This is a genomic window from Syntrophaceae bacterium, from assembly GCA_013177825.1.
Taxonomy (GTDB): domain Bacteria; phylum Desulfobacterota; class Syntrophia; order Syntrophales; family PHBD01; genus PHBD01.
Map to the genome: position 1 here is coordinate 1 of JABLXX010000009.1, position 57,204 is coordinate 57,204.

The 57,204-nt window shown below is 59.1% G+C and carries 53 protein-coding genes (1 of these 53 only partly in view); 21 read left to right on the forward strand and 32 right to left on the reverse strand.

Going from position 1 to position 57,204, the window contains the following annotated elements; translation table 11 throughout:
* Positions 1–501 precede the first annotated feature (501 nt).
* The 9 genes from HPY65_16030 (at position 502) to HPY65_16070 (ending at position 8,755) form a co-directional block, all read left to right on the forward strand.
* Positions 502–1,095 carry a helix-turn-helix transcriptional regulator gene (locus HPY65_16030; protein ID NPU85985.1) on the forward strand — a complete coding sequence of 198 codons (594 nt, stop codon included), beginning with the start codon at positions 502–504 and terminating at the stop codon, positions 1,093–1,095.
* Positions 1,096–1,097: 2 nt separating this feature from the next.
* Positions 1,098–2,057, forward strand: coding sequence for a 3-hydroxyacyl-CoA dehydrogenase family protein (locus tag HPY65_16035; protein ID NPU85986.1), 960 nt, complete (start codon positions 1,098–1,100; stop codon positions 2,055–2,057).
* Positions 2,058–2,101: 44 nt separating this feature from the next.
* Positions 2,102–2,962 carry a branched-chain amino acid ABC transporter permease gene (locus HPY65_16040; GenBank protein ID NPU85987.1) on the forward strand — a complete coding sequence of 287 codons (861 nt, stop codon included), beginning with the start codon at positions 2,102–2,104 and terminating at the stop codon, positions 2,960–2,962.
* Positions 2,959–3,954 (forward strand): branched-chain amino acid ABC transporter permease, encoded by a 996-nt coding sequence (locus tag HPY65_16045; protein ID NPU85988.1) that lies wholly within the window; start codon positions 2,959–2,961, stop codon positions 3,952–3,954. The genes HPY65_16040 and HPY65_16045 overlap by 4 nt, the downstream gene beginning before the upstream one ends.
* Positions 3,955–3,956: 2 nt before the next feature.
* Positions 3,957–4,700, forward strand: coding sequence for an ABC transporter ATP-binding protein (locus HPY65_16050; GenBank protein ID NPU85989.1), 744 nt, complete (start codon positions 3,957–3,959; stop codon positions 4,698–4,700).
* Between the two features lie 2 nt (positions 4,701–4,702).
* Positions 4,703–5,410, forward strand: coding sequence for an ABC transporter ATP-binding protein (locus HPY65_16055; protein ID NPU85990.1), 708 nt, complete (start codon positions 4,703–4,705; stop codon positions 5,408–5,410).
* 136 nt (positions 5,411–5,546) lie between these two features.
* Positions 5,547–6,749, forward strand: a complete 1,203-nt coding sequence (locus HPY65_16060) for an ABC transporter substrate-binding protein (protein ID NPU85991.1) — start codon at positions 5,547–5,549, stop codon at positions 6,747–6,749.
* A gap of 99 nt (positions 6,750–6,848) precedes the next feature.
* Positions 6,849–7,811, forward strand: coding sequence for an NAD-dependent epimerase/dehydratase family protein (locus tag HPY65_16065; protein ID NPU85992.1), 963 nt, complete (start codon positions 6,849–6,851; stop codon positions 7,809–7,811).
* A gap of 23 nt (positions 7,812–7,834) precedes the next feature.
* Complete coding sequence (locus HPY65_16070; GenBank protein ID NPU85993.1) at positions 7,835–8,755, forward strand: 3-keto-5-aminohexanoate cleavage protein; 921 nt, start codon at positions 7,835–7,837, stop codon at positions 8,753–8,755.
* Between the two features lie 121 nt (positions 8,756–8,876).
* Here HPY65_16070 and HPY65_16075 read toward each other — a convergent pair whose 3' ends face one another.
* The 6 genes from HPY65_16075 to HPY65_16100 form a co-directional block, all read right to left on the reverse strand.
* Entirely contained in the window at positions 8,877–10,064 is a 1,188-nt protein-coding gene (locus tag HPY65_16075) for a hypothetical protein (protein ID NPU85994.1), read from the reverse strand.
* A 112-nt stretch (positions 10,065–10,176) separates the two neighbouring features.
* Complete coding sequence (locus HPY65_16080) at positions 10,177–10,620, reverse strand: 4Fe-4S binding protein (GenBank protein ID NPU85995.1); 444 nt, start codon at positions 10,618–10,620, stop codon at positions 10,177–10,179.
* Positions 10,621–10,644: 24 nt separating this feature from the next.
* Positions 10,645–12,600 carry an aldehyde ferredoxin oxidoreductase family protein gene (locus HPY65_16085; GenBank protein ID NPU85996.1) on the reverse strand — a complete coding sequence of 652 codons (1,956 nt, stop codon included), beginning with the start codon at positions 12,598–12,600 and terminating at the stop codon, positions 10,645–10,647.
* Positions 12,601–12,660: 60 nt separating this feature from the next.
* On the reverse strand, positions 12,661–13,908 hold the full coding sequence (locus tag HPY65_16090; GenBank protein NPU85997.1) for an iron-containing alcohol dehydrogenase: 1,248 nt from the start codon (positions 13,906–13,908) through the stop codon (positions 12,661–12,663).
* Positions 13,909–13,928: 20 nt separating this feature from the next.
* Entirely contained in the window at positions 13,929–15,092 is a 1,164-nt protein-coding gene (locus HPY65_16095; protein NPU85998.1) for an iron-containing alcohol dehydrogenase, read from the reverse strand.
* A 10-nt stretch (positions 15,093–15,102) separates the two neighbouring features.
* On the reverse strand, positions 15,103–15,633 hold the full coding sequence (locus HPY65_16100) for a hypothetical protein (protein NPU85999.1): 531 nt from the start codon (positions 15,631–15,633) through the stop codon (positions 15,103–15,105).
* Positions 15,634–16,079: 446 nt separating this feature from the next.
* Between HPY65_16100 and HPY65_16105 the strand changes: the two genes are divergently transcribed.
* The 3 genes from HPY65_16105 to HPY65_16115 all read left to right on the forward strand — a co-directional run bounded on the left by HPY65_16105 (position 16,080) and on the right by HPY65_16115 (position 19,483).
* Complete coding sequence (locus tag HPY65_16105) at positions 16,080–16,976, forward strand: prenyltransferase (GenBank protein NPU86000.1); 897 nt, start codon at positions 16,080–16,082, stop codon at positions 16,974–16,976.
* Positions 16,977–17,289: 313 nt separating this feature from the next.
* Positions 17,290–18,657 (forward strand): adenylate/guanylate cyclase domain-containing protein, encoded by a 1,368-nt coding sequence (locus HPY65_16110; GenBank protein NPU86001.1) that lies wholly within the window; start codon positions 17,290–17,292, stop codon positions 18,655–18,657.
* Between the two features lie 43 nt (positions 18,658–18,700).
* Complete coding sequence (locus tag HPY65_16115; GenBank protein NPU86002.1) at positions 18,701–19,483, forward strand: cyclase family protein; 783 nt, start codon at positions 18,701–18,703, stop codon at positions 19,481–19,483.
* 19 nt (positions 19,484–19,502) lie between these two features.
* Here HPY65_16115 and HPY65_16120 read toward each other — a convergent pair whose 3' ends face one another.
* From HPY65_16120 to HPY65_16130, 3 genes are read right to left on the reverse strand one after another with little or no spacing between them, the layout of a single operon-like run.
* On the reverse strand, positions 19,503–20,372 hold the full coding sequence (locus tag HPY65_16120; protein NPU86003.1) for a DUF4124 domain-containing protein: 870 nt from the start codon (positions 20,370–20,372) through the stop codon (positions 19,503–19,505).
* Positions 20,369–20,572, reverse strand: a complete 204-nt coding sequence (locus HPY65_16125; protein ID NPU86004.1) for a hypothetical protein — start codon at positions 20,570–20,572, stop codon at positions 20,369–20,371. The genes HPY65_16120 and HPY65_16125 overlap by 4 nt, the downstream gene beginning before the upstream one ends.
* A gap of 32 nt (positions 20,573–20,604) precedes the next feature.
* Entirely contained in the window at positions 20,605–20,859 is a 255-nt protein-coding gene (locus HPY65_16130) for a hypothetical protein (protein NPU86005.1), read from the reverse strand.
* Between the two features lie 322 nt (positions 20,860–21,181).
* Here HPY65_16130 and HPY65_16135 point away from each other — a divergent pair, with 322 nt between their 5' ends.
* The gene (locus tag HPY65_16135) at positions 21,182–21,976 is read left to right on the forward strand and encodes a class I SAM-dependent methyltransferase (GenBank protein ID NPU86006.1); all 795 of its coding nucleotides are present in this window, start codon (positions 21,182–21,184) and stop codon (positions 21,974–21,976) included.
* A 79-nt stretch (positions 21,977–22,055) separates the two neighbouring features.
* Positions 22,056–22,340 carry a hypothetical protein gene (locus HPY65_16140; protein NPU86007.1) on the forward strand — a complete coding sequence of 95 codons (285 nt, stop codon included), beginning with the start codon at positions 22,056–22,058 and terminating at the stop codon, positions 22,338–22,340.
* Positions 22,341–22,357: 17 nt separating this feature from the next.
* On the opposite strand, the gene HPY65_16145 is transcribed toward HPY65_16140, so the two are convergent.
* Positions 22,358–22,888 carry an OmpH family outer membrane protein gene (locus HPY65_16145; GenBank protein NPU86008.1) on the reverse strand — a complete coding sequence of 177 codons (531 nt, stop codon included), beginning with the start codon at positions 22,886–22,888 and terminating at the stop codon, positions 22,358–22,360.
* 256 nt (positions 22,889–23,144) lie between these two features.
* Here HPY65_16145 and HPY65_16150 point away from each other — a divergent pair, with 256 nt between their 5' ends.
* Complete coding sequence (locus HPY65_16150) at positions 23,145–23,798, forward strand: class I SAM-dependent methyltransferase (GenBank protein NPU86009.1); 654 nt, start codon at positions 23,145–23,147, stop codon at positions 23,796–23,798.
* Positions 23,799–23,822: 24 nt separating this feature from the next.
* On the opposite strand, the gene HPY65_16155 is transcribed toward HPY65_16150, so the two are convergent.
* The 9 genes from HPY65_16155 to HPY65_16195 all read right to left on the reverse strand — a co-directional run bounded on the left by HPY65_16155 (position 23,823) and on the right by HPY65_16195 (position 33,660).
* On the reverse strand, positions 23,823–24,140 hold the full coding sequence (locus HPY65_16155) for a divalent-cation tolerance protein CutA (protein NPU86010.1): 318 nt from the start codon (positions 24,138–24,140) through the stop codon (positions 23,823–23,825).
* Positions 24,141–24,155: 15 nt separating this feature from the next.
* Positions 24,156–25,520, reverse strand: coding sequence for a sigma-54-dependent Fis family transcriptional regulator (locus HPY65_16160; GenBank protein ID NPU86011.1), 1,365 nt, complete (start codon positions 25,518–25,520; stop codon positions 24,156–24,158).
* 250 nt (positions 25,521–25,770) lie between these two features.
* Positions 25,771–27,549: a hypothetical protein gene (locus HPY65_16165; GenBank protein NPU86012.1), complete on the reverse strand. Its 1,779-nt coding sequence runs from the start codon at positions 27,547–27,549 to the stop codon at positions 25,771–25,773.
* A 318-nt stretch (positions 27,550–27,867) separates the two neighbouring features.
* Entirely contained in the window at positions 27,868–28,017 is a 150-nt protein-coding gene (locus HPY65_16170; GenBank protein NPU86013.1) for a hypothetical protein, read from the reverse strand.
* Positions 28,017–29,369: a replication-associated recombination protein A gene (locus HPY65_16175; protein NPU86014.1), complete on the reverse strand. Its 1,353-nt coding sequence runs from the start codon at positions 29,367–29,369 to the stop codon at positions 28,017–28,019. Before HPY65_16175 ends, HPY65_16170 begins: the two co-directional genes overlap by 1 nt.
* 30 nt (positions 29,370–29,399) lie before the next feature.
* Positions 29,400–29,651, reverse strand: coding sequence for a hypothetical protein (locus tag HPY65_16180; GenBank protein NPU86015.1), 252 nt, complete (start codon positions 29,649–29,651; stop codon positions 29,400–29,402).
* Positions 29,652–30,005: 354 nt separating this feature from the next.
* Positions 30,006–31,367: a TrpB-like pyridoxal phosphate-dependent enzyme gene (locus HPY65_16185; protein ID NPU86016.1), complete on the reverse strand. Its 1,362-nt coding sequence runs from the start codon at positions 31,365–31,367 to the stop codon at positions 30,006–30,008.
* Between the two features lie 327 nt (positions 31,368–31,694).
* Positions 31,695–32,900, reverse strand: coding sequence for a hypothetical protein (locus HPY65_16190; GenBank protein ID NPU86017.1), 1,206 nt, complete (start codon positions 32,898–32,900; stop codon positions 31,695–31,697).
* 22 nt (positions 32,901–32,922) lie between these two features.
* Positions 32,923–33,660 carry a glycine zipper family protein gene (locus HPY65_16195; GenBank protein NPU86018.1) on the reverse strand — a complete coding sequence of 246 codons (738 nt, stop codon included), beginning with the start codon at positions 33,658–33,660 and terminating at the stop codon, positions 32,923–32,925.
* Positions 33,661–34,061: 401 nt separating this feature from the next.
* Here HPY65_16195 and HPY65_16200 point away from each other — a divergent pair, with 401 nt between their 5' ends.
* Positions 34,062–34,775, forward strand: coding sequence for a toxin-antitoxin system YwqK family antitoxin (locus HPY65_16200; protein NPU86019.1), 714 nt, complete (start codon positions 34,062–34,064; stop codon positions 34,773–34,775).
* Positions 34,772–35,611 (forward strand): universal stress protein, encoded by an 840-nt coding sequence (locus HPY65_16205; protein NPU86020.1) that lies wholly within the window; start codon positions 34,772–34,774, stop codon positions 35,609–35,611. The genes HPY65_16200 and HPY65_16205 overlap by 4 nt, the downstream gene beginning before the upstream one ends.
* Here HPY65_16205 and surE read toward each other — a convergent pair.
* The 7 genes from surE to HPY65_16240 all read right to left on the reverse strand — a co-directional run bounded on the left by surE (position 35,571) and on the right by HPY65_16240 (position 44,567).
* Positions 35,571–36,371 carry a 5'/3'-nucleotidase SurE gene (surE, locus tag HPY65_16210; protein ID NPU86021.1) on the reverse strand — a complete coding sequence of 267 codons (801 nt, stop codon included), beginning with the start codon at positions 36,369–36,371 and terminating at the stop codon, positions 35,571–35,573. The two genes, HPY65_16205 and surE, sit on opposite strands and share 41 nt — an antisense overlap.
* A gap of 9 nt (positions 36,372–36,380) precedes the next feature.
* Positions 36,381–37,598 (reverse strand): penicillin-binding protein activator, encoded by a 1,218-nt coding sequence (locus HPY65_16215; GenBank protein NPU86022.1) that lies wholly within the window; start codon positions 37,596–37,598, stop codon positions 36,381–36,383.
* A 118-nt stretch (positions 37,599–37,716) separates the two neighbouring features.
* Positions 37,717–39,636, reverse strand: a complete 1,920-nt coding sequence (gene dnaK, locus HPY65_16220) for a molecular chaperone DnaK (protein ID NPU86023.1) — start codon at positions 39,634–39,636, stop codon at positions 37,717–37,719.
* Positions 39,637–39,675: 39 nt separating this feature from the next.
* The gene (grpE, locus tag HPY65_16225; GenBank protein ID NPU86024.1) at positions 39,676–40,269 is read right to left on the reverse strand and encodes a nucleotide exchange factor GrpE; all 594 of its coding nucleotides are present in this window, start codon (positions 40,267–40,269) and stop codon (positions 39,676–39,678) included.
* 42 nt (positions 40,270–40,311) lie between these two features.
* On the reverse strand, positions 40,312–40,896 hold the full coding sequence (locus HPY65_16230) for a D-sedoheptulose 7-phosphate isomerase (GenBank protein ID NPU86025.1): 585 nt from the start codon (positions 40,894–40,896) through the stop codon (positions 40,312–40,314).
* A gap of 189 nt (positions 40,897–41,085) precedes the next feature.
* Positions 41,086–43,152 (reverse strand): anaerobic ribonucleoside-triphosphate reductase, encoded by a 2,067-nt coding sequence (locus HPY65_16235; protein NPU86026.1) that lies wholly within the window; start codon positions 43,150–43,152, stop codon positions 41,086–41,088.
* Positions 43,149–44,567, reverse strand: coding sequence for an HD domain-containing protein (locus HPY65_16240; protein ID NPU86027.1), 1,419 nt, complete (start codon positions 44,565–44,567; stop codon positions 43,149–43,151). The genes HPY65_16235 and HPY65_16240 overlap by 4 nt, the downstream gene beginning before the upstream one ends.
* A gap of 142 nt (positions 44,568–44,709) precedes the next feature.
* On the opposite strand from HPY65_16240, the gene HPY65_16245 reads away from it, so the two are divergent.
* Entirely contained in the window at positions 44,710–45,837 is a 1,128-nt protein-coding gene (locus HPY65_16245) for an SPFH domain-containing protein (GenBank protein NPU86028.1), read from the forward strand.
* 924 nt (positions 45,838–46,761) lie between these two features.
* On the opposite strand, the gene HPY65_16250 is transcribed toward HPY65_16245, so the two are convergent.
* Both HPY65_16250 and HPY65_16255 read right to left on the reverse strand, forming a co-directional pair.
* Positions 46,762–48,063, reverse strand: a complete 1,302-nt coding sequence (locus HPY65_16250) for a TRAP transporter large permease (protein NPU86029.1) — start codon at positions 48,061–48,063, stop codon at positions 46,762–46,764.
* Positions 48,060–48,512 (reverse strand): TRAP transporter small permease, encoded by a 453-nt coding sequence (locus HPY65_16255; GenBank protein ID NPU86030.1) that lies wholly within the window; start codon positions 48,510–48,512, stop codon positions 48,060–48,062. Before HPY65_16255 ends, HPY65_16250 begins: the two co-directional genes overlap by 4 nt.
* Positions 48,513–49,038: 526 nt before the next feature.
* On the opposite strand from HPY65_16255, the gene HPY65_16260 reads away from it, so the two are divergent.
* Together HPY65_16260 and HPY65_16265 are read left to right on the forward strand one after the other, a co-directional pair.
* Complete coding sequence (locus HPY65_16260) at positions 49,039–50,982, forward strand: potassium transporter Kup (protein ID NPU86031.1); 1,944 nt, start codon at positions 49,039–49,041, stop codon at positions 50,980–50,982.
* Between the two features lie 190 nt (positions 50,983–51,172).
* Positions 51,173–52,417, forward strand: a complete 1,245-nt coding sequence (locus HPY65_16265) for a hypothetical protein (protein ID NPU86032.1) — start codon at positions 51,173–51,175, stop codon at positions 52,415–52,417.
* Between the two features lie 70 nt (positions 52,418–52,487).
* Here HPY65_16265 and HPY65_16270 read toward each other — a convergent pair whose 3' ends face one another.
* From HPY65_16270 to HPY65_16285, 4 genes are all read right to left on the reverse strand, one after another.
* The gene (locus tag HPY65_16270; protein ID NPU86033.1) at positions 52,488–52,625 is read right to left on the reverse strand and encodes a hypothetical protein; all 138 of its coding nucleotides are present in this window, start codon (positions 52,623–52,625) and stop codon (positions 52,488–52,490) included.
* Positions 52,626–52,831: 206 nt separating this feature from the next.
* A complete protein-coding gene (locus HPY65_16275; GenBank protein NPU86034.1) occupies positions 52,832–54,187 on the reverse strand; it encodes a short-chain fatty acid transporter in 1,356 nt (451 codons plus the stop codon).
* A gap of 244 nt (positions 54,188–54,431) precedes the next feature.
* Positions 54,432–55,607 carry a CoA transferase gene (locus tag HPY65_16280; protein NPU86035.1) on the reverse strand — a complete coding sequence of 392 codons (1,176 nt, stop codon included), beginning with the start codon at positions 55,605–55,607 and terminating at the stop codon, positions 54,432–54,434.
* A gap of 119 nt (positions 55,608–55,726) precedes the next feature.
* Complete coding sequence (locus tag HPY65_16285; GenBank protein NPU86036.1) at positions 55,727–56,281, reverse strand: RNA polymerase sigma factor; 555 nt, start codon at positions 56,279–56,281, stop codon at positions 55,727–55,729.
* A 548-nt stretch (positions 56,282–56,829) separates the two neighbouring features.
* On the opposite strand from HPY65_16285, the gene HPY65_16290 reads away from it, so the two are divergent.
* On the forward strand, positions 56,830–57,204 hold the 5' portion of the coding sequence (locus HPY65_16290) for a pyruvate oxidoreductase subunit gamma (GenBank protein NPU86037.1). The gene runs 189 nt beyond the window's last position; the window shows 375 of its 564 coding nt (coding positions 1–375); it begins with the start codon at positions 56,830–56,832; its stop codon lies off the right edge, out of view.

Here is a 57,204-nt window from a genome sequence, read left to right on the forward strand (position 1 = left end):
GCTCCGCCAGGTTCTCTCCGGCCCGTCCCTGAAACGCCCCCCGTCAGCGGGAAAGACGCTGGCAAAGGGCAAGAAACCCCAGGACATCATTCCCCTGGAAGATGGCGATTTCAAGGATTTCTGAGATAGCGTTCTTTCAGACCGCCGCATAACGGACGGCTACCGTCCAATCGTTATTCTCAAAGCCTCCGGCAAAGCCGGAGGCTTTGTTTTTTGACCTCTCAAAGCGGCCGGATAACGGAGTCCACCGAAGGTGGCCATTCCGCACATATGCTCCGTTGATGCGCTGAAAAATACATCCTCCATCCTTCATCCCGAAAACAGGCCCTTCCGGCCTCTTCCGGCCGCCCGTGTTTTCGTCCTTCGGAAATAACACTTGACAAAAGTTTCCTCATCTGCAAAAAAGTTTCCTAAAAGGAAATGCTGCAGATCAGCAAATAGACCGATATTGCAATTCGTTACATAACATATCCCTTAGCAAGGAAACTATTGTAGCATAAGATGAAACAAAATCCCGCCATTATCGAATCGGAAATCGGCAAGCGGATCCGGTCCATCCGAAAGGAAAGAGGCATTACGCTCGAACAGCTGGCGCAGCAGGTCGGATTCACAAAAGGGTATCTTTCAAAGGTCGAAAAATCGGGGAAATCCCCGCCGGTTTCCACCTTGGGCATGATCGCCCGGACCCTCGGCGTAACCATCTCCGCCCTTCTGGGCGAGGAGAACAACTCCACCCCCATCTCCATTGTTCGCAGGGAGGAAAGGCCTATAATCGCACGAGGCGGAACCGCTTTCGGGTACTCGTATGAAGCCGTGGCGCACAAATTTCCGAACAAGATCATGGAGCCCTTCGTGCTCACGCTTCCGGTCAATCCGAAGAAAAAAACGATGTACCGTCATGAAGGACACGAGATCCTTTTTGTCCTGGAGGGAACGATGAGGTTCTTCCACGGCGGGGAGGTGTTCATCGTCGAAGAGGGCGACTGCATCTACTTCGAGTCCAGTTATCCGCATTTCGGCGAGTCCGTGGGAGAAAAAGAGGTCAAGTGTTTCATGGTAGTCTGTAACCAATCCGACAAAGAAAGGACGCCTTAGCCATGGAATACCGGGATATCGATCACATCGGCGTCCTGGGAGCCGGTCTCATGGGCCACGGCATTGCCCAAGTATTCGCTTCCGCCGGCTTCCGGGTCAACATCTTCGATGCCGACACCGCCTTCCTCAAGACGGCGAAAGACAGAATCGCCAACAACTTCAAGCCGTTCATCAGCCTCAACCTTGCCGGCCCGGAGGATGTGGAAAAGTGCCTGGAACGGGTCACGCTGTCCGGTTCCATGAAGGCACTGTGCGACGGCCCCCAGGTGATCATCGAGGCCATCTCGGAGGATGCGGGCGCGAAGAAGAAGGTCTATGCGGAGATGGAAGCCCATTCCCCCACCGACACGATCTTTTCCAGCAACACCTCCGCCCTCAGCATCACCGAGATCGGCTCCGGTCTCCGGCACCGGGAGCGCTTTCTGGGCTCCCACTTCTGGAATCCCCCCCATATCATCCCCTGCGTTGAGGTCATCATGGGGGCCTTCACCGCGGCGGATGTATTCGAGACATTCTACTCTCTGATGGAGAAAGTGAACAAGGTGCCCGTCCGGGTCTTGCAGGACGTTCCCGGCTTCCTCGGAAACAGGCTCCAGCATGCCATGTGGCGGGAGGCCATCTACTTGAGGGAGAAGAACATCGCCTCCGCCGAGGATATCGACAAGGTCGTGAAATACGGGTTCGGGGTCCGCATGTCCTTTATCGGCCCCCTGGAAACGGCGGATCTGGCCGGGCTCAACCTCACGCACGACATCGAGAAGTATCTCTTCCCCTACCTGAATGCATCCACGGAACCTTCGCCGGCCCTGGAGAAGCTGGTCGTCGAAGGTTCCACGGGCGTCAGGGCGGGCAAAGGATTCTATGACTGGACGCCTGAAAAAATCCGGGAAATCATCGCCCGCCGAGATGTCGTTCTTCTCCGCATCCTGCATGAAATTGTCGCAGAGGCAAAACGCGGTTGAATCCGGTCTCCTGAAACCGGACCGCCACCGAAAGGGTTACCGACATGTCTGAATTTGCCGTTTTCTTCCTGCACGGTCTCGCCTATGCCGGGCTTCTCTTCCTGGTCTCGGCGGGTCTCACCCTCGTCTTCGGGATGATGAACGTCCTGAACTTCGCCCACGCCGCCATGTACATGCTGGGCGCCTACTTCTCCTACACCCTGCTGCAGGAAACCGGACAGTTCTGGCTTTCCCTGATGGTCTGCCCGCTCCTCCTTTTCGCCATCGGCGCCCTGATCGAACGCCTCCTGCTACGCCGGGTCCACGTTTACGGGCATGTGCACGAACTGCTTCTGACCTTCGGCCTGGCATATATCATTACGGAAGTCGTGAAATGGACCTGGGGAAACTACCCCCTGGCCGTGAACATCGGCGGTTTCCTGGGAGAAACCGTCGAGCTGTTCGGCATCACCTATCCTATTTATCGGATCTTCATCTTCGTCTGCGCCATTTTTGTGGGCGCCGTCATGGCGCTTATCCTTTACAAAACGCGTCTCGGGATCATCCTGCGGGCGTCCGTAAATGACGGAGAGATGGTCAACGCACTGGGAATCAACGTTCCCCTCGTCTTTACGGGTGTCTTCGCCTTCGGAGCCGCCCTGTCAGGGTTTGCCGGCGTCATCGCAGGACCGCTCCTCTCGACCTACCCGGGCATGGCCGCCGAAATCCTGATCGACGCCTTCGTCGTCATCGTCGTCGGCGGATTCGGAAGCCTCGGAGGCGCAGTCGTCGCCTCGCTCCTCATCGGGGAGCTCCAGTCCTTCGGGGTTCTGCTGTTCCCGAAGCTCTCCATAGCCTTAGTCTATCTGCTCATGGCCGCCGTCCTGATCATCAAACCCTCCGGACTCTTCGGTGAAAAACAATGACGACACAGAAATACACATCCTATCTGTTCATCGCCGGCCTATTCCTGCTCGGAGCCGTGATGCCGATGGTGCTCAAGCAATACCACCTGAACATGCTCACGGAGATCATCCTCTTCGCCCTCTTCGCAGTCAGCTACAACCTCCTGCTCGGCTACGCGGGGCTGCTCTCCTTCGGACACGCCATGTTCTTCGGCATGGGGGCCTTCACAGTGGCCGTCTCCCTCATCCACATTCCGGGGCTCTCCATATGGGGCGCCATCACGCTGGCCGTTGTCATGACGACGCTGGTCGGCTTCGTCACGGGGGGGCTCCTGCTGCGGCACAAGGGTTCCTACTTCGCGCTGCTCACGCTGGCGTTCAACTCCCTCTTCTATGCCGTGGCCACGAAGTGGCACAGCGTCACGGGAGGCGACGACGGCCTCAGCGTCACGCGGCCCGATCTTGATTTCGGGTTCGCAGCGATCAGCATGGGGGATCTCACGAACTTCTACTACTTCACCCTGGTCATCGTCGGGGCGGTCATTGTCTTCTGCTGGTATTTCACCCAGACGGCCATGGGGCAGACCGTACTGATGATGCGGGAAAACGAGGAACGGATGAAGTTCCTCGGATACAACACCAACATCAGCCGGCTCATCCTCTTCACTTTCACGGGGACCCTGGCCGGTCTGGCCGGGGCATTCTACACGCTGCACTTCCAGTTCTGTTCCCAGTCGGCCATCAGCGTCGACATGACGACGACGGTGCTCCTGATGACCTTCGTGGGCGGGACCGGGAGATTCTGGGGGCCCATGCTGGGCGCACTCGTCTACGTCATTCTTCAGAACTACCTGAGTAATATAACGGACCGCTGGCCCCTGTTCATGGGTTTGATCTTCGTCTTCATGGTCCTGTTCATCCCCGGCGGTCTGACGCAAATCATCCAGTCCCTCAAGAACCTGTTTTCCGGCAAGCGCGGCACGGGCAAGCCACTGGCTGCGAAGGAAGGTTGACCATGGGCGAATACCTGCACATCAAGGACATCCACAAAGACTTCTCCGGCCTGAAGGTCCTCACGGGCGTCAATTTCCAGGTGAAGGAAAAGGAAAGGCACGCCGTCATCGGCCCCAACGGGGCCGGCAAGACGACGCTGTTCAACATCATCAGCGGGAATTTCAAGGCCTCCTCGGGAGCGATTCTGTTCAAGGGGCGGGACATCTCCGGCAAATCCGCCCATGCCCGCAACCGCGCCGGACTGTCGCGGTCGTTCCAGATCACCAATGTCTTCCAGGAGCTTTCCGTTTTCGACAACATCCGCTCCGGCGTACGCTCCCGCCATGGCCTCCGGTACAATTTCTTCCGCAGGCCCGACCACAACCCCGAGATCAACAAGCGCACGCTGGCCATCATCGAGGAAATCGGCCTCCAGGACGTCATGGAGATGCCCGTCAGCGCCCTGTCCTACGGTCAGCAGCGAGCGCTGGAAATCGGCATCACACTCTCCACGGAACCCGAGATGATCCTCCTCGACGAGCCAACGGCGGGGATGACGCGGGAGGAGACGGGCCAGGCCATCCGCATGATCGACCACGTAACGGCGGGCCGCACGCTGATCATCATCGAGCACGACATGGATGTCGTGTTCTCGCTTGCCGACAGGATCTCGGTGCTCCACTACGGCACGATCCTTGTCACGGGAACACCCGACGAGGTCCGCAACGACCAGCGGGTGAAAGACGCCTACCTGGGGGACGGATAACCATGCTGGAAGTAAAGGACATCCACAGCTACTACGGGAAGAGCCACATTCTTCAGGGCGTTTCCATGACCCTGAACGAAGGAGAGCTGGTCTGCCTCCTCGGGCGCAACGGGGTAGGAAAGTCGACAACGCTGAAAAGCATCATGGGCCTCGTGAAGCCCAGCGAGGGCAGCGTCCGCTTCGAGGGCCGGGAGATGATCGGCCTGCAGCCATTCGAGATCGCCCGGCACGGGGTGGGCTACGTACCCGAGGACCGGCGGATCTTCCGCAGCCTCACCGTACATGAAAACCTCCTCATGGGCGTCAAGACCGCCAAGAGCGCAGCCGGGGAAAGCGGCTGGAGCATCGAAAAGATCTACGAGAAGTTCCCGAAGCTGAAGGAGCGGCGCGACAACAAGGGGGGGCATCTCTCCGGCGGCGAGCAGCAGATGCTCACGGTGGCGCGTACCCTCATGGGCAATCCCCGACTCATTCTGGTCGACGAGCCCACAGAGGGCCTCGCCCCCCTGATCGTGACGGAGGTGCTGGAGATGATGGCGGCCGTGCGGGACTCCGGGGTGACAGTGCTCATGGTGGAGCAGAACTTCAAGGCATCCATCAAGGTAGCCGACCGCTTCTACATCATGAGCAAAGGGCACATGGTTTTCGAGGGCGATATGGAGGCCCTGATGGCGGCCGAAGACATCCGGCAGAACTACCTGGAAGTCTAGAAGACAGGAACCGCAGGACAGGTGCGGGTCTCAGGGAAGGCAAGGCGGCGCCGGAACGGAAACGCCGGCAGCCGGTAAGGAAAAGCGTATGATCAACAGCAAGCGGCCCTCGGGTCAAAAGACAAAGGAGGCAGTTATGAAGAAGTTGGGACTGGCGGTCGTGATGTCCGTCTTTGTCATGCTGGCGGCATTTCCCGCGGCGGCGGCGGACACCATCAAAATCGCGGCAACGGAGCCGCTTTCCGGAACCTTCAAGGACATCGGTGAGCGCTACCTGGACGGGGTTGTCTATGCCGCCAAGGTCATCAATGAGAGCGGCGGCCTGCTGGGCAAAAAGGTCGAAGTCATCCCGGTCGACTCTGAGCTGAAGCCGGACGTGGCGACCCGCAAGGCGCAGAACCTGATCCTGAAGGACGGCGTGAAGTTCTTCACCGGCGGTACGGGAAGCTCCGTAGGCGCAGCCATGGAACAGCTCGCGGAAAGACAGAATGTCATCATGATCAGCTACGGCATGGCGGCGGCCAGCATGACAGGAGCAAAGTGCAGCAAGAACTTCTTCCGGACATGCGCCAACACGGACCAGCAATCCTTCGCCCTGGCCGCGCTGGTTGCGAAGAAAGGCTACAAAAGGGTGGCCATCATCGCCCAGGATTACTCCTTCGGGCAGGAGGCACTGGCGGCATTCAAGAAGAAGCTGGCCCAGCTGAACCCCGCAGCGAAGATCGTGGCCGAGCTCTACCATCCCGCCGGCACAAAGGATTTTGCACCTTACATAAGCCAGCTGATCGCCGCCAAGCCCGACGTCATCTTCACGCCCAACTGGGGCAACGACCTGACCCTTCTCCTGAAGCAGGGACGTCCCATGGGGATGAATCAGAAGGTGCTTTCCTATTACATCAACGACGAGTTCACGATCCAGGCCATGGGCGACGACCGGATCATGATCGGCAACATGGGGGCCGAGGTGTACACCCTTTCCATCCCCACGAAGAAGAACAAGGAATTCGTCGCAAAATTCAGGAAGGACAAGGGCTACTATCCGACCTGGCTGCGCGGCAAGGCGTTCATGTCCACGATGTTCTGGGCCGAGGCGGTCAAAAAGGCGGGCACGACCGATGTGGCGGCTGTCATCAAGGCCTGGGAAGGCCTCACCTATGACGGCCCCGCCGGCGTCTGGACCATGAGAGCCTGCGACCACCAGGTCCAGCTGCCCTTGTGGTACACGGAAATCGTCAAGAAGACCCCCTACTTCAAGCATGCGTTCGAGGCTCCCGCGGGCATGGTCGCCGCCAAGGACGTGGAAGTGCCGTGCACGGCGACGGGCTGCAGAATGAAGTAGCAGCCGGTCACAACCAGTCTGTTTCATGAAACAGATCGGGACGTCCCGGGAGAATTTCGTCATTATCGGGACGTCCCGATCCTTATTGGAGGCGGTCTTATGGCAGTCATGATCACGGGCGGTACCGGTTTTATCGGTTCCCACCTTGCAGAGATGCTCATCGGAGCCGGCGAGAAGCCCGTCCTTTTCGACATCGCACCCGTCCGGGGCCCTCTGCGTGAACTGGAGGGGTGCTACATCTTCGAGCGGGGCAGCCTTTGCCATCTATCCGTCCTGATGGACGCCATCGAGCGGAACGGGATCGACCGGATCTTCCACCTCGGAGGGATGCTGTCCCTTCCCGCGGAGGACAATCCCCAGGCGGCGTTTGACGCCAACGTCATCGGAACCTGGAACGTCCTGGAGGCGGCCAGGGTCCATGAGATCCCGCAGGTGATCTATGGCAGCACGATCGCCACCTACAGCCGGGACATCCCCGGCGACACAATCGACGACCGCACCATCCAGCGCCCGTCCAGCCTATACGGAATCACGAAGACCTTCGGCGAAAACCTTGGCCTGTATTATCACCGACGCTACGGCATGGATTTCCGGGGCGTCCGGCTGCCGTCGGTCGTGGGGCCAGGCGCCAAGACGGCCCACATGTCCATCTACAACGCCTGGGCCATCGAATATCCTCTCCGGGGCCTGTCCTACAAGCTTTCCTGTTCCCCGGAAACCCGGTGTCCCGTTCTGTACTACAAGGACGCGGCAGAGGCCGTCCTGTCACTGTCCAGAGCGGAGGCCGCAGCGATCGAGACCAGGGTCTACAACATCGCCGGGATTACCCCGCCCTTTTCGGCGGCGGAGCTCGTGGCAATGGTCGAACGAAGAATATCCGGTGCCCGTCTCTCCTTTGTCCCGGATCCCGTCGTCGTGAGACTGCTCCGGGAGATCGGAGCGCTGAAAATCCGCGACGATGCGGCCGCCAGGGAGTGGGGATGGCGGCTCTCCTACCCGCTGGAGGCGATGGTGGAGGACTTCATCGCGGAATTCGAACAACACAGGTCGTATTACGAGTAACATTTGTAAGGAGAGAACAATCCATGAGCAAGAGAATCTTTACCGCCGCATTGACGGGCTCCATCCACACACCCAGCATGTCACCCTACCTTCCGGTGACGCCGGAGGAACTGATCGAGGAGAGTGTACGCGTTTTCGAGGCGGGAGCGGCGGTCGCCCACATCCATGTCCGCGATCCCCAGACCGGAATGCCCTGCGCGGACCAGGACATATACCGGCAGGTCGCAACGGAGGTCAAAAAGCGCTGCAACATCGTCATGTGCTTCAGCACCGGCGGCAAACTCGGCGAGCCGGTCGAAAACAGGGTCCGGGTCGCCTCCAGCCTCCAGCCGGAGATGACCTCGCTGAACGCCGGTTCGCTGAATTTTGCCCTCTTCCACATCAAGGACAACGTCCAGGAATGGAAGCACGACTGGGAGGAATCCTACCTGGAGAACACGGAGGATTTCATCTTCCCGAACACCTTCCGGACCATGCGCCAGTACCTGGAGATCATCCACGCCAACGGGGCCAAGCCGGAGTTCGAAATCTACGACGTGGCGATGATCAACAACCTGGCCTTTCTCCTGGAAAAGGGCATCGCCAGGAGGCCCATTTACCTCCAGTTCGTCATGGGCATCCTGGGCGGAATCCCGGCCACCGTAGAGAATCTGGTGTTCCTGGTCGAGACGGCCCGCCGGCAGATCGGAGATTTCGAATTCTCCGTCTGCGCCGCCGGACGATTCCAAATCCCGATGTGCAACATCTCTCTCCTTCTGGGAGGCCACGCCCGGGTCGGCCTAGAAGACAACCTGTACCTCGACCGGGGTGTTCTTGCCGAGAGCAGCGCTGAGCAGGTTGCTAAGATCATCCGGATCGCCCGGGAGCTGGGAATCGAGCCCGCAACGCCGGATGAAGCGAGAAAAATCCTCGGATTGAAGGGACTGGACCGGGTCCGGTTCTAAAAGACGGAAGTGATCGGATTGTGCCGGCCGATTGATTTCATCCCGCCGGCAAAAAAAGCAAAGGGGCCCCTGACACACAGCCGGGCCCCCTTCTCTTTTGCAAACAGCGGCAGCAGACGAATCAGTCGTACACAACATGAATCTGAATGGTGGACACGTCGCGCAATTCGTCGTGGGAAACGTTCGCAAACTTGGATATATAGCTCGCACTTTTGACCAGCGGATAATACTCGAACGTTGAATCGCTGAGTTTCGGATTGTACCGTACCGGCACCCTGTGGGTCCGGCCCCGCCTGTCAACATATTTCCTGTCGGTCACGACGGAAGAGACGGCGACCGCTTCCTTGAGGGTTCGCTTTCCCACCTTGATCACGATCCGGAACTTGCGGACTTCTTCATTGAAGTACACAAGGGACCGGTCACACTTCCTGCTGCCGCGGTCGGCGCATTTGAAGAAAAGACCGCCGTTGGAAAAGGCCATGACCTTGAAACCCAGGGCCATGAATTCGTTGCTGCAGGGCACGGAGATCACGGAGTTGTCCAGGCTGTAGCGACCGGGGAGATGGATGGAATAGTGGATCGAGATGTTGGAGGTGCCGTCTCCGTTGTCCTCCACCTCCGGGTCCTGACTGTCGATCCGATAAGCGGCGGCCACTTCCTTCAGGAAACGTCTGACCAGCTGCCGGTCGTCCTGCTTCTTCTGCCGCTCCAGGAGGGAAACCTTCACCAGTTGCTCGCCGCTGACCAGCATGGTGAGCCCCTGGTCGTTTTCCAGGATCTTGTCCAGTGCCGCCTCGCGTTTCAACCGCAGTTGCTGGTACTGTCTTCCGCTCAGCACACCCTTCAGCTGCGCATTCAACTGCTCGATGTCCTTTCGGAGCAGCTCGTTTTCGGTCGAGAGCTTCTTCGCCTTTTCCTCCACGTCCTTGCGGTCCCGAAGGGCCAGAAGCTGCTTCACCAGGACACCCGGGTCAACCGTCGCCGAGACATGCACCCGGATCAGTGTTGCCTTGTTGTCCAGGAGCTTCCTTTCCTCATTGATCTCCTGGACTTTCACGATACCGGCGCTGTACTGCCGGATTTCGTCCCGGGTGACGGCGTTATCCCTCACCTCCGTCGTACTCTCCACGTACGTCCCCACCTTCTCCAGGGCGAGCCGCTTGGCGTCCTGAAGCGCCAGTTTTTTGGCTACAATGACGGTGTCGTTGTCACCCATGATGTATTCGCCGGTAGCATCGATAGTCGTTGTCACGGCAAAGGCGGAAAGAGGGGAAATCATAACCAGGGCAATGATCATCAGCGTTCTCATGAATTTTCCGTTCATCGCGATCTCGACCTGTTCCTCTTTTTTTTGTTTTCCGAGCACATTTTAAGCAAACTCCGATCCAACGTCATCCCAGAGATGGAGGCTCCGCCCGGCTTCAGCTCTGCTTCACCTCCACGGCCGGTTGTTCGGGCACGACCAGGCGGATGGCCTCCACGGGGCAGTCGGCCTCGCAGAAGCCGCAGGAGATGCACGCCTTCGGCTCCGCCAGAAAGGCAATCTCGTGTTTCTCCCCCCCGTCCATCCTGCCTGCAAGGCAGGAGGCCGGACAGCCTTCGATGCAGATCCGGCAGGAGACGCAGATTTTCGCGTCCACCACCGGTTTCGGCCACAGGGACAGCTTCGGAATTCTCCGGCAGGCGATCCCGAAGGCGTCCTGCACCGCATCCTGGGGACAGACGCGCCCGCAGGCTCCGCACTCGATGCACAGGGACGGGTTGACGGCGTGGAGGGCTTTTCTCTCGCCCGCGATGGCCCCCGTCGGGCAGAGGCGTACGCAAGCGGTGCAGCCGTTGCATTCGGTCGTGATCCGGTATGCCATGATCTACCTTCCTGTTCCGGTTTCCTAAGTCTTGATCCCCAGGCGCTCCAGCGCCTCGGGGTCGGGCACTCCCGTCTCGGGATCCCAGCCGAACTGGTCCCAGTAATTGCCCCTTACTTTCTCCAAGTCCGTAGTCCTGCCCTTGTTCGCTCCCGCGGGCAGAGCCGGCTTGCCCAGCATCCGGTCGGAAACCCGGATGGAGCGCGGGTCCACGCCGTGCTTGATATTGAAGGCCTGTTTGAGGGTCTGGATACGCGCCCCTATGTCCAGGTACTGCCCGGGCGTTTTCCGCCATCCCGTCGCGGCGTTGAGCCAGGCGAACAGGGGGGTCCGGGTCACTCCCATGAGCAGGCCGAACATACAGAGTCCCGCTCCGTTGGCCACATTCATGTACTTGCTGCACGCGGCCGCCATGACCGCCTTCTCGTGATCGGCCAGGTATTTCCTGTCTTTCGAATAGAGGGGCTTCGCCCTGGGGATTCCCTTGACCTCCTTCCAGAGCTGGAACATTTCATAATAAAGCTGGGCGCCGATGGTGTGGCGTCCCGGGGTTGCCTCTACAGCGTAGTGGACGTTGAACCCCGGATCGTTGCGGCCGTCGTGCATGGCCGGCTCCTGCCCGCCGACGTGCATGGCGAATGCCTCGGAGCCCTTTCCGATCCTGCGGGCCGCGACTTTCGTACCGTCCGCGAGAACGTCGCCGATTCCCTCGCGCCGGATCATCTTCTCCACCAGGGCCAGGATCGCCGGGGCGTTTCCCCAGGTTAGCTCCAGGCCGCCGGTGTCGTCCTTCGTGAGGATCCCCTTTTCATAGCACTCCAGGGCAAAGGCAACGGTTCCTCCTGCGGAGATCGTGTCCATGCCGGCTCGATTGAGCATCTCGTTCATGTGGAAGATGCTGTCGGCATCCTCGTTCATGCAGAGCCCGCCCAGGGCCAGCACCGTTTCGTACTCCGGCTTGTGGGTCTCCCCGCCTTTCTGTCCCGGCAGGGAGCATTTTCCCCCGCACCCCAGGGGACACCCGTAGCAGTGGTACTTGACGAACTCCCTGCCGGTAATGGCGTCCGGATTGACGGTTAGTGAGCGCCCGGGCCCGAAGTCCTCGTTCGTCCCCTTCCAGTTCTTGATCGGCGAGTCTCCGATCTCGATGGACACCTGGTTCATGCTCACGGTTCCCCACTTCTTGAGGAAGAACTTGTAGAGCAGGCCGTCCTGGGCCATCTGGGTCGGGAGGAGCCTCATCAGGGTCCCCACGCGGGACAGGGCGGGACCCGAAAAGAGGGGCGGTTGAAACTGGACCCAGCGGTTGCAGGACTGGCTGAGGCGCTTGATCTCGTGTCGGTTGAAGGGCTGGATTCGTCGCTTCCCGTTCACGACCAGGGCCTTCAGTCGTTTGGACCCCATCACGGCCCCCAGACCCGACCGGGCGGCCAGGCGCCCCTTGTCGTTGCAGATCCCGGCAATGAGCGAACGGTTCTCCCCCGCCTGTCCGATGCAGGCCACCCGGGCTCCCTTTCCGCCTTCCAAGAGCAGGGTTTCCTCCGTCTCCACCGCATCTTTGCCCCAGAGGGAAGAGGCGTCCCGAAGCTCGGCCCGCCCCGAATCGACGTAGAGGTAAACAGGTTTTTCGCTGATGCCCTTGAAGAAGATCCCGTCATACCCGCACCGCTTGATGGCCGGCGACAGGTTTCCGCCGCAGTTGGCATCCCCCCAGCATCCCGTCAGGGGCGACTTGCCCGCCACCATCCACCGGCCCGAGAAGAAGCTCCCCGTACCCGTGAGCAGGCCCGTGAGGAAGCCGAGGATATTGTCCGGCCCCAGGGGATCGGCGCCCGCCGGGATCCGGTTGAAGAGGATATAGGCCCCGAGGCCGAGGCCGGAGAGATAGTTTTCATAGACATTATCGGGGATGACCTCTTCGGAGATTTCTCCCCGGGACAGGTCCACCATCAGGATCTTTCCCATGTAGCCCCTGTTCATAAGGCACTCCTTCCTTCCTGATCCCGGCCCGGCGGCCGTGCCGAGCGGCGATCCCCGGCCTCACCCCTTCTTGATGCGGTTTCGGTCCAGGGGACGGCCCTCCCAGGCCGCTTCCAGGACCATCAGCATGTCTTCCGCGTCCATTTCCTCGGGATTGTAGAATACGGCCCCATCGCGCCGGGCCGCCTCCACCACGGCTGGAAGCTTCTCCCGCGGAACCATGGGCTTCCCGTCGCGATCCACGACCTCCTTGAGGAAGCGGAAATGCCGCCCTCCCGTCGCGTCGTGAAGATCCTGGTTCATCTGCCGGACAAGGTCGATCACCTTCTGCGCCCGTCCGGCCGGCGGTGTGGCGGCGAACACTCCCGGACCTGCCAGAGGCAGGAGCAGTTCGGCGATGACGGCCTCCCGCTTGTGGAGGTTGTATTCCAGCCCGTAAGGAAGAAACATGGCCATGCAGGCCCCATGGGGAACCCCGCAGGCGGAGCCGGTGGCATGGCCGAGATTGTGGACGAGACCGACCATGGAATTGGAGAAGGCGATCCCGGCCAGGGTCGCCGCATTGGCGAGGGCCAGCCTGCCCTCCCGGTCACCCGGATTCCGGACCACGGTGAGGAGGTGCCGGCCGATCAGGTCGATGGCGGCCAGGGCATGGGTGTCGCTCAGGGGGTTCTTGGCAAGGCAGAAATAGGCCTCCATGGCGTGGGTCAGGGCGTCCATTCCCGTCGACGCCGTCAGGGCGGGCGGCAGGGTGAGGGTCATGCGGGAGTCCAGGACGGCGGCATCGGGGAGGAGGAAATAGCTGGCAAAGGCCAGTTTCAGGGACTTCTCGTGGTCCTTGATCACCGCCGCCTGGGTTACCTCGGAACCCGTGCCCGCCGTGGTGGGAATGGCGACAAATGGTTTCAGGGGACGCTTGAGGGCGTTGGCACCCGCAAATGCCAGGAGGTTGTCGGAATTCTCGGAAACGAGGATGTTCACGCCCTTGGCCGTGTCCATGACGGAGCCGCCGCCGATGGCCACAATACCGTCGCAGCCGCTCGCCCGGAAAAGCCCGGCCAGGCGGTTGACGACCTTCACATCCGAATCGGGCGGGACTTCGTCGTTGATCGCCCCGATCTCGATGCTGCCGCGAATGGCATCCGTGACCAGGTCCAGGAGCCCGGCGCCGGACACCCCCCGGTCCGTGACGATGAAAGGCCTCCCGGCCCGCAATCCCGCCAGGACAGCGGGAATCTTTTCCAGTGTGTCGTGGCCGGACAGGACGTTCACGCGGCAGCAGAATTCGTAATAGCCAGGCACATTCATGGGTTCTTTCCTTTCACCGTTCAGGCGGCTCGCTTTCCGTTCCAGGCCTCTTCCAGGACAGCCCGTGAATCTTCCGCCGTCCATGATTTCTCGCCGCTCACGGTATTTCCGGCCAGATCCGGAATCCGTTCCCGCGCAAGGCCCGCCTCCTTCAAATTCAGAGGGACGTGTCCTCCCGCCGCCGCCAGGACGTCCGCCAGCATGCGGCCGAGAAGAGCGGGAACGACTCGGCTCCGCTCCTCCTCCGCCGTTGCCGCAAACCGGTCCATTCCGGCCAGGGGAAGAAGAAGACGGGAAACGTCCCGTCCATCCCGACCGGCCAGGCGGGCCGCAACGGAAGGCAGGAGAAGTCCCATGGCGGCTCCCGCCGAGATGTTCGCCACGCGCGCGACGGCCTCACCGAGGACGTGGGCCGGCCCGAGGGGGGCATTGGAGAAGGCGCAGGCGGCATAGACGGCGGCGTTCGACAGGGCGACCCGCCCGGTTTCGTCCACCGTTCCCCGGATTCCCGGGAGCAGGGCTTCCCGGAGGAGGGCCAGCGCGCCGCCGGCATACGCCTCCACCAGGGGATTTTCCGGGGCGGTGAAGTACGCCTCGACGCTGTGCGCCCAGGACGTGAGGGCGCCGGCAATCAGCGAATCCCTGTTTCCGGAGGCGAGCATCCGGGGGTCGACGACGACCAGATCCGGCATCAGGCGGCGGGAAGAGTACATCCTGTTCCCGAGAACGGCAAAGCGCGACGTCTCGTAGCCGGTCCCTCCGGAGCGGGGCACGGCGACGAAGGGACGAAGCCGTCCCGGAATCCGGTCGACCCCGGCGAAGGATTCCAGGTCCCCGGGCGTACCGGACACGGCAATGTTCAGGATTTTTGCGGCGTTCATGACGGGGCCGGATCCGACGGCCACGAGGGCGTCGAACCCCCGCTCCCGGTACAGGGCCGCCAGGTCCCGGATCAGGGCGAGATCCGGTTCGGACGGGATCCCGCCGTAGAACCCCAGAATGAGCCCCGAATCGCCGAAGGACTTCTCGACGGTCCGGTCCAGTCCCGCCCGGACTCCCTCCTGATCTGTCAGTATCAGGGGTTTTCCCGCGTTCATCGCGTCCAGTTCGAAGGGGAGGTGTTCGAGGGCTTTCAGTCCCGAGTTGATTTTGATGGGATTCAGGAAGGCAAAGGGTTCGGTCATGGCTCCCTCCTCAGATCCCCAGCACGGCCCGGAGATAAATCAGGGGCCGGCCGATCAGGATCCGGCTCAAAGGCCAGGAGGGGTATCGCTTGACGGCCAGCCTGGCGATGGGTTTCACCAACAGGTAGACTTCCACGGCATCGAGGATGCGGACGACCGCGCAGGCGGCGGGGATGTCGCCGTCCACGATCAGGCGGTTGCGCGCCGTGGCGGCCGCCGTGCTCTCCCGGAACGTGAACATGAGCATGGCCGCCTCGATGCTTTTGATCTTCATCTCCAGGTCCAGTTTCCGTGATCCCGGGCTCTTCCCGAGATAGCGCACGCATCCGTCCGCGTCCTTGCCGATTACCAACGAAGGGCCGGATGGAAGGACCACCAGCGAGAAAGCGAACCCGGGCGGCAGGGCCTCAAATTCCGCGGCAATCTCGTCGTCGACCCGGGCGGCGGCCTGAATCGCCCGGCCGACAAACCAGAGCATGAAAGCGACATACGCCCTCTGGAGAGGCTTTTTCCCGGCGGCAACCTGTCGAAATGCCTCCATCCCGTCCACCTCCTGTTCCACAAAGTAACCCGCAGATGGCAGCATCCTCCAGCCGCGGGCATGAGAACCACCCCCATCGGGGGCCCGATCCCGAATCACGGCACCTGCCCATGCATGGAATGCAGGACGGGGCATTATACAATGGTCGGACCGTTCGAAAAAGACAAATTGACAAAAATATCACCTGTACCGCGAAACAAACCGCTTGCTTACAAGGGGGGGGCGGAACGGACAGGCGGGAGACGCCGAGCGAAGGAAAGGAATGGCCGCCATGCGGTGTGCAGAGGCAAAACGGGGCGGGACGGGATATTCCCGATCCTTCTCTATGACGGCATCAACCCGGAGACAAAGGCCAAGCGTCATCCTGCCTTAAATGCTTGACTTGGGAACCCGTCCCGATTACATTCCCCTCCCGTGGAAACATCCGGAAAGGCAGGATCTTGTATATGCTGGAGACCATAAAGAAATACTTCATCGCCACCCGCCCCTGGTCGTTCACGATGTCCCTTATTTCCGTTTCCGTGGGTACCCTGCTCGCCGCGGAGGAGGGATCGATTTCCTGGGTCTGGTTCGCCCTGACCGCCGTCGGCATCATGACCTTTCATGCGGCGGCCAATCTCATCAACGATTACTGCGATACTCGATACGGCGTCGATCAGGAGGATTCGCCGACGGCGAAGTACCGTCCCCAGCCGCTGATCTCGGGAATGCTGACTCCCCGGCAGCTCCTCGCGGAGACCGCCGTCATGCTGGCAATAACCGTCACCATAGGAACAGCGGCGGCTTTCTTCCGTTCCTGGCACGTCCTCTGGATCGGAACGATCGGGGTCCTGACATGCATTTTCTACACGGCGGGTCCAGTCAAATTCAAATACCGCGCCCTCGGGGAGTTCGCCGTCTTCATGATGTGGGGCCCCCTCATGATCGAGGGAGCGTATGCCGTCCAGCGCGGGATCCTTTCGAGCAAGGCCCTGCTCATCTCGATTCCTTTCGGCGTCCTGGTCGCCCTGGTCCTCTTTGCCAACAACATGCGGGACATCAACTATGACGCCCGCCAGAACGTGAAGACCATCAGCATCATGCTGGGCACCCGAAAGAGCTATCTGCTCTTCGCGGGAATGATCGTTCTCTCCTACGCCTACGTTCTCGGCATGATCGCCACGGGCGTCATGAGCTTCTGGGGCCTGCTGATTTTCCTCTCCGTCCCCAAGGCGGTGAGCCTTCTGAAAACCTTCCGGGAAAGAATCCCCGATATGGCCGACGCCCTGACGGCCCAGTTCGATACGGTCTTCGGGATTCTGCTCCTGCTGGCGATCCTGCTCGATACAAAAGCAGTCCTGTGAAGGTGTGATTTCCATACCCACCGAACCGGAAATCGCTGAAAGCTCCCGCAGGGGAGCTTTTTTTGTTCCAAGAGTTCATCGGCAACGGCTTGGCCGGTACGACTGCAGGATGCCGGGAGGAACAATGCAAATTCTTTCGGAATCTGTTATGGTTCGCACATCAAACGGAAGTTGTCCCGGGTGCGTTGCCACGAAAAACAAAAACCCGGATAAAAAACGGATATTTCTCGCTCCATGCTGAAAAACGATCAATCTCCAGAGAGGAATCCGCAATATTGTACCCATGACTACTGAAAACGATAAACCGCAGGAAATGAAGTTCCGACCCAACCGGACGTTCATCTGCAGCGTCGTGTTCATCGACATCGTGGCCTATTCGATGAAACCCGTCGACGACCAGATGCGGCTCAAGGAGCAGTTCACCGCCATTCTCGCCAATTCGATTCGGGACGTTGCCGTCAGCGACCGCATCGTTCTCGACACCGGCGACGGAGCGGCCGTCAGCTTTCTCAGCGATCCGGAAGAAGCCCTGATCGCCGCGATGGGGATCCAGGGCACCATCCGGAGCCTTCCCCGGGACGCGTCGCCGCTGCTGGAGGTCCGTATCGGCATCAACCTGGGCCCCGTCAAGCTCATCAAGGACATCAACGACAATCCCAACCTCGTCGGCGATGGCATCAACGTGGCCCAGCGCATCATGAGCTTTGCCGGTCCGGGAGAGCTGCTTGTTTCGAGGTCCTATTTCGATGTCGTGTCCCGTCTCTCGGAGGATTATTCCCGGCTCTTTCAATACCGGGGCGCCCGGGCAGACAAGCACGTCCGGGAGCACGACATTTACCAGGTGACCCCCCCGGCGGCAAAGCCTGCGCCCGCCCCGGAACCTGTTATCATCGGACAGCCCCCCCCGCCTCAACCCATAGCGATTGAACCGGAGAAGGAGAATAAGCAGGATGCGGGGGAAGAAAAAGAAATCGAAAGAGAGAAGCAAACCACGGAGGCTGAACCGGCGAAACCGGCGGCAAGACCACAGGCCGGGCCGGGCCTTCTGCGGAACCGCAAGAGGATGTTCGGCATCGGCGGCGCCCTCCTTGCGGTCATCGTGATCGTGGTTCTGCTGATCGTTCCCGGTGTGAGGAAAGCCTCCCAGACAGGCAAGACCGCCGACGCACCCAAAACCTCAAAAGAACAGCCCGCCCAGCCGGCATCCGCCCTTCTCTCCGGGAAGAAAAGAGCCGAAGCAGAGGAGGAACGCCTGGAATTTCGTGCCCAGTCGCTGAAAGCCGACGAGATCGTCTTCACGCTGAGCGGAGCCAGGCTGTCGGGAAAGCAGGTCACCCTCGTCGTCCATGCGAGGAACCAGTCCAGGGCAGCCAAGAGCATCGCGCTGTATGACTCGGCCTATCGCTGGACCAAATCGTCCATCACCGACCAGGCAGGCAGATCGAGTGTCGTTTCCAGTGTTTATTCCATGTCGGGGGGAAAGAAGACGACCATGTACCAGGCGGGAACCGCGGGCCTGCCTGTCGCCGCCGGCAGTTCTACTTCGATATACATGACCTTCCCCGCTCCTTCACGCTCCGTAAGGAGCCTCAGGAGTTTCCACCTCCACCCGTTCATCTATCAGGGAAGGAACTGGAGGGAACACAGCCTCACCTTCCGCAGCGTCGGGATCGAGTCATGACGGGGATAGGCAAAAGAGAACATCCAACCTTCAAGGAGGCATCATGAGCAGAAAGCGTTTCGTTGACCTGAGCATTGCCATCGAGTCCGGCCTTCCTTCGGACCCGCCCATGATGATCCCCAGGATCGACTACATCGATCATGCCATGGGCGCTCCCAGCATGCTCGAGTTCTTCCCGGGAATCCGGCAGGACCAGCTCCCGGGCGGCGTCGGCTGGGCCGTCGAATTCGTCCATCTCGCCACCCACAGTGGCACCCACCTGGATGCGCCGTACCATTACCATCCAACCCAGGATAAGGGCAAACCGGCCATGACCATCGACGAGATCCCCCTCGAGTGGTGCATGAGCGACGGGGTCCTGCTGGACTTCCGGCACAAGGGGGACGGAGAGAGAATCACCGCACGGGACGTTCAGAAGGAATTGGAACGAATCCGCTATGAAATCAAACCCCTGGACATCGTTCTCGTCCAGACGGGAGCGGAGGCGGCCTGGGGTAAGGCCGAGTATCTCCTCAAGGGGGCCGGCATGGACCGGGAAAGCACCCTGTTCCTGACCGAAAAAGGCGTTCGCGTGGTGGGCATCGACGCCTGGAGCTGGGACAGACCCCTGCCGTTTCTGGCCAAAGAGTTCCAGGAGAAGGGGGATCCCCGGGTCGTGTGGGAGGCGCACTTCGCAGGCATCGAGATCGGTTACTGCCACATGGAAAAGATGGCCAACCTCTCCGCCATCGGCCGTTCCCACGGGTTCACCGTCTGCTGCTTTCCCGTGAAGATCAAGGGGGCCTCCGCCGGGTGGTGCCGGCCGGTGGCCATCATCGAGAATTGAAGGGGAAAAGGGGATTTTTTCAGAGCCGGGTCGGCGTCACCGTCACAGTGGCGCCCGTCCAGACTTTCAGAAAGCTCCGGTAGGGCACCTGGATGGTCGACCCCGTGGCGGGCTCCGCCAGGGTCATGATTTGCCGGCCGTCGTCGTACCCGATGGCCACGGCAAGGTGCCCTTCGCTCTGCCCGGGTTCCTTCAGGGGCACCAGCACGGGAACGTTCGCGTCGATGCAGCGCTTGACGATATCAAAGCTCGTCCGCTCCCGGAGCCATGCCCTGAGCCCTGCGATCCGATTGATGTAACGGGAGATAGTCGCCAGGGACGTGCCGGTGCCCCGGTTTTCGTAAGCCGCAAAGGCGATGTCGTCCTGCCGCCCCGGGAAGCCATAGTACTTCAGGACCATCTCGGCGCTGGCGGCTACGCACCAGGGTCCCTTCTGCTTCACCAGTGGAAAATGGGGGATCAGGTGGGAAGCCGCCGCGGATTTTCCCGCCCGCCCTGCCGGCAGAAAGCCGTTGGTTGCGGCTCCTGCATTCATCGGCGAAGGGGCCTGCTGAGCGGAGGAACCAAGCCCGGACGCAGGGGCCGGCGGGTCGTGGAAAATCCGTTCGGCCTGGGCTGGCGCCATGGGCATATTCGTATATAGAACGCTCCCGTCGGGGGCTGTATAGCGATAGAGCTCTCCCGCCTGCGCGGGCGGCGCCATGGAGACCGCAAGGCCCAGAAGGAGCAGGAGCATCAGGAGGGCGGCACCCGCGGTTCCATCCCTGCCCGGCAGGGGACTACTGTCGCATTCGGCACGGAAACCGCCGAAGTGGATGCCTTCCCCGCCGCAGGATCGCGTTTTTCCCCCGGATCGACACCCCGGTGAAAACATTTGCCGAAACATCATTCCAAATCAACCCCGGAAAGAAGGGTCTCGATCCGGTCAAAGATCTCTTCCATTTCTTCCGTCTGATCGTCGTCCAGCTTGAGGGAATACACAGACTGTTTCAAGTCCTCCACGGCCTCCCGGATTTCTTCGATGCGCTCTGCAAGCTTCTCCGCCATTTCCGAAATGGACTCTATCTGAGCCTGCAGCCGCTCGATCATGGTCCAACCTCCCCGGCTCCAACCATGCCGGTTCAAGCCAGCAAATCTTCCACTTTCCTCAAGTGCGCATCAAATTGGGCTCTTTCCCCGTCATCCAGTGAACTCAGAACGATTGTCTGCCTCAGGTCACCGACAGCCGCTTTGACCGCCTCGATCTTTTCCTGCAGGGAGATCGATTCCTTCTGCAACTCCTTCAGGATGTCCCAAACCGATTCCAGACGCCTGGACAGGACGTCCACAATCTCCTCATAGGTCGTCTCCAGTTCACCCTTCAGCGCATCGATCATGATTCCATCAACCCCGTTCTTTATGAGTCCACATCTGCCGATCCCGAATGTCGCGTCCGGGGGAAAAAAGGCCTGCGCGGGAAAGAATCCCGTCGTCATCCCGGACCCTAAACCGGGCAGCCGACCGCCTGCCTGTCGACCCTGGAGCACCGGTTGTCTTCATCATACGATTCCCCTGCTTCGGTCGTCAAGGAGCAATGCCGACATTCCCATGCCCCATGCCCCATGCCCCCAGCCGGCCGTCCATCGCGGTCTTTGTACGGAACCATTGCGAAACCGGCTAGGATCGGTTACAGCACCGTGTAAAGAAAAGAGGAACGGAATGATATCGTGGCTGACGCAGGCATTTCGCCGGGTATGCAGGGCAGAGCCCGATGATCCCGGCCGTGAGGCCGGTCAGTACTGGCGGATGAGCGCCAACGACGACCGAATCCGCGACCAGTCCCACTGGTTCGGCTCCGGGCGCTGGGAACGGGAGCGCTGGATGGAACATGGAGAGTTCCACCGGCGCCTCCTGGAAGACCGTTTCCGCCGGTTTGCGGCCGCCGGGAATCCATTCCCGTCAGGGGAAACTCAGGCCCTCGAATGGGGATGCGGCGGCGGTGCCCTGACCCGGATTCTCTGCGAGCGTTTTGACCGCGTTTACGGCGTCGAAATCTCCGGCGCCACCCTCCGGGAATGCTCACGCCAGATGGAGCGGTTGGGACATCGCAATTTCATAGACTCCCTGGTCGCCGCGGAGCATCCGGAGTCCGTGCTGGAAACCGTCCCGGCGGGGTCCGTGGATTTCATCCTCTCAGTCGCCGTCTTTCAGCACTTTCCTTCCCGGGCCTATACCATACGGGTGCTCCGGGTCATGGAAACGCTGCTCCGGAGCGGCGCCTTCGCCTTCCTGCAGATGCGCTACTCCGACGGCTCGGACCGGTACCGGACGAAAGAAGGGGAAGGATCGTACGCCGCTCACGTGATCACCATGACTTCTTTTCCCTTCCAGGCTTTCCGGGATCTCCTGGAAGAGGCCGGACTGGATGTCCTGGAGGCGTCCTGCGACCTCGACGACAGGAACGAAAACCACGGATACTTCTTCATACGGAAAGGCGGCGGTTTGTCAGCCTGAGTTTTTTCTGGTAAGAAATGCACCCGCTCGAACAGCCGATCCGGATGAAGGGGTAAAATTCAGGAGGAAATCCGATCCCATGAATACGGACCCGTACGAAGTGCTCGCCCAGATGAAGATATCGGCGCTCTGCCTGCAGGTATGCATGATGAGCACCGATATCGGCGAATCCGTGACCGCGCAGGATGAATTCGAGCAGGTCGTGGAGAGTTTCCATAGCATGTTCGGGGATTGGATGACCCCCGAACAATGCGAGGCGTCGAAAAGAGACGTGGAACGGTTCCTCTCCATCCTGCAGCCCTTACTGGACCATCTTATCCGTGAGCGGCAGGCAGCGGGGCGCAATGCCGGAAAGCCGGGATAGGTCTTCCCCGGAATCCCTTACTTTTTCTTCCCTGTTTCGCCGTCGTATATTTTGATGATCCGGTCCGTGATGTCCAGGGCCTCGTCATAGGTAGCGGCAGAGGATTTGTAGATAATAACCGCCAGCTTTTCCTTCTTTCGGTACTCCTCCAGAACGCGGTTCAAATCCTGGATGACTTTCGTCGTCAGCTCGATTTCCCTGCGCCGGAGTTCCTCTTCGAGATCGTCTTTGAACCGCTTCAACTCCTTGGCCTCGATATTGAACTTGTCCGTCTTCGTCTTCCGAAGTTCCACCGGCGCATTGGCGTCGAGATTTCTCAACTCCTCCTGGAGCTTCACAACCTCTTTCTCTCTCGCGGCATAGGCAGCCTGCCTCTTTACCTGTTCCTTCTGAAAGACAGCCCGGGCCTCCTTGGCCGCCCTGGAATCCTTGATGATTTTCTGGGTGTCGATGATGCCGATCCGAACGGGGGCGGCCTGCGCCGACATGACAACGGAAACAAAAACCCACGGGATGCACAACAGGAAAAGGACCAACCATCGTTTCATAAACATTCCTCCCATCTTCGGCCGAGAGGCCGGAATCGTGTGAATGGATCGGGAAGCGGTCCGAGGCATATAACAGAAATGGAAAAAGCCCGACAGGGAAAAGAGGAACTCCTCCCCGGGGTCATTATGCCTGTCGGATCGTGGACTTCTCCATCCAATCATGTTACCTTGAAACGGCAGGAGCCAGCCGGCTGACAACGTTCACTCCAGGCCCGATTCATACCGGCGGCATGGAACGTCGAAGGGGAAGTCCGCGATGCACCCGAGGAAAGACAATTACTGGGGCCGTTTCGCCGGCCGCTACGACCGCGCCACGGAATATGTCGTAGGGAGAGACCTCCGGGAGGTCCTGGCAGATGAACTGCGCCGCGAGGAACCGCTGCAGGAGGTTCTCGAATGCGGGTGCGGATCGGGGTATTTCACCCGGATCCTTGCGGAGCGATCGTCGCAGGTACTGGCAACGGACCTGTCCGGAGAAATGCTGGAAGCAGCCATGATCCGGCTAGGGCGATATAACAATGTCCGGCTGCAGGAAGCGGACTGCGCAAATCTCCCCTTCCCCGACGAACACTTCGATGCGGTCGTTATGGCCAATGTCCTGCACACCCTGCCAAATCCGCTGAAGGCCCTTCGAGAAGCGGGCCGGGTGGTTCGGTGGAACGGTCGGGTTCTTGTCCTTTCCTACACGGATTTCGGCATGGCTCCCTGGGAAGTGTTCTGGATGGCGCTCAGATATTACAGGATGTTCGGCCCGCCCCCTCCGGAGGGCCTGATCCTCTTCACCCCTTCCCAACTCAGAGGCCTGCTGGAAGAAGCATCCCTCACCGTTCAGGAAATCCGGATCATTGGATCACGGACCCTGGCACTATACGGCCGGGCCGTCAGACAAAGGAAGGGAGACAGATTGTAAGCAAAAGGGGCAGGCCCTATTTTCTCAGTAGAGTTCCTGCCGGAGCCATTCCCGATAAGCGCTGCTCACACGATTCAGGGGCATGGAAACGATTTCGGGAACCTCGTAGGGATGAATCTCCAGGATGGCCTGTTCCAGCGCCTCGAACCGGTCCTCCCGCGCTTTCAGGAGACACTGCCATTCCGTCGCTTCCTCAATCCGCTCTTTCCACCAATAGGTGCTTGTGATCGGCCCAATCACCTGGGCACAGGCTGCAAGGCGCTTCTCTACGGTGACCCGGGCGATCCGCATCGCGTCTTCCCGGCTCTCCATAGTCGTGACCACCAGGATAAACGACTCCATCCGCATCCCTCCGCATCAGCCCCGGATTCCGTATTTCTTCAGCTTGTAACGGAGCATCCGCTTGTTCAGCCCGAGGATTTCCGCCGCCTTGAGATGCTGTCCCCCCGACTTTTCCATGGCCTCCAGGATCAGCCGCTTCTCCAGGTCCTCGACGGCGTTCTTAAGCGGCCCCTCCCCACCTGCGACATCTTCCTCGGCCTCAGGCCAGTCATCGCGGAAGGGAAGGTCTTCCGCAGTGATCACCGGGTTCCGGGCAATGACGACGGCCCGCTCCAGGATGTTTTCCAGCTCCCGGACATTCCCCGGGTAGTCGTATTTCATGAGCAGGTCCTGGGCCTCCCGGCTTACTCCCTCGATCTCCTTTCCGTTCTCGGCGCCGAAACGGGAAGTGAAGTGATTCACGAGGGCGGGGATGTCATCCTTCCTGTCCCGGAGCGGCGGGACCGACATGACGACCACGTTGAGGCGGTAAAACAGGTCTTCCCGAAATGCACCCTCCCGGACGCGGACTTCCAGGTTCCTGTTGGTGGCGCTGATGATCCGTACGTCCGACCGCAGCGTCTGGTTTCCTCCGAGGCGCTGAAACTCCCGCTCCTGGAGAAAGCGGAGCAGTTTCACCTGGACCGAGGGCGAGAGCTCCCCCACCTCGTCCAGGAAAAGGGTTCCCCCGTCGGCCTCTTCGAACCGCCCGATGCGCCGGACGACGGCCCCGGTGAAAGCGCCCCGCTCATGGCCGAAGAGTTCGCTCTCCAGGAGATTTTCGTGCAGGGCGCCGCAGTTGACGGCGATGAACGGCTTTGTCGACCGCGGACTCAGCTGGTGGACCAGACGGGCCATCAGTTCCTTCCCTGTCCCGCTCTCTCCCTGGATGAGAACGGTGGCGCGGCTGGCTGCGACCCGCCCGGCCATGTTGATGAGCTCCCCCATAGCCGTGCTCGAGTAGATGATCTGATCCGATGTAACCCCCTTTTGCTGGAGTACCTGGCGGAGCATCTCGTTTTCCCGGATCAGGATCCTTCTCTCCGCCACCCGGTCCACCAGGAGGAGGAGCTCGTCGAACTCGATGGGCTTGGTGATGTAGTCGAGGGCGCCGGCCTTCATGGCATCAACCGCCGTCTCGATGGTTCCGAAGGCCGTAACGATGACGACGTCGATCTCGGGATTGATCCGCTTGACCTCCTTGAGAACCTGCATGCCGTCCATGCCGGGCATCTTGTAGTCCAGAAGGAGCAGGTCGAAATGACGGTTCTTCACCTGGGAGAGGGCTGCTTCGCCGTTTTCCGCCTCGGCTACACTGTATCCCTCCCGGTCCAGAAAATCACGGAGCATCTGCCGCTGCGACTGGCCGTCTTCGACAATCAGGATATTGAGGTTCTTCATTCCCGTCCCTCTAGGTCGTGATATAGAGTATAGGTTGGCAGATCGGGGAAGATTCAATCTGTCCCCAACCCGAAACATTAAAGGCAGCTGCTTTTCAACAACTCTGTCAACTTAAAACCCTTCACAGGGCTGCTCAAAAATGCCCGGATGCAAGGCTCCCGATGGCTTGAGCCGCGAGTTGTACTTTTTCGTACGTCGAGCGGCGAAGGACGAGGGGAGCGAAGCAGGCGGGCGTTTTTGAGCAGCCCTGTCACACTTTGGAGCCGGCCCTCTCGGCCGGCAGATAAATCTCGAATGAGGTCCCTTCCCCTTGGCGACTGGTGACGCGAATCTCCCCGCCGTGTCCGCGGATGATCTCATGAGCCAGGGGAAGCCCCAATCCCAGCCCCTTTTCCTTGGTCGTGTATTCGGGATTGAAAATCTGTTCGATCTCCTCCGCCGTCATCCCGCATCCCGTATCAGCCACCCGGATGTTCACCCGGCCACGGGAAGATCTGCCCACCGCAAGAGTCAGCGTACCGGAAGTCTCCATGGACTCCATGGCATTCTTGACGAAGTTGAGGAGCGCCTGCTGGAGCTTGTCCACGTCCATGGGAACGACGACCGGCGGATCTGCCCAGCGGGTCTCGATAGCGATTCCTTTCTCATCGGCCTCCAGCCGGATCAGGTTAACAATCTTCTGGAGAACCTCCGATATCGGATAATCGTGCAGCTCCAGCCGGCGGCTCCTGGAAAAGGTGAGGAACTCCTCTATGATCCCGTTGAGACGTCGGATTTCATCCCGGATCACTCCGGTCAGGACCTGAAATTCATCCTGCTTTGCCTCCTCCGCGGGCACATACTCCCGCTTCAGGCGCTGGCTGGCCATGCTGATGGCATTCAGCGGATTACGGATTTCGTGAGCCACACCAGCCGCCAGTTTCCCCAGGGCCGAGAGCCGCTCTGCCTTCTCCAGTCTCCGCTCCATCTCGACAATCCGGGTGATGTGCCGGTTCTGGCTCTGATAAAGGAACCACATCGACAGAAGCATGATGACCATCACCAGGGCTGCAAAGATAAAAATCTGGCGCTCGTTCTCCGACAGGATCTGGTCAACGGCGTCCCGTTCCAGGCCCACCCGGACATATCCCGCCACCTGGCCGTTCAGTTTCAGGGGCGTGACAAAGTCGAAGAGCCGCTTCCCCTCGAAGGCGACCTTGCGGCTGTAAATCGCCTGGGCCCCCGACAGGATCTGCGCAAGTGGAATCTCTCCCTCGGCCCAGGCCTCGGGCTGCTTGCCCAGGCTTCCAAGGAGACGTCCCTTCGGCTCCTTTGCCACGAGATAAACGAGCCCCTGGCCTTTCCCCAGTTCCCGGAGAGCCCGCTCCACGGATATCTTCGCACCGAAGGAACGGTTTGTGCTGGCGTCCAAGGCAATGATGGTCGTCCCGCTCCCGTCGGGTCTCCGCAGGGCGATAAAGGAGATCCGTTTTTTTTCCGACAGGCGGTTGAGGGCTCCCAGCGTGACCGGCCGGGATTCCGCGGCATCGTTGTTCGGTTCCGTATCACCGGGCAGGAGCCGGCTCGAGTGGACGGACACGCCCTCCCGATTCAGGGCGGCGATGAGCCAGACCCCCCGCTCCCCTGCAAGTTTCTCTAGGGATGCATTGTTCAGCCGTCCCTCTTTCCATTCCAGATCCACTTCCCGGGCGATCTCGACAAGGGAAGCCATGAAGGAGCGCTGGGTGGCCAGCATCGATTCCGAAAGCGGGGTAAACCGTCCTCCCTGATGGCGCTGTTCTTGCACCAGCCGGTTGAGGTTGTCCATGTTCTCCTGGGCAAGCCGCTCCACGACGCCGACAAATCCCTGAGCGCGTTCCTCCATGAAGCGCGTCAAGGTTCGATCGATGCTCTGGCGCGTAAACAGGCCCATGATCAGGATCAGACCGATGAAAACGCCACACACGACCAGGACGGCCACGGGAGGCAGGAACGAACGGCGATCCTGGGCAGCGGTATGTTCCCAAACGATTCTTCGAGGGTCTTTCACGGAGCGGCTTTCCTCCGGCAATATTCTGGAAGTTTTCCGCATCATAGGAGTTTCCAGGGAAAAGTCAACCGTGACGACGCGACAGGGAAGCAAAGGACTTCCAATTCCGGAGGAAGACCTTCCGATCAGCCGGGAAAGGACAGCAAGCGGACATTTTTTGTCGCGGCGTGACAATTTTTGTCACGATTCGCTAGCGTTTGATTTCTATATGTTTTTTTAAAAGGCGGCGGCATGGCAAGCAGAGGGCCGGACAGCGATTGTTCTTCATGGATGTTTTTTCAAACCGGTCGATTCGTACAAAACGAAACGAATTCAATCTCATACGACCATCTTATGATTTGGCACGATTCCTGAATAAAGAAAAGCAACAAACAAAACGTTACGGCTGATCAACCGGGCAGGGTCGGCCGATGGCAAAGCAAGCGTTTCAAAAAGCAATCCAACAAGAGAACCGGAAGAGGAGGCCATCAGGCCTCCTCTTCCTTTTTGTGCACACCTTTCCCTTCCTGCAGCCGTTTCCGCCACCAGGCCAGCCTTTCCCCGATCATTTTCTCGTATCCCCGGTCCGTCGGGTGATAGAAGTGTTTCCCCTGAAGCTCTTCCGGCAGATGCTCCTGGAATACCATGGCGTCCTCGTAATCGTGGGCATACTGGTATCCGCCTCCGTACCCAAGATCCTTCATGAGCCGGGTGGGGGCATTTCGAATGTGCAGGGGAACAGGAAGGCTTCCCGTTCTTCTGATTTCCGCCTGAATTTTTCCGAAGGCAATGTAAGCGGCGTTGCTCTTGGGCGCCGTGGCCAGGTAGAGGGCCGCCTGTGCCAGGGCCAGCTCCCCCTCCGGGGAACCCAGGAAGTGATACGCCTGCAGAGCATCAACTGCCAGGGATAAAGCCCGGGGATCGGCGTTGCCGACGTCTTCCGAGGCGAAGCGGATCATTCGCCGGGCCACGTAAAGAGGATCCTCCCCCGCCGCCAGCATCCGGGCCATCCAATAGAGAGAGGCGTCGGGATCGCTGTCCCGAAGGCTCTTGTGCAGCGCCGAGATGAGATTGTAGTGTTCCTCTCCTTCCTTGTCGTACAGGAGCGACTTCCGCTCAAGGATCTGTCCGATCCGCTCGGGCGTAACGACAGTATTGCCTCCCTCCTCGGAGGAAAGAAACGCCGCCACCGCCTCCAGACCGTTCAGGGCCGCCCGGGCATCTCCATCGGCGAAGCGGGCGAGGATCTCGAGGGCGCTGTCTTCGATCGTCAGGTTTATCTTCCCGAGCCCCTCTTCCGGATCCTCGACGGCCCGCCGGAGCAGGCGGACCAGGTTTTCTTCCAGGAGGGGCTTTAGAACCAGGACCCGGCAGCGGGAAAGCAGGGGGGCAATAACCTCGAAAGACGGGTTTTCCGTTGTCGCTCCGATCAGGGTGATCAGACCGCTTTCCACATGGGGAAGAAACGCGTCCTGCTGGGCCTTGTTGAAGCGGTGGATCTCGTCCACGAAAAGAATGGTCTGCCGGCCGAGCTGCCTCACACGGCGGGCTTCCTCGATCACGGCCCGGATCTCTTTTACACCCGAAAGGACGGCGGAAAAGCTGATGAAATGGGATTTTGTCTCCCCGGCAAGGATCCGGGCAAGGGTGGTCTTCCCGGAGCCCGGCGGGCCCCAAAGGATCATGGAAAACAGTCGATCCTGGCCGATGGCACGCCTGAGAAGGGTATCCGGCCCGATCACATGCTCCTGGCCAGCGTATTCCTCCAGGGTGCGGGGTCTCATCCGCTCAGCCAAGGGGCGGGCGGATGTTCCCGGTTCTTCTCGATCAAACAGTTCCATAGGCTGTCCTGCCGGTTTGCGGGGCTTTCATCATCCCTTTCCCCGCTCCGCCGCATCCAGAATGACGGACATCCGGTCCCGCGGCATGGGATCCAGCAGGCGGTTTTTTTCGGCTTCAGGCAGATGCTTCATCAGGAACTCAAGGACAGGCGTAATCCCCTGCCAGCACTGCAGGGTCCGGAGGCAGGGACGACCCTCCGATTCCTTGAGACAGTAGGTCAGATGAACATCTCCACCCAGGCGGGGGCAGCGCATGCTGATTTTTCCGGAACTCTCTTCCATGCTTCTCGCCTCTTTCCTGCGTCATCCGCCGCAGCAATACCTCCGGTTTCTTTCATCATGCCGCATGTCCCGCAGATTGGCAACGGAATAAACGGCACACCCGGTCCGTCCTCTCTGCCTTCACTCCGGCATCGACAAAAGGGGGCCGTTCGCGTGCGGTAAACCGGACAAATTGCGAGTTGCTGACAAGGAACAAACGGGCCAAACAGGGTCCGGCGGGGGATCAGGTGAATGATCCGCGAAGATGAATACCGTTCATCGTGACCGGGCATCGGTCAGGAAGAATCCGACCGGCGGCGGGCGAACCGCCGCCGGTTTTCAATCCTTCCTGCAAACGGCGAAAATCGGAACGCCTCAGGGCTTCGGGAACCCCTCAATCGCCTTCAACGCTCTCTCGATCTCCTCTTCGGGCAATTCATAGGGAAGCAGGTTTCCGTCGAAATATGCATCGTAAGAGGCGAGATCCACCATTCCATGGCCGCTCAGGTTAAAGAGGATCACCTTTTCTTTCCCCTCGGCCTTGGCCCGGCGAGCCTCGTCCACCACTGTGGCGATCGCATGGTTGGACTCGGGTGCCGGGATGATACCCTCCGTTCGGGCAAACTGAACACCCGCCTCAAATGTCTCTAGCTGGTGATAACCTCGGGGCTCGACCAGGCCGAGCCGGACCAGGTGGCTGACAACCGGGGCCATGCCGTGATAGCGGAGGCCCCCGGCATGGATCGGCGCCGGCACAAAGTCATGACCCAGCGTATACATGGGAAGAAGTGGCGTCATCTTCGCCAGATCTCCGAAATCATAAGCAAATGGCCCCCTTGTGAGAGTCGGGCAGGAAGTGGGTTCGGACGCAATGACATGCACCTGTTTGCCATGGATCTTGTCCCGCAGAAACGGTGTGGCGATTCCGGCAAAGTTGCTTCCGCCGCCGGCGCACCCAATGACCACGTCGGGATACGCACCGGCCTTTTCCATCTGTTTCTGAGCCTCCAGCCCGATGATCGACTGGTGAAGAAGGACATGGTTCAGCACGCTCCCCAGGGAGTAGCGGGAATCGGGTTTCGTGACGGCGTCCTCGATGGCTTCGCTGATGGCGATGCCCAGGCTGCCGGGGGAATCGGGATGCTCCGCCAGGACGTTCCGGCCCGCCTGGGTAAGGGTGCTGGGGCTGGGGAAACAGTCGGCACCCCAGGTCCGCATCATCATTCTCCGGTAGGGCTTCTGTTCGTAACTGACCCGGACCATGAAGACCCGGCATTCCAGGCCGAACATCGCACAGGCCATGCTGAGCGCGCTTCCCCACTGGCCTGCTCCCGTTTCCGTGGACAGCCGTTTGATCCCGAAGACCTTGTTGTAATACGCCTGCGGTATGGCCGTGTTGGGCTTGTGGGATCCCGCAGGACTCACACCCTCGTATTTGTAATAGATCTTTACCGGCGCATCGAGAAGCTTCTCGAAGTTTCTGGCCCGGCACAGGGGACTTGGGCGATAAAGAACATACTTCTCCAGAACCGGCTCTGGGATGTCGATCCACCGTTCGGTGCTCACTTCCTGCTCGATGAGGTTCATCGGAAAGATGGGGGCCAGGTCCTCGGCCTTGACGGGCTCCCCCGTGGCGGGATGGAGGGGAGGGCTCATGGGTGTGGGCACGTCCGCCAGGATGTTGTACCACTGCCTGGGGATCTCCCGGTCTTCAAGAAGGATCTTCGTCTGTTCCATGGTTTTCTCCTTTCATTGTCGGATGGTCGGCCCTGGACTTACCCATCCGGAAAGTCCTCCGGCCCCTTTGGGAAGAACCCGTCACGGCAAAAAAAATGCCATGGGGTCTTCCCATGGCATGCTCTTTCAGGTTCGTCAGAGTCATGGGAAGGGATCCCCCTGCCCACGGCTCTTTTCAGCAAAGAACGCTACGGGCAGACGCTTTGCGCCTGCCACCACCACAACCGGGATATTGCTGCTTTCAATACGGTCATGAGAACGCCTCTTTGCAGAAGTTGGTGATGGGTATCATACGGAAAACAGACAAGTCAAGCGGATTTTCCCGTTTCAGATGTCGACGCGGCCCAGGAAACCCTTGTGCCGCCGGTACCAGAGATTTGGAATGAGCCGATAGAGGATCCGGGAGAAGGGGCCGATGTATTCCTTCGTTCGCTTGTCGAACTGACAGGCCTGAATGACCAGCTCCCGGATGTCGTTCTTGCTCCCCCCCTCATTGAAAATACGGTAAGCACTGGAAAAGAGCGGACTGTACATGTTCTTCTTTTCCAGATATTTTTGAACGTTTCGAATGGTGTTGGGCCCCTCCGGCGTACCGTCGATTTTCTCCAGAACCTTCAGATTCGTTTCAATGGGATTGCCCGAGTACAACTCGTAAAACAGCTTCCCGTACCGGTAGTTCTTGCTCGCCTCGGAGGAGACGGTGACGTACATGTCGCCGACGCCGGCCTGACTGAAAAAGGCCTGGAAGCTTCCGCCCAGGAGTTTCGAAATGGATCGTATCTCAACTCCGGACCGGGCAAAGAGAGTCCCTGGAATGGAGTCCCCCAGCTTCAGGCAGTCCGTGACCCCTTTGATGTTGGCCACGATATTCTTGAGGGAACCGCAGGCCTCGACGCCTACAATGTCGAAATTATAGTAGGAAGACAGCTCCCGTCGGTTGAACTTGATGATCCGCTCCTTGATGAGCGTGGCGACCCGCTTCTTGCCCGCCACTGTCACGCACACCGGATTCCCCAGTGCGATGTCCGTATCGAAAAAAGGACCGCCGATGCAGACGATGTCATATTTATATTTCAACTTGTAGAGGCTGTTGTGGATCATCTGGGACGGCGTGAGGAGTTCCTTGGTGATCGGATCAGCCGCCAGGCCTTTGATTGGAGAGATGAGGCAGGTATCCCCGCCTTTCTTCTCCATGATGGGCTTCAGATAATCGAGAAGCTCCGGAAGGCGGTTCATCGTCAGGGCCAGAACGATGAAGTCGTTGTCTTCCACGACCCGCTCCAGGTCGTTGGTGGCAAAAACCTTGGGGCCCAACCGGGGTACTTCATCCATGCTCCCCAGACGCCGGGCCAGATCTTCCGTAAGATGGATGGGATTTAGATGATCCCGGTTGATGGCCTTGCAGACGGAAGCATCGTGATAATAGATTGTTACCCGCTTGTTATCCCGGCCGAACTTGTAGGCAAAGGACGTTCCCAGGCGGCCGGGTCCGATGATGGCAATGCGGGTTGTGTCGAGATCGGTCAGGAGCATTCGCGCCCGGTTTCCTGGTCTGTCAGAGCTTCATGATCAGAGCGTGAAGCTTGCCCGTGTCGCCTTCCCGCAGCTGGATCCGGAGTTCGACCGGTTTCTTCGACTCCGCCGGGAAGAAAATGAATCCGTAGGCGATTTCCTTCGGCCGGACAGACCGGTTCTCAAGGGATCGCTTGTTGAGATCGTCCCGGATCCGCGCTTGCACATCCGTCTGGGACAGAGCGGTGGTTCCCCCCACGCTAGCCCCGGCGGCAGCCCCGACAGCGGCTCCTCGCATGGCCGCCTCACCGACGCTTTGTCCGGACACGATACCGATGGCAGCCCCGATGAGGCCGCCCGCAATCCCTCCCAGGACGCCGTATTTCGCCGACTTCGGGGCAACTTCTCCCAATTCCGTCTGACGCTCGATCCGTTCATACGCTACTTTCTGATCCAGTACGGGCCAGAGATTGTTTTCCTGATCCACCAGGAACGTCTGGGCCGGAACGATGTCCAGGGGACGATCACCACGGTTGTCGAAGACGACCATAACCGGCAGGACGCCCGCACCCAGGATGTCGAAGCCAAAGGCATCCTTCGCCGTCTTGGGGTCTCCGAAAGCCTGGGCAGCCACGGTTGTCCCGTCCACCTCCACGGCGTTCGGGTAGGCCTTCGGCATCTTGAACGGTACAACCTGCGACTCGTAACGCGTACAGGCGAGAATCCAGAAAACGGCCAACAGGATGCACGCGATGCTTCGCCCTCCGAAACGACGGCCCATGATGCCTCCCGTGAAGTTGTGATACAGTGACAAACAACGCGCAGTTTATGAAACGAGCCCCCGTTTGTCAATGTGAAAGGACCGTTTTCAAACCATTCACATTGACAAGTTTTCGTTACGAATCAATAATTAAGGAATGCATAAGCATTCGGAAGGGGAAAACATCGGCAATCCGGCAGTTGGATCCGAAAACGCCAATTTCCTTCCGAAAAAACCGGGGATCAAGGGGCATAAGGGGGATGGAGCCAATAAAGGCGAAACGCTTTCTTCCGCAGATGAACGGGTAGGAAGATCCGGCCGGAAGCAACGTCGCGCCTTGACAGGGAAACGGCATCAACGTATGGATGCCGGAAATCATACCGCGACACTGTCTTTCGCAACAAATCGGAGGAACCCGCCTCATGGCAAAGAAACCCGAGACTCCCCGGGAAGTCGTCGTTTACTACGATGAGGAACAAACCCAGATCAAGGAACGGAAGTGCCTGCTCGGGAAAAAGCTGCACGGTGAATACACCTCCTATTATGCGAACGGTCAGCTTATGGTGCGAATGAACTTCCGGGAGGGTCGCCGGCACGGAGAGGCGGAGTCTTACTACCGCGACGGCAAGCCCCGTGAGCGGGCCGAATTCCGGGACGACCATTTCGAAGGCGATTACAGCTGCTGGTACGAAAACGGGCATATCCGGGAGAAGGAAACATACCGGGCCGGACGGCTGGACGGTCCTTACTGGATGTATTATCGGAGCGGTCAGGTGAAGGAGGAGGAGTTTTTCTCCGACGGCAGGCTCCACGGGCCGTACCGATCCTATTACAAATCCGGCCAGCTCAAGGAAGAAGGCACCTTCGAGAACGACAAGCGGGAAGGGACGTACACGGCCTATCACCGGAACGGGCAAATCCGGGAGCAGGCCCGTTACCGGAACGGGAAACTGATCGGGAAGTTCCGTACCTTCAACGAGAAGGGCGAGGAGATTCGCACCGTCGTCGATGACGGGGAAAACGGCGAATCGGATGAAGAATGGCTGGAAAAGGAACTCCAGGCGGACAACATGCTCCGCAGCCTGGAGACATTCCGCGAGGAGGACGAGCAGACGGATCGGAGGGAAAAGCCATGATCGAGCGCATCCTGATCGCCACGGACGGATCAGCCCACAGCCAGACGGCGCTGGAATACGGCATTTACATAGCCGGCAAACTCGAGGCACGATTGACGGGCCTGCACGTCATGGAACTCCTGCAGCTGCAGGCCCCTGTCTTCAGCGACATCTCAGGATCCATCGGCATTCCGCCCTGCCAGGAGTTTCTTCCCGTCATGGAAAACTCTCTGGAGACAAAGGCCGATGCCATATTGCAGGCGTTTCGGGACCGCTGCCGGAAATCGGGGCTCGTACCGGAGGTAAAAAAATGCCTGGGCGTGATCGACGAAATCATCATTGAGGAAGGCCGGCAGGCCGACTTGATCCTTCTGGCCCAGAGAGGGGAGCATTTTCATCTCGGCGGAGGCGCGATCCTCGGCACAACAGCCGAATCGGTGGTCCGGAAATCGGGGAAACCGGTCCTGGTAACCCCGGCTGCATACCGGGAAATCGAAAGCATGGCCCTTGCCTATGACGGTAGTTCCCCCGCCGGCAAGGCCCTGGAAATGGCCGCCGAACTCTCCGAGAAAGCCGCCTGGCCACTGACCGTCATCACGGTCTCGAACGATCCCGCCGCTTCTGATCGGGTCTGCAAACAGGCCGAAACGATGCTGGACACATGGATGATCGACTGGGAAATGATTCAACTGACCGGAAGGGAAGACAAGGCGATCCTCCACTTCCTTCGGGACGGGTCGGTGGAACTCCTGGTGATGGGGGCTTACGGCCATAACCGGCTTCGGGAACTTCTCGTCGGGAGCACGACAAGCCAGGTCATCCGCAAGAGCCCGATCCCGGTCCTTCTGACCCGTTGAGATCCCGCTCCACCAGGTTTTTCAGATCGGCCAGCACATCCATGCGGGTCAGATCGCTGTGAATGGGCGTGACGGTGATCCAGCCTTTCTTCAGGGCGCTGATGTCCGAATCGGCCTCCTCCGTGGGCGCCGGCTGCGTCTCTCCCGCCAGCCAGTAATACGCATTATCCCTAGGATCCACTCGTTTTTCGAAGCTTTCGATGAGACGGGCCTTCCCCTGTTTGACAACGGCCACGCCCCTGATTTTTTCCTCCGGCAAGGCCGGGATGTTTACATTGAGAGACAGGTTTTTCGGAAAGGGGTGGGACACGATAAAGGAGCAGATTCTTCGGGCAAACCGGGCGGCAAAGGCAAAATCCGCCTCCCGATGCGTATCGAGCGAGACGGCTACGGAAGGCACGCCCATGATGGCTCCCTCCGTGGCTGCCGAGACCGTACCCGAATAGATGACGTTGATGCCCACATTGGCGCCCAGATTGATCCCGGAGACCACCAGATCCACGGCCCCGCCGGCCAGCTCCCTGATGCCGATTTTTACACAGTCCGCCGGCGTGCCCGCCACGGCATATCCGATGACCCGGCCGTTCTTCCTCGCCTTCCGCACCATCAGGGGCCGGAAAAGCGTGATGGCGTGCCCTACGGCGCTCTGCTCCACCTCCGGTGCCACGACGAGGCATTCGGCATCCCTGGACAATTCACGCCTCAGGGCTTCAAGACCCCGGGCATAGATTCCATCGTCATTCGTCAGCAGAAACCTCATGGAGACCCTCTACTCGCCCACCGGAACAATCTGTCCCTGCGTGATTTTCAAAACCATGGCGCCCCTCCGGCTTTCTCCATCGGGCGCAAAGGAGAGCTTCCCGGAAACGCCCCGAAAATCCGGATTCGCAATGATCAACCTGCGCAGATCTTCTCTGGAGCCTGGTTTTTCCTTCAGCAGGAGCCGCACGGCAAGCATCGTTCCGTCATAGGCCATCGCTTCCAGACTCCCCGGTTCACGCCCCGTGGCCGCATAATACCGCTCAATAAAATCCTGAACCATTCGGGAAGAATCGTTCATGCAGAACGTATCTGTGAAGACGGCTCCCTCAAGAACGCCTCCTTCTTTCCGGACCCTGTCGGACTGATTCCAGGATGACAGGCCCATCATCTGAACGCCCCGGATCTGAAGATCGGCCAGTTGGGAGGCGGCCAGAAAGGCCCGCCCCAGGGAGTCGGGAAAGAATAGGGCTTCGAAATCAACGACCGGTGAAATGGAGATTTCAATGGACCCTTCCGGCTCCACGATCTCTCTTCCGGAGGTCCCCTTGACCCCGGCCAGAAACCGGATCTCGTCCGCAAAATCGATCTGCCGACGTCCGTATGTTCTCTCCCGGAGGATTCGCCCGCCCCGCCGGGTCACTTCTTCCCGGAAGAGCCTTGCCGCTTCCCGGCCGCCGTCATCAGAGGGATAAAGCATGGCAAAACGCCGCAGCCCCCTCCGGGAGACGGCATAGTCGGCCAGGGCCTGAATCTGAACCCGAATCGTCAAATAATCCCTGAGGATATAGGCATTGTCCCCGCCGATACCCTCCTGCTGGGTAAAGACCAGGATCGGCACCTTCTTTTCGCGGGCAAGGCGAGCCGCCTCCGTTCCTTCACCCAGCGGCCCTAGAATCAGGATGACCTTCTCGCGGTCCGCCAGTTCTCGTACCAGACCCGGCAGGGTCTCGGGGCGGCTCTCGGAGTCGCGGATCAGAAGGGTGAGGCGGTGGTGGTTCGTCCGCTCCAGAACGGACGAGGCCATCAGAATGGCGTCCAGGACATGGTTTCCATAGGCGGCGTGCTTTCCGGTGAGCGGGAGGATGACCCCGATCGTCTCCGCTCCGCGTTTTTCTCCCGCCGCGAAGAGGGCGGATGGGAAGGGCGGATGGTCCGAGCAAAGGGCTCCCCGGGCGGCAACAGCCAGGGCAAGCGTGGCAAAAATGATCAAAAGGGAACGTTTCATGATTGGACCATTGGATGAAAGCGTCCTGTATGCTACAGGAAATGATTCCCTCCGTCGACAAAAAAAGGCCCGGAAACCGATCCAATCAGTCCCGGGCCTTGAATCAACGGGGGTTTGCTTACTTGACTTCCTCGAAATCGGCGTCCACGACGTCGTCGTCTTTCCTCCCGGAAGACTGCTGGGCTCCGCCCGCCTCTCCACCGGCCTGAGGACCTCCCGGCCCGGCTCCTGCCGTTGATTTGGCGTACATAGCCTCGGCCAGCTTGTGGGAGGCCGTCGTCAGTTCCTCCTGGGCCGATTGGATCGCCTGGAGGTCATCTCCTTCAATCGCCTTCTTCAATCGGGCAATCGCCTCTTCGATCCGTGTCTTTTCGGCCGCATCGATCTTATCGCCGAACTCCTTCACGTTCTTCTCCACACTGTATGCCAGGGCATCGGCGTGATTCCGGGCCTCGATGAGCTCGCGCTTCCGCTTGTCTTCGTCAGCGTGGAGCTCCGCTTCCTTGACGAAGCGCTGGATCTCGTCGTCCGAGAGGCCGCTGGAGGCCGTAATGCGGATGCTCTGTTCCTTCCCGGTGCCGAGATCCTTTGCCGCAACGTGAACGATGCCGTTGGCATCGATGTCGAAGGTGACCTCGACCTGCGGGAGTCCCCGCGGCGCTGCCGGGATGCCCACCAGCTCGAAATGTCCTAGGGTCCGGTTATCCGCCGCCATGGGACGCTCTCCCTGGAGGACATGGATGGTCACGGCCGTCTGGTTGTCCGCCGCCGTCGAGAAGATCTGGCTCTTCTTCGTGGGAATGGTCGTATTCTTCTCGATGAGCTTCGTCATGACGCCGCCCAGGGTTTCGATGCCGAGAGACAGGGGCGTCACGTCCAGGAGCAGCACGTCCTTCACGTCTCCGGCGAGAACACCGCCCTGAATCGCGGCCCCCACGGCCACGACTTCATCCGGGTTGACTCCCTTGTGGGGCTCCTTCCCGAACATCTCCTTGACCTTCTGCTGGACCCGGGGCATGCGGGTCATGCCTCCCACGAGGATGACCTCGTCGATGTCCTTCGGCGTGAGGGAGGCGTCCTTCAGGGCGGTCCGGCAGGGAGGCTCCAGCTTCTCGATCAGGTCCTCCACGAGGGCCTCCAGTTTGGCCCGGGTGAGCTTGATATTCATATGCTTGGGTCCCGATGCGTCGGCCGTGATGAAGGGGAGGTTTATGTCCGTCTCCATGGAGGTGGAAAGCTCCATCTTGGCCTTTTCCGCCGCCTCCTTGAGGCGCTGAAGGGCCATCCGGTCGTTTCTCAGGTCGATCCCCTGGTCTTTCTTGAATTCCGTCACCAGGAAGTCGATCAACTTCTGGTCAAAGTCCTCTCCGCCAAGGTGTGTGTCCCCGTTGGTGGACTTCACCTCGAATACACCGTCACCGATCTCCAGGATGGAGATGTCGAAGGTGCCGCCGCCCAGATCGAAGACCGCGATCTTCTGGTCTTTCTTCTTCTCCAGGCCATACGCAAGGGCTGCCGCCGTAGGCTCGTTGATGATACGCAGGACGTTGAGCCCGGCGATCTTTCCTGCGTCCTTCGTCGCCTGCCGCTGGGAGTCGTTGAAATAGGCCGGTACGGTGATGACCGCATCCGTCACTTTTTGGCCCAGGTAGTCTTCTGCCGTCTGCTTCATTTTTCCTAGAACCATTGAGGAAATCTCGGCAGGGCTGTAGTTTCGTCCCCGGACGGTGACCTGACCATCTCCGTTTGCGGCCTCCGTAATCTTGTAGGCCGTAATGCTCTTATCGTACTGCACTTCCTTGGACGTGAACTTCCGTCCGATGAGGCGCTTGATTGCATAAACCGTATTTTCGGGGTTGGTGATAGCCTGTCGTCTGGCCACCTGGCCAACCAACCGCTCCCCGTTGTCCGTGAAGGCAACGACGGACGGCGTGGTGCGGTTTCCCTCCTGGTTTGCGATGACGACGGGGTCTCCCCCTTCCATGATGGCTACACACGAATTGGTCGTCCCCAAGTCAATTCCGATAATCTTTCCCATGATCCTTCCTCCTTAGCCGCCGTTTTGGACGGTTTCATCTTAACAGTTCTGGTCGCCGCGCGTTCGTTTACAAACGGAAACCTTGGCGGGCCTCAGCAGCCTGCCGTTCAGCAGATATCCTTTCTCCAGTTCATCCACGACTTCGTTCTCTTCGTGACCATCTCCGGCTACCTGCATCAGCGCTTCGTGAATGTTCGGATCGAAGGGTTTGCGCAGGCAATCGATGGCCTCGACGCCATGCCGGCCCAGGCAGGCCGTCAATTGGGAGCGCAGCAGATCAAGCCCCTTCCGGAACGCATCGAAGTCACAGGATGTCTCGGAGTGCTGCAGAGCCCGGTCCATGGCGTCCGTCAAAGGGAGCAGGTCCTTCAGGATCTGCTCGTTACCGTACTTGATGGCATCCATTTTGTCCCGTGCGGCGCGTTTTCTAAAATTATCCAGTTCCGCAACGGCTCGCAAATACTTGTCGTAATTCTCCGCCGCTTCCCTCTCCTTTTCCTGCAGTTTCGCCTTCAGGGCTTCCCGTGTTTCTTCGGTTGCATCCGCTTCACGAAATTCAGTCTCGGCTTGGGATGTCGGCTCGTCTCCCCGGCCATGCATTTCTTCCTTTTCCTGCTTCGGTTTCTTCACCATATTTATCATCCGTCCACCGGCCGGTGTCCTGATGTGTCCTGCCTACTTCAGGTCCGGCTTCTGAAAGAGTTTATAATCCACCATTTCGCAGATTACGTGGCCCGCTGTGATGTGCACCTCCTGAATGCGGGGAGTGCTGCTGGAAGCCACGTGCAGGGAGTGATCCGCCATGCGGGCGATCGGGCCGCCGTCCCGTCCTGTCATGGCCAGCGTGATCATTCCGATTTTCTTCGCCATTTCCAGCCCTTTGAAGACATTGGACGACGTCCCGCTCGTACTGATCCCCCAAGCCACATCTCCGGCCTGTCCCAGAGCCCGAATCTGCTTGCTGAATATCTCCGAATAATCGAAGTCGTTTGCAATGCTCGTAATAACGGAGGTATCGGTCGTCAAGGCAATCGCCGGCAGGGGTGGCCTTTCGATCAGAAATCGGTTGATGAACTCACCGGCCAGATGCTGGGCATCACCAGCGGATCCTCCATTTCCAAAAAGCAGAATCTTGTTTCCCGCCTTCAGGGCACCCGTGATGGCAACCACGGCCGCCACGATTTTCCCCAGATTGTCGTTGATGAAGACATCTTTCAGATGCGCGCTCTCACGAAATCTCTGAACGATATTGTCTTCCATAACCACCTTATATCATTCCACTATTATAATAAATGCGGCCCTTTCAAAGCGTGCATAATGTAGGGATCGAACCCTGCAATGTCAAGGGCACGGGGCTCTTTCCCGTCGGGATGCGGGCCTCTTTACCAATTGGAACGGGAGTCACAAAAATGGAACGGGCGGGTATCGGAAAGACAGAGCCCGGATCTCTCAGGAATTGGGAGGAAATCCTCGATGCCGATCCCGGAGTTCCGCCCGCTTCCCGCGATTCCAGGCCGATACCCGACTGAAATACTGGGTGATCTGGGCGATCTGCTCAACCCGGACGGACCCGCATTGCCGGCAGGCGTCCCGCAGCCCGCGCTCTACAGCACAGCAGTCAAGGCAGGAGGTGAATTCAGGCGACAGGGATATGCAGCCACAGGCGGTCTCCCGAAAAATCCGTGCGAGAAAACGGGCAACCAAACTCGCTGACGGCCTATCCTCGCCCAGCCAGACCTGGGTGATTGGAAAAGCTGGCAGGTGGGGATGGAAGGCCCCTTCCAGCCGAGCCCGAGCGAAGGGATCCAGCGGAACCGATATGGGCAGATGGGTGGAGTTCGTATAATACAGCTCGCCCCGGGCCAGATTTCCCCGCACGGTGTGGCCGGCCCTGGGAGAATGATACTTCAGATCAAGGCGGGCGAAGCGGTACGACGTGGTCTCCGCGTGAGTCTGTCCCGCCAGCAGCGGAATACCAAGGCGACGTCCCAGTCCGGCCGTAACGGTTTCCAGCTTGCGAACCACCTCCAGACCAAACCTCCAGGCTTCTTCGGATCCGTCCAGTCCCTCACCCCGGTGAAGCATCAAGAGTTCATGGAGGCCCACCATGCCCACGAGCGATACCGATTGGGCCAGGTCCAGAAACGGTTCCCCATCCACGGCCATGACCAGGGAAGCCAGCGGCCCCTCTTCGCCCAGACCGATCAGACCCTCCAGGTATTGTTTTTTCTGAAGATGAGCCTGAGCAGCCAGGTGGATCCGGTCTGTCAGAAGGGCGAACAGCCGGTCGTCGTCACCCCCGGCCAGGTAGCCCAGGCGGGGCAGATTGAGGGTTACGTTGTGGAGAAAGAACGAACGGGCAGCTCTTGCCCCGGACAGCCCCGCCCCGGGTTCCGTATCCGGAAAGCCCGGACCGAACAGGGACGGACGCCCCCCCCGGTCGAAGACAAAACAGGGATTCCCCTTCTCTACGGCCGCTTCAGAGGCCAGTTCAAGAAGGTATTGCCCCTGGGGATCGAGGAAAAAGCTTTCGGTCAGGTGAATCAGGGGACGAGGGAAGATGAAAGGTCTCCCCGTAGCGTCTCCCCGACGAAAAACCTCCAGGAGGGCCGATATGAACCGCCGGGCATCGGGCAGGCAATCGGCATAGCTCCTCTTGCCTTCTTTTCCGCCGGGCCCGACCACCCTTAATTCCCTGAAATGCGGAGGGATATCCCAGTAGAGATGAATGTCCGTAAACATCGCCTGGCCGCCCCGGCCGGCAGTGAGTTGGGAAAACTCATATACGAGCATTTGAGCGAACTGGCGGATTTCCCGGTCCGACATTCCCGCCAAGTAAGGGGCAAAAGACAGATTGATCCCGTCCCACGCCACCATGGCGGCGAAATGCCCCTGGAGAACCGTGCTGTATCGGACCATGTGGGCCAGGAGGACTTCCGGATGTTTCGCCGGCTTGGCTGCGTTCAGAGAATGGGGGAGACAAAGCCCCGCTTTCTTGAGGTGCTCCAGGGTAAGGCAGGCGCTGTAGGGCCGGTCAATGGAGCCGAGGCCATGGAGGTGGATGTCCCCGGCGGCATGGGCATCTCCGACCTCCTGTGAAAAGACCTCATGAAGGGCGTATTCCCGTTTGACGCCCTCGGCCAAGAGGAGGTTGGTTCCCTCCGGGCCGTGGGGGATATTCGCGTTTTCCTTGTTCTCGTGGGAAATGAGCTGCCGCACGTCGTACAGGGGGAACCCGAGGCGGGCATGCATCTTCCTTGTCTGTTCCAGACCCCGTTCGATGAGCTTTGCATCCACCAGTTCACGGATCAGGGAGGCGGTCAGGACGGCTATCCCCGACGCAACGATCTGTTTTTCCACCTCACGGCTCACGGCATCCGCCGTTTCCCGATCGATGTCGGTCTCCCGCATCAGGGCATCGACGATGCGCTGGCGGCTCCAGCGGGCGATCTCCTCGCCGGAAGTCCGGACGAAAAGCGTGATATCGGTTGTTTCGGAAGGAGGTCGGGGCATCATACGTTGGTAGCGGAGGCTTCCTCGATCACTTCAAGGGCCTTTTCCGCGGCCTCGGAGAGGGATCGGTCATAGACGTGATTCAGGGCAAATACTCGAAAATGAACCACCCGGGCGGGGATGAACCGATATATCTCCCGGAGAGGTTCCGGAGAGGTCCGCCCCGTCACCGGGTCGAAAATGAGGATGCGCCTCTCCGACTCCGCCATGGGATTGAGCGGACGGGGATCCTGGGTTGCAAGGTCGACCCGGAAAGACAGGCCCCGCAGGGGCTTCGGCAGAAAGGAACGGATCCGCTCCTCAAAGTGGGCTGAGCTGGAGAATTGAGTGCCCCGCGGGAGACGATCCACGGGGATCTCCGTCGAATAGGCCATTTTCCACTTCAGCTGCCGGTTATGGAAACGCTGCCACTGGCGGGCGAGGCGCTCCTTCTTCTGTTCTCCGCATCCGAGCCACGACTGGACTTCCTGGAAAAGCCGCCATTCATCGCAGGTCAGATACCCGTCCAGGTCTTCCGCAGGGCTGCCCGTCAGGAGGAAGTCCAGGGTGTCGCTGAAAACCTCCTGGAGATGAAGGTCCAGGGCCCGGGTCGTGCGGTGGAAATAGACATTCGTATACAGGTTCAGACGGGCGTTGACGAAGCGGCTCAGAGCGGTCACACCGGCCTTGTGAAGGGTCAAGCCTTGCTCCGTGAAAAACGTGTAAAACCGGAGCCGGGCCATGTCCACCATGTCCAGGGAAAAGCCCGTCATGTAGGCGTCCCGCTGGACATAATCGAGGTTGTCCACGGTGTAGATTCCCGAAAAAAGCTGGCGGAGGAAGCGGAGCCAGCGGGGCCTCCGGGCGTCGACCCGGGATGGTCTCTTGATCAGGAAGGCCACGTCGCCCGGCGTGAGCCGCTCACCCGGCGCGAAAGGCCCCTCGGGGCTTCGCCGGATCCGGGCGATGATCCGGCCGAGCCGGCGCGTGATGATCAGCCCTCCGAGGTCCTCGTGCGTCAGTCCGTAACGTGACAGGTAGTGGTCGTCAAAGAAGTGGCCGAAAGGGCCGTGGCCGACATCATGGAGGAGGCCCCCCAGGCGGAGGAGTTCTTCCACATAGGGAAGGCTCGGGGCATCGGTGCAGACATCCTTCAGGCTGGGATAAAGGTGTCGGGCGAACTCGCCGGCGTTGTGCATCGTCCCCAGGGAGTGCTGAAACCGGGTATGCTCCGCCGAGGGATAGACCCAGCGGGCGCTCTGGAGCTGATAGATCCGCCGGAGCCTCTGGAGCCAGGGCGTATCGATGAGGTCTTTTTCCGTTGCCTCCCCGGACGCCTCCGGCGTCGGCACGGTAAAAAACGCGTACGAATAGATCGGGTCGGCGATGAGGGCCTTTCCCTGGTAGACCCGGCTGGAATCGTTCCCTGGCACATCCATGTCGGCTCTATTATACCATTCCGGAGGAAAGTTCAAACGGCCAAACCCTTTTGTTCTTGACAGATTTCGGGGGGCTCCCTATCATCAGCGCCGTCCGGACCGCCATTCCAGGGCTGGTGCGAATCGATGTCGGGAGGTTTCCATGGGCACGAACAACATTGTCTTTCTGGAAGTCATCGAGTGGTTCGACGATTCGGGGCGGGAGCTCGCTCACCGGATCCCCCAGGAAGGTTCGGGGGAGATCAAGTGGGGGGCCCAGTTGACCGTGCGGGAAAGTCAGGCGGCAGTCTTCTTCTACAACGGCAAGGCTGTGGATGCCCTCGGACCGGGACGGCACACCCTCAAGACGATGAACATCCCGATCCTGACGAAAATCCTGAGCACGCCCTGGGGGATGACCAGCCCGCTCCGTGCCGAGGTCTACATGGCCAACATGAAGGTCTTCCCGAACCTGAAATGGGGAACCCGCGATCCCGTGGCCTTCCGCGATTCCGAGCTCGGCCTGATCCGTCTGCGGGCCTTCGGCGTCTTCAACATCCGGATCATCCAGCCGGTCCTCTTCATCAACAGCCTGGTGGGAACGAAGGCATCCTACGGAACGGAGGACCTGGAGGAATACCTGAGCCGCGTCATCGCATCACGGTTTAACGACTTCATGGGAGAGCAGATCGATACGATTTTCAATCTGCCGGCGAAGTACGACGAGTTGTCGGCGGGGCTCAAGCAGCTTCTCCAGGAGGACCTGGCTCAGTTCGGGCTGAGACTGCTGGATCTCTACATCAATTCCATCACGCCTCCGCCGGAGGTCCAGAAGGCCATCGACGACAAGAGCAAGCTGGGGGTATTTGACGACCTGAACAAGCTGCTCAAGATGAAAGCCGCCATGGCCCTGGAAAGTGCCGCTGCGAATCAGAGCGAAGCCGGTTCGGCCCTGGGCATGGGGATGGGCTTCATGATGCCCGCCATGTTCGCCGACGCCTTCCGTCCCGGTGGTACGGCCGGTGCAGCCGCGGCCGATACCGCCCTTTCCTGTCCCGGCTGCAGCCAGCCCGTCCCGAAGGGGGCCAAGTTCTGTTCCTTCTGCGGCCATCCGCTCCTGCTATACAAAAAGTGCGCTTCCTGCGGCGGGGACATTCCGCCCCAGGGCCGGTTTTGCCCGACCTGCGGAAAGCCGGCGGATGAAAAACCCGTAATGAAGAAGTGCGGGGCCTGCGGGACGGAAAACCTGCCGGGATCTTCTTTCTGCAATGCCTGCGGTGAACGGATCTGACCCGCAGACCGAAAAACAGGTTGCCGATGTTCAACATTTCTTGAAAGGATCACATGCCATCCATCGTGTGATGCCAGCAAACAGAAAAGTATGAGGGCGTCGAACTCGAAAAGAAGCACTGTCTGGGCTGTCTTTCTCGTGATCCCTTTCATCACGGTGATCATCGGGGAAAGTTTGCTCAACTCCGGTTCCAGCCCCAGCAACATCAGGACGATTGCAAATTGCTCCCCTTCCTCCAGCAGTTGCATTGACACCGGCCTGCGATTTCAATGTAGCGTCCTTGACAAGGCGGTCCAGGATCCGTGGTCATGCATCAACTTTCTTATCTCTAAATACGCATCTCTTCATATAGACTCCCGAAGTGCGATCCGAGTCTATCTGCCCACCGAATCGGACCGCGCCCCTCCCATGACGATCTTTTCTTAGCAAAATCAGACGCCCGAGACAGGTCCGTACGATTCCGTTTCCTCTTTCTGCACGTTTGGAAGCGGAATCGACGGGTGATTGCGAGAAGGTGCCTCCAACGGGCATGTGCAGGATTGCCTGCAATGACACCGACACGCCACCATTCCACGACAAGTCTGCGAGAAGGGAGACATGAAAAATGGGCAGCTTGACTTCCGAGTTGATTCTTTTCCTCGCCATTGCTCTCATAATTGCCGCTGTTTGCATAATCCCGGCCGCACGAAAAAAAACGGGCAGTTCAAACGGCAGCCATGAGAAGGACGTGAATGCCACCTCAGGCACTTCACCCGATTCCCACAAACCTGTGAAGCGGAATGAGAATAAGGAATAATCGGGGGATTGAACGCTGGCATACAGGAGGGGTGCGGCCGATGTCGCACCCCTCCTGCTTTTTCGCCTCCTGAAACGACTAGGAAAATCAAGCCGCCGGCTTGCCCCCGGGCCTGATCAGTCGAAGACTCATTTCATCCAGGCAGGCAGGAATAACGCAATTTGGGGGATGAAAATGAGCAGCAGGGCCGTCACCATCTGGGCCATGAGCATCTTCATGGCACCCTGGAAAATAATGTGAAGCGGCACGTCCCTCGCAACTCCTGCCACCACGTAGACATTGATGCCGACCGGAGGCGTAATGACGCCCATTTCCGTCACGAGGACGATGATAACCCCGAACCAGATCGGGTCATACCCGAGGGCGACGACAACCGGATAGAAAACGGGGATGGTCAGCATGATCATGGCCAGGCTGTCCATCAGGCAGCCCAGGACCAGATAAGTAAGAATGATCAGACCGATTACAGCCCAGGGAGGAATCGGAAGCTGCGATACCCAGGCACCCACCTCGGACGGGATCGTGGTCACCGCAAGGAAATGGCCAAACACGGTCGCTCCGGCAACCACCACGAAAATCATGCAGGAAATCCGGGTCGTTTCGTTCAGGGCCGTCATGAACCCCTTCCAGGACAGGGTCCTCCCTATAACGGCAATCAGAATGGTTCCAAAAGCCCCGACGGCCGCGGCTTCCGTCGGCGTGAACAGCCCAACAAAGAGGCCGCCCATAACCATGATGAAGAGGATGAACGTCTCGATGACGCCCGCCAGGGATTGCAGTTTTTCCCTGAAGCTACAGGGCGACGCCTTCTCATAAAGACCGGGATTGATATGCGTCCAGATCAGAATGGTGACGACAAAGAGCAGGCTCAACAGGATTCCCGGCAAGATCCCGGCGGCAAAGAGCTTGCCGATGGACTGCTCCGTCATTACTCCGTAAATAATGAAGATCGTACTTGGCGGAATCAGGATGCCGAGACTTCCTCCGGCGGCAACCACGCCCGTTGCCAACGCGGGATCGTATTTATACTTCTTCATCTCCGGCAGGGCTACGGAGGCCATCGTGGCAGCGGTTGCGCTGGTGGACCCGCAGATTGCCGAAAAGCTGGCACAGGCCCCGATCGTGGCGATGGCCAAGCCTCCGGGAAGATGCCCGAGGAACTTGTGGGCGGCATTGAAGAGTCTGGCGCTCATGCCGGAATGAAAGGCCACCTGGCCCATCAGGACGAAGAGAGGAATCACCGTCAGATTGTAGGAACTGAATGTCGCAAAGAAATCGCGGGCGATGATGCTCAGCGAGGCATCCCAGGAAACGAGATAGGCAAACCCGACGAATCCGACGATGCCCATGACGAATCCGACCGGAATCTGCATGAAAAGCAAGGCGACGAGAACGAGGAATGCGACGATGCCCGTTGTGATCGGAGTCATTTCGCAAACCCTCTTCTCAGGAAAAGGAGACCATCCATAATCAACACAATGCTGAGGAGACCGCAACCGGCGGACATGCCGAACACGAAAGGATGGATGGGCATCGCGACCGTCATCGAGACCTCTCCCGAATCAAAGAGCTCCCTGGCGTAGAGAAAGGATTGCCACATCAGGAACAGAAAGAAAACGGCACCTCCGAGATTCCCTATACATTGCAGCCGGAACTGGATCCTTTGCGGCAGCCTTTCCATCACGATTTCAACCGCCACGTGACCGCGCTGCACGGAGGTGTACGCCAGGGCGAAAGAAACGGAGACGGCCCCCAGAAACCCGACGAGGTCATACACGCCGGGAAGGGGCTTCCCGAAAAACCGCATGACGATGTCGGCGCAGGTCAAGAGCATCATCGCCACAACGGCCGCCCCGGCAATGTAATTAACGCGGGTCATGGCACTTCCGATCCTGTCGCGGATATACAACACGTGAAGCCTCTTTATGTTCCGAAAAGATGTATGTTTATGGAAAGTCTCTGGAGGAATCAGCCTGCAGTCCCGGCCCTGTGCCGGCTGCAGGCATCAATAGATATAGAAGCAGGAGGAATGTCTCAGGGCTGAAACAACAGGAATCATAGATGGCCGCTTTTCCGTTATCGTCCTAACCTGATGGCCTGTACCTGCAGACGCTTTTATGGGAACGGCATTCCCTTGTCAACACGATCTTTCGATTCATTTCCCCCTTCCGCGGAGGGCTTGACAACGTACGGTTCAAGATCTAAAAACCACCCTTAACTGCCGAATTCCGCCACCTATGGCGGAAGCGGGGGAACCGAGTTCCAGGGGCGCATCGCTGCATCCGGCGTAGGGCAAACCTCTTCGGCCCGAGCCCGTCAGCTAACCTCGCAGGCGTCGAAGGGGGAGAACCTTCCATGGGCAGGACGGGTTTATCCTCCACAGTCCACAGCCTGGAGGTTTTCTCATGACTGATTCCCCCAGAGAGACGAAAGAGAAGCCATCATCCCCCCGGAACGATTCGGACCATCCTGCCGTTCAGCATCCGCCGGGGGAAAACCTGCCCCTGGTTCTAGGGGCTCTGGGGGTTGTATTCGGCGACATCGGCACAAGCCCGCTGTATGCCGTCAAGGAGTGTTTCCACGGCACGCACGCCATTGCACTGAGCGAAGCCAACATTCTTGGAGTCCTGTCCCTTGTCTTCTGGTCCCTGACCGTTGTGATCAGTGTCAAGTATGTAACCTTTCTTCTCCGGGCCGATCATAAAGGAGAGGGAGGCATTTTCGTTCTTCTTGCGCTCACTCTTTCGGGCAAGCGCCCTTTGTCGCCTCGATTGAACTCCACGGTCGTACTCGCGTCATTGTTGGGGGCGGCGCTTCTGTACGGTGACGGGATCATCACACCCGCCATTTCCGTGCTATCGGCTGTCGAGGGTTTGGGTGTTGCCACAAGGGAGGCACAGCCTCTCATCCTCCCGTTTACATGCTTGATTCTTCTCCTGCTCTTTCTTTTCCAGTATCGCGGAACGGCAAATATCGGGCGTATTTTCGGTCCGATCATGCTGATCTGGTTTTCTTCCATCGCTGCGTTGGGTATTAAGGAGATCCTTATCAACCCGGAAGTCCTGCGGGCGGCGAACCCGCTTTATGCCTATGAATTCTTCGTCCTCAACAAACTGCACGGATTCATCGTGCTGGGCTCGGTGGTGCTTTGCATTACGGGAGGAGAGGCGCTCTATGCGGATCTCGGTCATTTCGGAAGAAGGGCCATCCGGCTTTCATGGCTGGGTGTGGCCTTCCCTGCCCTGCTCTTGAACTATTTCGGCCAGGGCTCTCTTCTTCTGACCCATCCGGAGATGGCCTTCAACCCGTTTTACGGTCTTGTGCCGAGATGGCTCCTGTATCCCATGGTCGGGCTCTCCACGGTTGCGACCATCATCGCCTCGCAGGCCATGATTTCCGGCGTCTTTTCACTGACCCAACAGGCGATCCAGCTCGGTTTCTGCCCTCGCATGCGGATCATCCACACGTCCCAGGAAACAAGAGGGCAGATTTACATGCCCGGCATCAATTATAGCCTGATGTTTGCCTGCATTGGAGCAGTGCTCTTTTTCAAGGATTCGAGCGGCCTTGCCGGAGCTTACGGCGTTGCAGTCACATCAACGATGGGCCTTACCTCCGTCATGTATCTCTTCGTTCTCCTGAGGGCATGGGATTGGCCTCTCTGGAAAGCGCTCCCGCTGGTCGGTCTGTTCCTCATGTTTGACTTGTCGTACTTCATCGCAAATATCCCGAAGATACCCTATGGCGGGTGGTTTCCCATCATCATGGGAGGGTCAATCCTCGCAGTCATGGCCACATGGAAGGAAGGCCGCAACGAACTGTCCCGCATGATGCTGAGCAGCCGCTTTCCACTGGATCAGTTTCTGGAAGAACTCTCCAGAAGCACGATGGTGCGCGTGCCGGGAACGGCAGTTTTCATGACGATCTCGCCCGTCGGCACCCCGTCGGCGCTGCTGCATCACGTCAAACATAACCGCATGCTGCATGATCGGGTAATCCTGTTGACGGTAAAGACCATCGACAATCCAAAGGTGCTGATTAGTGAGCGGCTGAGTGTGGAGGATCTGGGGCAGGGATTCTATCGAATCCAGGCTGCTTACGGGTTCATGGAAAAGCCCAGTGTCTCGGAAATCTTCAGGCTGGCGTCCCGATCCGGCCTCCGGGTCGATCCGGCCATATCAACGTTCGTCCTCGGGAGGGAAACATTGTTGACAACGGGCAGGGGGAAAATGATGGAATGGCGCAAACATCTTTTCGCGTTCATGTCCAGAAACGCTCAGACGGCAACACTATTTTTCGGCATTCCGCCAGGGCGGGTGATTGAAATCGGCATTCAGATCGAGCTCTAATGCCGGGTCAAACAGCCTGCTCGCCAACGCTCTGACTTTTTTCATACTGTGCCGAGCGGTCCTTCAAAATGACACCTTTTTATTCATCCTTCCAATTCTCATCTCCCTGCCATCGGATACCTCTGCCAGGCGTTGCAGATGGGTTGCGTTTCGCCTTCATCGGTGATACCCTATCCGTAACTCTGAGCGAATGAATTCAACCACATACAACTCTTCCGGGAATTGGCAGATCGAGCAGCAGTGTCCTCAGTGCGGGGCCCCCGTCACCCTTGACGAGGCGGACCGCCTTTTTCTGTGCGGTTACTGCCGGACAAAGCTCTACCTGGCGTCAGCGGGCCATTTCCGGTATTACCTTCCCCCTCCACCTCCGGGGCCGGAGATCCTCTTTCTTCCCTATTGGCGGCTCAAGGGACTCGCCTACCGGATGGCGGACCTTGAATTTCAGCATCGTTTCGTAGACACAAACATCCTCGCCCTCGACACGGCCGGGCCGTCGACATCGCTGGGACTCCGGCCACAGGTGATGAAACTCCGTTTTGTCAGCGCCAAGACGGAAGGCAGGTTCCTGGCTCCGGGCCGCCTCCCCCGCGAGGCGGCGCCACGATTCGACACCGACGGCCACCCGACTCGCCTGACCGACCAGTCCTACATCGGTGAAACGGTCAGCATCATTTATACCCCGGTCTATCTGGAGGGTGACTTCCTTTATGATGCCATCCTCAGGAAACTCATCCCCGACTGGAAGAAGGAATACCGGGATATCCTGCTCTCTCTCCCCGACGCCACGCCCTGGCAAGTCCGCTTCGTTCCGACCCTCTGCCCTCATTGCGGCTGGGACATGGATGGAGAACGGGATGCCCTTGTCATGACATGCCGGAACTGCGATTCTGCCTGGAGCTGTAACGGCGAGGAATTTTGTCCGGTCCCGTTCTGTTACCTGGAAAGCCCCGCCGAACCGTTTATCTACCTCCCCTTCTGGCGCTTGACGGCCCGCATTGAAGGTGTTCCAATGGACTCCGTTGCCGACCTGATCCGCCTCGGCAATCTCCCCAGGGTGGCAACCCCCGCCCTGGAGGCTGCACCGGTCCACTTCTGGTCCCCCGCCTTCAAGGTGAATCCGGCTCTTTTCGTCCGCTGGGCCCGGCAGATGACGGTCTTCCAGCCGGAAGGTGCAGCAATGGCAATCCTGCCGAAGGTCCCGGCACACCCGGTTACACTGCCACTCTCCGAGGCCTTCGAGACCATACCGATCACAATGGCCAGCATCGCGGCCAACAAACGGATGTTTCTGGCCGGTCTGCCGGACATGCGGATCCGTCCCGGGGAGTCTCGACTGGTCTATCACCCCTTCTTCCTCCGGCAGAACGAACTGGTCCACGCTACCATGGGGCTGGCGGTGGACCGGCGGGCCCTGTCCTTAGGCGGGTTCCTGTAAGGAGGGTTCGCCGAATCGGATCCGGATGCACCTCCCGCCGATCCAATCTCATTCTTCGCGGTATTCCCGACTAACCCAGCATGAATCGGCCAAGCACGTCGGCAATGGTAAGGCCCCGTTCTCGATTCCCGTCCCTGACAGGCACCAGTTCCCGGGCGCCGGCGAGGCGCGGCTCCTCGCATGCCGTTCTGTCCATTGTTCGCTTCATCTTCATCACCTCCCTGCACATATTTTCCAATCCGGGACTGATTTTGCTCCTAACCGACGGCAGTGCAATCCATGATCTTCGCAAAAATACATCGGGCAGGACGGATACTCCGGATCGGAGTCGGTCCGATAGCTGAACTTTCCCAACAAAAAGGGCCGTACGGCAGTACCGTACGGCCCCGATCCTTCAGGGAAAGGATGGTTGCGTCACATGACCCCGAACCCGATCATGAGGGCAAAGAGGGACAGGACAAGACCGATCCAGAGGAGGACCATGGTCGTGTAACCCATGATGTCCTTGGCGGACAGGCCGGCCAGTCCGAGGAGCGGCAGCGCCCAGAACGGCTGGATCGCATTGGTCCACTGGTCTCCCCAGGCCACCATCATGGCCGACTTCACCATGTCGATGTTCATCATCTTCGCCGCCTCGACCGTGATGGGCCCCTGCACGGCCCACTGGCCGCCGCCTGAAGGCACGAACACGTTAATGATGCCGGCCCCCCAGAACTGGAACATGTAGAAGGTTTCCTTCGTAGAGAAAGCGACGAACCACCCGGCGATGATCTTGGCCAGACCGGTGCCGATCATGATGCCCATGATCCCCCCATAGAGCGGGAATTGCAGGGCGATGCCGCCGCAGGAGCGGATGGCCTGGTTCATGGCCTGGACGTAATTGATGGGCTTCCCGTGGAGGATCACGCCAAGAATGAAGAACGTGAAAATGACGATGTCCAGGTTCAGGTCCAGACCCTTCGTGGAGAAATGGCTATAGAGATAAATCAACCCCATCGCCGCGAAAACGAAATTGATGATGTAGCTGTGATCGACCCGCTCCGCCAGAGTCGGACTTACGGGTTTCTCGACATGGACGGTCTCTCCCAGGAGTTCCTTCACCCTTTCCTCAGAAATCGTCTGGGTCTCTTCCTCCCTGGGATGCATGAAATAGAAAAGGATGGGAATCGTGAACAGGAGGAGGAGCGCCGGGACCAGGTTCCAGGAGGCCAAAATCGTGTCTGATATGGGGGTTACCAGTCCCGTCGCCTTCTCAACGAGGTTTTGGGGATGCTTCGCCGTGGCCAGAAGCAGGGGGATGGAACCGGAAAAGCCCATGTGCCAGATGCACAGTCCGCTGTAGGCGCCGGCGATCAGGAGCGGAAAGTCGGATTTCCTCTGCCGACGGGCGATTTCCAGGGCCAGGAACCCCCCCATGATGAGACCGAATCCCCAGTTGATCAGTCCACCGAAGCTTCCCACGAAGGCGGTGATCATGGCACCTCTCACGGGTGTCGTCGCCAGGGAGGCCACCCAGTCCAGGACTTTCTTCAGCGGAGGCGTCAGAGCCAGGCAGTAACCCGTCACCAGGACCAGGATCATCTGCATGGTGAAGGCGAGGATTCCGTACACGCCTTTCCCCCAGGTTGTGATAACCTTCATGAAATCCGCGCCTGCAAAGAGCAGGGCCAGCACAGCAGTGAGAAAGGTCAGGAGAATGGCGAACAGGTAGGCATCCGGAAGGAAATGCCTCATGAAATAAGTGAAGAAACCTGCCAACTTACGAATCATAGCACACCTCCTTATTGAAAGAACAGAACGCGAGGACCACAGCCTCCTTACAGGCCGGCCCCCCAAAAAAAAACTCCAACTTCAGTTCAGAAGTCGGAGTTTGCCCCTTTTAACACCATCGCTTCTTCCTCCAGGATGAATTCATGATGGTGATACTGACGGACCGTATCAAAAAATGCCTATCCTTGTCAAAGCCAAACACCGAATGACGCCATGTCAGTCCCATCGACTCTCGGATTCACCATCAAATTATGCCGCGTTTCCTCAGATCGATTCTCGAGCGGGCGTCAATCCTCATTGCCTCCAACAGTTCATCCGTATGCTCCCCCAACGCGGGCGGCGGTGTTCTCCAGCCCGGCTGCTCTCCGGAAAACTGGACGGGAAAAGCCTGCTGCAGGATCTCTCCGTTTCCCTGCTGTAGCGCCCGGAACCAAAGTCCCCGATGGCGCACTTGGGGATCGTCCAGAACCTCGTCCAGCGAATTCACCGTGGAGAAACAGACGTCGAAGCGGTCCAGGAGTTCCACCCATTCCCCCCGGGTCCGCTGCAGGAAGACGGCCCGGAGCTCCGAGATGATCTCAACCTGCCGGTCGAGCGGAGCCAGCAGATCGCCGGCAAGATCGTTGCGGCGGATCGCCCGGCAGAAGGATTCCCAGAACTTCTCCTCCAGGCAGCCCAGAGCGATGCAGCGGCCGTCTTTTGTTTCGTAGACATTGTAACAGGCATATCCGCCTCCCACTCTGGCCTCCCCTCTCCCCGGCGCGGATCCCCGGGCGGCGAACTCGGACATGATAAGGCCCAGGTATGGGGAAAGGCCGTCCAGCAGCGACACATCGAGGTACTGGCCCGCTCCGCAAAGCCGGCGTCGGAGGAGTGCCGCCAGGATTCCCAGGGCGGCCAGAATCGCTCCGCCCGCGCCGGCAATCTGAACCGCCGGTACAATCGGTCGGCGTCCACTCTCTCCCAAGAGATCGAGGATACCCGAAATGGCCAGAATATTGATGTCATGTGCGGGTTTCAGACTGTAAGGGCCGTCCTGTCCGAAGCCGCTCAGGGAACAATACACGAGGTTATGATTGATCTCCCGTACCGTTTCATAACCCAGTTCCCAGCGGCCCATGGTTCCGGGCCGGAAGTTCTCCACCAGAACGTCGGCGCCCGGGATCATGCGCCTCAGGATCGTCCTCCCTTCTTCCTCGTGCATGTTTAACGTCATGCTTCGCTTGTTACGGTTGATCACGAGAAAAAAACTTCCGGTGTCCCCCATCAGGGGCGGCGCTTTGCGAAATCCGTCTCCGCCTTTCGGATTCTCGATCTTGATCACGTCGGCGCCCAGATCCGCCAGGATCTGGGTGCACAGACCTCCCGGGAGCACCTGAGATAGATCCAGCACCCGGGTTCCTTCCAGAGGCAAAGGCATCCTTTAGCTCCTCGTTTTTTCATTCTGCGGCAGATTTCCCGAGCCCGGCTGACAGAAACAGCGGGATCAGGTTCATGGAAACTACGGCAGGGAATGGCGTCATGCCCGATCGATCTGCTCTATGGGTTCCCGCGGGACAGCAGCTGCTTGAGCCGCTCCAGCCCGCGATAAATCCTCATCTTGGCGGCACTGAGGGAAATGCCCAGGATCTCCGATGTCTCCTCCAGGGAAAGTCCCTGGTAAAACCGGAGAATCAGGGCCTCCCGCTGGTCCGCCGGGAGGCGCCACAGCATCCGTTGCAGCCGTTCCGCTTCTCTCGCTTCATCCAGGCGGTCTTCCATCCCCGGGGCGTTGTCGGCCGGATCTCCCTGGCAGGCCGACTCGATGGATCCCGCTTCCTCCCGTTTTTTCTTTTTCAAGTGGTTCCGGATCCCGTTCAGGGCAACCGTATACAGCCAAGTGAAAAACGGTCGCTCTCTGTCATATCGATGAAGGTTCCGGAAGGCCCGGATAAACGCTTCCTGGGACAGATCGTCGGCATCCTGAAGGCTGCCCGTCATTCGGTACGCCAACTGGAGAATGGGATTCTTGTAAGCATCGACCAAAAGAGCATAGGCATTGGTATCGCCCTCCAGGATTCGTTGGACAATGTCTTTCGCCTGCCGCTGGTCCACCTTTTCCTCCCGGTCCGGGAGCCGCGAAGACGATTCCGCAACCTGCAGACAGGCTTTCCCGATTCCTTTATCCCCAGATCCCTGCGGTTGCCGCTGTTGTTTCCCACAAGCGAATCGCCATTAGCCGATCAATACCATGTTGCCGGATGCATGACAATGGCAGAGGGGACAAGCTCTCTTCCACACAAAATTAGCCCCCCAAATGACGCCCTGCCGGAAGCACAAAGCGGGGTTGCCTGAAAAAGACCCTTTACATTCTCTACAGGAACATCATTTCGTAGTTGACAACCCCGATCCCTTGTTTTAAAGTTCACGAACTTTTTTTGGAGTTTTCCAATGACGATGGCACTCGGACTGGACAAAGCAAGGGGTTTGATGAGGGATCTGCTGCTCCTATTGTGCCTTCCCCTGCTCCTTCTGGGGTCCCTTCCGACGCCCATCGTTTTTAGGAAGCGCTGACCGAAACGCAACGAGACGATCCTAAAGGCCATGGGTGACCACCCATGGCCTTTTTGTTTATGGCGGACAACAACCAACGGGAGAAATGCATGTACGAGATCATCTGGCACGGCAGGGGAGGACAGGGCGTCGTCATCGCGGCACAGATGCTGGCGGAGGCCGCCTACCTGGGAGGATTCAAGGGTGTCACATCGGCTCCCACCTTCGGTCCCGAGCGCCGGGGAGCTCCCGTTACCGCATCGACCCGGATTGCCGAAGAACCAATCCGCACCTTTTCCCAGCTTGAGAAGGCAGACATCACCGTCGTTCTGGATGATACGCTGTTTCAGGTGGCGGACATCTGGGGACGATCGAAACCGGGCGGTATGGTTATCATCAATACGGCGAAGCCCCCAAACCAGTTCTCCTGTCCGGAGGGAATCCGGACAGCCTTCGTGGACGGTGCATCGATCGCCCTGAAGAAT

Bases quoted from the DNA above. Each gene is read 5' to 3' on its own strand.
- HPY65_16150 (NPU86009.1), top strand. From the start codon at position 23,145: ATGCACCCGAGGAAAGACAATTACTGGGGCCGTTTCGCCGGCCGCTAC.
- HPY65_16205 (NPU86020.1), top strand. From the start codon at position 34,772: ATGATCGAGCGCATCCTGATCGCCACGGACGGATCAGCCCACAGCCAG.
- HPY65_16055 (NPU85990.1), top strand. From the start codon at position 4,703: ATGCTGGAAGTAAAGGACATCCACAGCTACTACGGGAAGAGCCACATT.
- HPY65_16035 (NPU85986.1), top strand. From the start codon at position 1,098: ATGGAATACCGGGATATCGATCACATCGGCGTCCTGGGAGCCGGTCTC.
- HPY65_16175 (NPU86014.1), bottom strand. From the start codon at position 29,369: ATGGAACTGTTTGATCGAGAAGAACCGGGAACATCCGCCCGCCCCTTG.
- grpE (NPU86024.1), bottom strand. From the start codon at position 40,269: ATGGTGAAGAAACCGAAGCAGGAAAAGGAAGAAATGCATGGCCGGGGA.
- HPY65_16160 (NPU86011.1), bottom strand. From the start codon at position 25,520: ATGAAGAACCTCAATATCCTGATTGTCGAAGACGGCCAGTCGCAGCGG.
- HPY65_16230 (NPU86025.1), bottom strand. From the start codon at position 40,896: ATGGAAGACAATATCGTTCAGAGATTTCGTGAGAGCGCGCATCTGAAA.
- HPY65_16040 (NPU85987.1), top strand. From the start codon at position 2,102: ATGTCTGAATTTGCCGTTTTCTTCCTGCACGGTCTCGCCTATGCCGGG.
- HPY65_16135 (NPU86006.1), top strand. From the start codon at position 21,182: ATGATATCGTGGCTGACGCAGGCATTTCGCCGGGTATGCAGGGCAGAG.
- HPY65_16260 (NPU86031.1), top strand. From the start codon at position 49,039: ATGACTGATTCCCCCAGAGAGACGAAAGAGAAGCCATCATCCCCCCGG.
- HPY65_16145 (NPU86008.1), bottom strand. From the start codon at position 22,888: ATGAAACGATGGTTGGTCCTTTTCCTGTTGTGCATCCCGTGGGTTTTT.
- HPY65_16255 (NPU86030.1), bottom strand. From the start codon at position 48,512: ATGACCCGCGTTAATTACATTGCCGGGGCGGCCGTTGTGGCGATGATG.
- HPY65_16065 (NPU85992.1), top strand. From the start codon at position 6,849: ATGGCAGTCATGATCACGGGCGGTACCGGTTTTATCGGTTCCCACCTT.
- HPY65_16060 (NPU85991.1), top strand. From the start codon at position 5,547: ATGAAGAAGTTGGGACTGGCGGTCGTGATGTCCGTCTTTGTCATGCTG.
- HPY65_16120 (NPU86003.1), bottom strand. From the start codon at position 20,372: ATGATGTTTCGGCAAATGTTTTCACCGGGGTGTCGATCCGGGGGAAAA.
- HPY65_16250 (NPU86029.1), bottom strand. From the start codon at position 48,063: ATGACTCCGATCACAACGGGCATCGTCGCATTCCTCGTTCTCGTCGCC.
- HPY65_16155 (NPU86010.1), bottom strand. From the start codon at position 24,140: ATGGAGTCGTTTATCCTGGTGGTCACGACTATGGAGAGCCGGGAAGAC.
- HPY65_16085 (NPU85996.1), bottom strand. From the start codon at position 12,600: ATGAACAGGGGCTACATGGGAAAGATCCTGATGGTGGACCTGTCCCGG.
- HPY65_16235 (NPU86026.1), bottom strand. From the start codon at position 43,152: ATGATGCCCCGACCTCCTTCCGAAACAACCGATATCACGCTTTTCGTC.
- HPY65_16095 (NPU85998.1), bottom strand. From the start codon at position 15,092: ATGACCGAACCCTTTGCCTTCCTGAATCCCATCAAAATCAACTCGGGA.
- HPY65_16030 (NPU85985.1), top strand. From the start codon at position 502: ATGAAACAAAATCCCGCCATTATCGAATCGGAAATCGGCAAGCGGATC.
- HPY65_16075 (NPU85994.1), bottom strand. From the start codon at position 10,064: ATGAGAACGCTGATGATCATTGCCCTGGTTATGATTTCCCCTCTTTCC.
- HPY65_16215 (NPU86022.1), bottom strand. From the start codon at position 37,598: ATGAAACGTTCCCTTTTGATCATTTTTGCCACGCTTGCCCTGGCTGTT.
- HPY65_16185 (NPU86016.1), bottom strand. From the start codon at position 31,367: ATGGAACAGACGAAGATCCTTCTTGAAGACCGGGAGATCCCCAGGCAG.
- HPY65_16265 (NPU86032.1), top strand. From the start codon at position 51,173: ATGAATTCAACCACATACAACTCTTCCGGGAATTGGCAGATCGAGCAG.
- HPY65_16115 (NPU86002.1), top strand. From the start codon at position 18,701: ATGAGCAGAAAGCGTTTCGTTGACCTGAGCATTGCCATCGAGTCCGGC.
- HPY65_16080 (NPU85995.1), bottom strand. From the start codon at position 10,620: ATGGCATACCGGATCACGACCGAATGCAACGGCTGCACCGCTTGCGTA.
- HPY65_16195 (NPU86018.1), bottom strand. From the start codon at position 33,660: ATGGGCCGTCGTTTCGGAGGGCGAAGCATCGCGTGCATCCTGTTGGCC.
- HPY65_16070 (NPU85993.1), top strand. From the start codon at position 7,835: ATGAGCAAGAGAATCTTTACCGCCGCATTGACGGGCTCCATCCACACA.
- HPY65_16050 (NPU85989.1), top strand. From the start codon at position 3,957: ATGGGCGAATACCTGCACATCAAGGACATCCACAAAGACTTCTCCGGC.
- HPY65_16270 (NPU86033.1), bottom strand. From the start codon at position 52,625: ATGAAGCGAACAATGGACAGAACGGCATGCGAGGAGCCGCGCCTCGCC.
- HPY65_16140 (NPU86007.1), top strand. From the start codon at position 22,056: ATGAATACGGACCCGTACGAAGTGCTCGCCCAGATGAAGATATCGGCG.
- HPY65_16125 (NPU86004.1), bottom strand. From the start codon at position 20,572: ATGATCGAGCGGCTGCAGGCTCAGATAGAGTCCATTTCGGAAATGGCG.
- HPY65_16045 (NPU85988.1), top strand. From the start codon at position 2,959: ATGACGACACAGAAATACACATCCTATCTGTTCATCGCCGGCCTATTC.
- HPY65_16100 (NPU85999.1), bottom strand. From the start codon at position 15,633: ATGGAGGCATTTCGACAGGTTGCCGCCGGGAAAAAGCCTCTCCAGAGG.
- HPY65_16240 (NPU86027.1), bottom strand. From the start codon at position 44,567: ATGGATGTGCCAGGGAACGATTCCAGCCGGGTCTACCAGGGAAAGGCC.
- HPY65_16110 (NPU86001.1), top strand. From the start codon at position 17,290: ATGAAGTTCCGACCCAACCGGACGTTCATCTGCAGCGTCGTGTTCATC.
- HPY65_16245 (NPU86028.1), top strand. From the start codon at position 44,710: ATGGGCACGAACAACATTGTCTTTCTGGAAGTCATCGAGTGGTTCGAC.
- HPY65_16200 (NPU86019.1), top strand. From the start codon at position 34,062: ATGGCAAAGAAACCCGAGACTCCCCGGGAAGTCGTCGTTTACTACGAT.
- HPY65_16190 (NPU86017.1), bottom strand. From the start codon at position 32,900: ATGCTCCTGACCGATCTCGACACAACCCGCATTGCCATCATCGGACCC.
- HPY65_16170 (NPU86013.1), bottom strand. From the start codon at position 28,017: ATGGCCTCCTCTTCCGGTTCTCTTGTTGGATTGCTTTTTGAAACGCTT.
- HPY65_16280 (NPU86035.1), bottom strand. From the start codon at position 55,607: ATGCCTTTGCCTCTGGAAGGAACCCGGGTGCTGGATCTATCTCAGGTG.
- HPY65_16180 (NPU86015.1), bottom strand. From the start codon at position 29,651: ATGGAAGAGAGTTCCGGAAAAATCAGCATGCGCTGCCCCCGCCTGGGT.
- HPY65_16275 (NPU86034.1), bottom strand. From the start codon at position 54,187: ATGATTCGTAAGTTGGCAGGTTTCTTCACTTATTTCATGAGGCATTTC.
- HPY65_16105 (NPU86000.1), top strand. From the start codon at position 16,080: ATGCTGGAGACCATAAAGAAATACTTCATCGCCACCCGCCCCTGGTCG.
- HPY65_16130 (NPU86005.1), bottom strand. From the start codon at position 20,859: ATGATCGATGCGCTGAAGGGTGAACTGGAGACGACCTATGAGGAGATT.
- HPY65_16090 (NPU85997.1), bottom strand. From the start codon at position 13,908: ATGAATGTGCCTGGCTATTACGAATTCTGCTGCCGCGTGAACGTCCTG.
- surE (NPU86021.1), bottom strand. From the start codon at position 36,371: ATGAGGTTTCTGCTGACGAATGACGATGGAATCTATGCCCGGGGTCTT.
- dnaK (NPU86023.1), bottom strand. From the start codon at position 39,636: ATGGGAAAGATTATCGGAATTGACTTGGGGACGACCAATTCGTGTGTA.